The 56,304-nt window shown below is 68.2% G+C and carries 53 protein-coding genes (2 of these 53 only partly in view); 16 read left to right on the top strand and 37 right to left on the bottom strand.

The window, feature by feature from the left end; genetic code table 11:
- Positions 1 to 1,055, top strand: the 3' portion of a protein-coding gene (locus tag KDW55_RS03305) for a CoA-acylating methylmalonate-semialdehyde dehydrogenase (RefSeq protein WP_212161544.1). It extends 466 nt beyond the left edge of the window; the window shows 1,055 of its 1,521 coding nt (coding positions 467-1,521); its start codon lies beyond the left edge, outside the window; it ends in the stop codon at positions 1,053 to 1,055.
- 63 nt (positions 1,056 to 1,118) lie between these two features.
- Here the strand turns inward: KDW55_RS03305 and KDW55_RS03300 are convergent, their stop codons facing one another.
- The 8 genes from KDW55_RS03300 to KDW55_RS03265 form a co-directional block, all read right to left on the bottom strand.
- Positions 1,119 to 2,003: a MurR/RpiR family transcriptional regulator gene (locus tag KDW55_RS03300; RefSeq protein ID WP_040143990.1), complete on the bottom strand. Its 885-nt coding sequence runs from the start codon at positions 2,001 to 2,003 to the stop codon at positions 1,119 to 1,121.
- Positions 2,004 to 2,309: 306 nt separating this feature from the next.
- A complete protein-coding gene (locus KDW55_RS03295) occupies positions 2,310 to 3,482 on the bottom strand; it encodes a Gfo/Idh/MocA family oxidoreductase (RefSeq protein ID WP_209821638.1) in 1,173 nt (390 codons plus the stop codon).
- A 65-nt stretch (positions 3,483 to 3,547) separates the two neighbouring features.
- Complete coding sequence (locus KDW55_RS03290) at positions 3,548 to 4,474, bottom strand: TIM barrel protein (protein ID WP_059547526.1); 927 nt, start codon at positions 4,472 to 4,474, stop codon at positions 3,548 to 3,550.
- An 84-nt stretch (positions 4,475 to 4,558) separates the two neighbouring features.
- On the bottom strand, positions 4,559 to 5,572 hold the full coding sequence (locus KDW55_RS03285; RefSeq protein WP_069241295.1) for a Gfo/Idh/MocA family oxidoreductase: 1,014 nt from the start codon (positions 5,570 to 5,572) through the stop codon (positions 4,559 to 4,561).
- 74 nt (positions 5,573 to 5,646) lie between these two features.
- Positions 5,647 to 6,561 carry a sugar phosphate isomerase/epimerase gene (locus KDW55_RS03280; RefSeq protein WP_059547564.1) on the bottom strand — a complete coding sequence of 305 codons (915 nt, stop codon included), beginning with the start codon at positions 6,559 to 6,561 and terminating at the stop codon, positions 5,647 to 5,649.
- A 37-nt stretch (positions 6,562 to 6,598) separates the two neighbouring features.
- Positions 6,599 to 7,624: an ABC transporter permease gene (locus KDW55_RS03275; RefSeq protein WP_040143986.1), complete on the bottom strand. Its 1,026-nt coding sequence runs from the start codon at positions 7,622 to 7,624 to the stop codon at positions 6,599 to 6,601.
- A gap of 27 nt (positions 7,625 to 7,651) precedes the next feature.
- Positions 7,652 to 9,226, bottom strand: a complete 1,575-nt coding sequence (locus tag KDW55_RS03270; protein WP_059547520.1) for a sugar ABC transporter ATP-binding protein — start codon at positions 9,224 to 9,226, stop codon at positions 7,652 to 7,654.
- 68 nt (positions 9,227 to 9,294) lie between these two features.
- The gene (locus tag KDW55_RS03265) at positions 9,295 to 10,221 is read right to left on the bottom strand and encodes a sugar ABC transporter substrate-binding protein (RefSeq protein ID WP_040143984.1); all 927 of its coding nucleotides are present in this window, start codon (positions 10,219 to 10,221) and stop codon (positions 9,295 to 9,297) included.
- A gap of 306 nt (positions 10,222 to 10,527) precedes the next feature.
- Between KDW55_RS03265 and iolC the strand changes: the two genes are divergently transcribed.
- From iolC to KDW55_RS03240, 5 genes are all read left to right on the top strand, one after another.
- A complete protein-coding gene (gene iolC, locus KDW55_RS03260; protein ID WP_212161543.1) occupies positions 10,528 to 12,486 on the top strand; it encodes a 5-dehydro-2-deoxygluconokinase in 1,959 nt (652 codons plus the stop codon).
- Positions 12,487 to 12,551: 65 nt separating this feature from the next.
- On the top strand, positions 12,552 to 14,435 hold the full coding sequence (gene iolD, locus KDW55_RS03255; RefSeq protein WP_212161542.1) for a 3D-(3,5/4)-trihydroxycyclohexane-1,2-dione acylhydrolase (decyclizing): 1,884 nt from the start codon (positions 12,552 to 12,554) through the stop codon (positions 14,433 to 14,435).
- A 59-nt stretch (positions 14,436 to 14,494) separates the two neighbouring features.
- Positions 14,495 to 15,427 (top strand): myo-inosose-2 dehydratase, encoded by a 933-nt coding sequence (gene iolE / locus KDW55_RS03250; RefSeq protein ID WP_040143982.1) that lies wholly within the window; start codon positions 14,495 to 14,497, stop codon positions 15,425 to 15,427.
- Between the two features lie 35 nt (positions 15,428 to 15,462).
- Positions 15,463 to 16,281 carry a 5-deoxy-glucuronate isomerase gene (gene iolB / locus KDW55_RS03245; protein ID WP_212197859.1) on the top strand — a complete coding sequence of 273 codons (819 nt, stop codon included), beginning with the start codon at positions 15,463 to 15,465 and terminating at the stop codon, positions 16,279 to 16,281.
- A gap of 104 nt (positions 16,282 to 16,385) precedes the next feature.
- Positions 16,386 to 16,880 (top strand): heme-degrading domain-containing protein, encoded by a 495-nt coding sequence (locus tag KDW55_RS03240; protein ID WP_040143980.1) that lies wholly within the window; start codon positions 16,386 to 16,388, stop codon positions 16,878 to 16,880.
- 74 nt (positions 16,881 to 16,954) lie between these two features.
- Here the strand turns inward: KDW55_RS03240 and KDW55_RS03235 are convergent, their stop codons facing one another.
- The 8 genes from KDW55_RS03235 to KDW55_RS03200 form a co-directional block, all read right to left on the bottom strand.
- Positions 16,955 to 17,701 (bottom strand): glucose 1-dehydrogenase, encoded by a 747-nt coding sequence (locus tag KDW55_RS03235; protein ID WP_040143979.1) that lies wholly within the window; start codon positions 17,699 to 17,701, stop codon positions 16,955 to 16,957.
- A gap of 216 nt (positions 17,702 to 17,917) precedes the next feature.
- Positions 17,918 to 18,622 carry an ABC transporter ATP-binding protein gene (locus KDW55_RS03230; protein WP_040143978.1) on the bottom strand — a complete coding sequence of 235 codons (705 nt, stop codon included), beginning with the start codon at positions 18,620 to 18,622 and terminating at the stop codon, positions 17,918 to 17,920.
- Positions 18,619 to 19,368, bottom strand: coding sequence for an ABC transporter ATP-binding protein (locus tag KDW55_RS03225; protein ID WP_040143977.1), 750 nt, complete (start codon positions 19,366 to 19,368; stop codon positions 18,619 to 18,621). The genes KDW55_RS03230 and KDW55_RS03225 overlap by 4 nt, the downstream gene beginning before the upstream one ends.
- Positions 19,365 to 20,591, bottom strand: coding sequence for a branched-chain amino acid ABC transporter permease (locus tag KDW55_RS03220; RefSeq protein WP_059547508.1), 1,227 nt, complete (start codon positions 20,589 to 20,591; stop codon positions 19,365 to 19,367). The genes KDW55_RS03225 and KDW55_RS03220 overlap by 4 nt, the downstream gene beginning before the upstream one ends.
- Positions 20,584 to 21,522 carry a branched-chain amino acid ABC transporter permease gene (locus KDW55_RS03215; protein ID WP_212197858.1) on the bottom strand — a complete coding sequence of 313 codons (939 nt, stop codon included), beginning with the start codon at positions 21,520 to 21,522 and terminating at the stop codon, positions 20,584 to 20,586. Before KDW55_RS03215 ends, KDW55_RS03220 begins: the two co-directional genes overlap by 8 nt.
- A 13-nt stretch (positions 21,523 to 21,535) precedes the next feature.
- Positions 21,536 to 21,973: a thioesterase family protein gene (locus KDW55_RS03210; protein ID WP_040143974.1), complete on the bottom strand. Its 438-nt coding sequence runs from the start codon at positions 21,971 to 21,973 to the stop codon at positions 21,536 to 21,538.
- 169 nt (positions 21,974 to 22,142) lie between these two features.
- Positions 22,143 to 22,679, bottom strand: a complete 537-nt coding sequence (locus tag KDW55_RS03205; protein WP_040143973.1) for an NUDIX domain-containing protein — start codon at positions 22,677 to 22,679, stop codon at positions 22,143 to 22,145.
- A 121-nt stretch (positions 22,680 to 22,800) separates the two neighbouring features.
- On the bottom strand, positions 22,801 to 24,066 hold the full coding sequence (locus KDW55_RS03200) for a YbfB/YjiJ family MFS transporter (RefSeq protein ID WP_052111038.1): 1,266 nt from the start codon (positions 24,064 to 24,066) through the stop codon (positions 22,801 to 22,803).
- 123 nt (positions 24,067 to 24,189) lie between these two features.
- Here KDW55_RS03200 and KDW55_RS03195 point away from each other — a divergent pair, with 123 nt between their 5' ends.
- Positions 24,190 to 25,104 (top strand): LysR substrate-binding domain-containing protein, encoded by a 915-nt coding sequence (locus KDW55_RS03195; protein ID WP_212161539.1) that lies wholly within the window; start codon positions 24,190 to 24,192, stop codon positions 25,102 to 25,104.
- Between the two features lie 179 nt (positions 25,105 to 25,283).
- On the opposite strand, the gene alaS is transcribed toward KDW55_RS03195, so the two are convergent.
- Positions 25,284 to 27,908 (bottom strand): alanine--tRNA ligase, encoded by a 2,625-nt coding sequence (gene alaS, locus KDW55_RS03190; RefSeq protein WP_040143971.1) that lies wholly within the window; start codon positions 27,906 to 27,908, stop codon positions 25,284 to 25,286.
- Positions 27,909 to 28,147: 239 nt separating this feature from the next.
- Here alaS and KDW55_RS03185 point away from each other — a divergent pair, with 239 nt between their 5' ends.
- Positions 28,148 to 29,368 carry a CaiB/BaiF CoA-transferase family protein gene (locus tag KDW55_RS03185; RefSeq protein WP_040143970.1) on the top strand — a complete coding sequence of 407 codons (1,221 nt, stop codon included), beginning with the start codon at positions 28,148 to 28,150 and terminating at the stop codon, positions 29,366 to 29,368.
- A gap of 27 nt (positions 29,369 to 29,395) precedes the next feature.
- Here KDW55_RS03185 and KDW55_RS03180 read toward each other — a convergent pair whose 3' ends face one another.
- Together KDW55_RS03180 and KDW55_RS03175 are read right to left on the bottom strand one after the other, a co-directional pair.
- Positions 29,396 to 29,950: an alpha/beta hydrolase gene (locus tag KDW55_RS03180; RefSeq protein ID WP_040143969.1), complete on the bottom strand. Its 555-nt coding sequence runs from the start codon at positions 29,948 to 29,950 to the stop codon at positions 29,396 to 29,398.
- Between the two features lie 172 nt (positions 29,951 to 30,122).
- Entirely contained in the window at positions 30,123 to 30,332 is a 210-nt protein-coding gene (locus KDW55_RS03175) for an ornithine acetyltransferase (RefSeq protein WP_006476248.1), read from the bottom strand.
- A 254-nt stretch (positions 30,333 to 30,586) separates the two neighbouring features.
- On the opposite strand from KDW55_RS03175, the gene KDW55_RS03170 reads away from it, so the two are divergent.
- Positions 30,587 to 32,296: a glutamine--tRNA ligase/YqeY domain fusion protein gene (locus KDW55_RS03170; protein WP_040143968.1), complete on the top strand. Its 1,710-nt coding sequence runs from the start codon at positions 30,587 to 30,589 to the stop codon at positions 32,294 to 32,296.
- A 210-nt stretch (positions 32,297 to 32,506) separates the two neighbouring features.
- Positions 32,507 to 33,448, top strand: coding sequence for a fimbrial protein (locus KDW55_RS03165; RefSeq protein WP_059547496.1), 942 nt, complete (start codon positions 32,507 to 32,509; stop codon positions 33,446 to 33,448).
- Between the two features lie 22 nt (positions 33,449 to 33,470).
- Here the strand turns inward: KDW55_RS03165 and KDW55_RS03160 are convergent, their stop codons facing one another.
- From KDW55_RS03160 to KDW55_RS03150, 3 genes are all read right to left on the bottom strand, one after another.
- Positions 33,471 to 33,941, bottom strand: a complete 471-nt coding sequence (locus KDW55_RS03160; RefSeq protein ID WP_059547560.1) for an NUDIX hydrolase — start codon at positions 33,939 to 33,941, stop codon at positions 33,471 to 33,473.
- Between the two features lie 11 nt (positions 33,942 to 33,952).
- On the bottom strand, positions 33,953 to 34,339 hold the full coding sequence (locus KDW55_RS03155; RefSeq protein ID WP_059547493.1) for an RT0821/Lpp0805 family surface protein: 387 nt from the start codon (positions 34,337 to 34,339) through the stop codon (positions 33,953 to 33,955).
- 142 nt (positions 34,340 to 34,481) lie between these two features.
- Entirely contained in the window at positions 34,482 to 35,831 is a 1,350-nt protein-coding gene (locus tag KDW55_RS03150) for a cytochrome c peroxidase (protein WP_069241284.1), read from the bottom strand.
- A 223-nt stretch (positions 35,832 to 36,054) separates the two neighbouring features.
- On the opposite strand from KDW55_RS03150, the gene KDW55_RS03145 reads away from it, so the two are divergent.
- Positions 36,055 to 37,641, top strand: a complete 1,587-nt coding sequence (locus KDW55_RS03145) for an acid phosphatase (protein WP_212161536.1) — start codon at positions 36,055 to 36,057, stop codon at positions 37,639 to 37,641.
- A gap of 123 nt (positions 37,642 to 37,764) precedes the next feature.
- Here KDW55_RS03145 and KDW55_RS03140 read toward each other — a convergent pair whose 3' ends face one another.
- The 6 genes from KDW55_RS03140 to KDW55_RS03115 are packed head-to-tail and all read right to left on the bottom strand — an operon-like array spanning position 37,765 to position 43,439.
- Positions 37,765 to 39,279 (bottom strand): alginate export family protein, encoded by a 1,515-nt coding sequence (locus KDW55_RS03140; RefSeq protein ID WP_212161535.1) that lies wholly within the window; start codon positions 39,277 to 39,279, stop codon positions 37,765 to 37,767.
- Positions 39,276 to 39,974, bottom strand: a complete 699-nt coding sequence (locus tag KDW55_RS03135; RefSeq protein ID WP_059547487.1) for a YoaK family protein — start codon at positions 39,972 to 39,974, stop codon at positions 39,276 to 39,278. Before KDW55_RS03135 ends, KDW55_RS03140 begins: the two co-directional genes overlap by 4 nt.
- On the bottom strand, positions 39,971 to 40,882 hold the full coding sequence (locus KDW55_RS03130; RefSeq protein WP_209821622.1) for a glyoxalase: 912 nt from the start codon (positions 40,880 to 40,882) through the stop codon (positions 39,971 to 39,973). Before KDW55_RS03130 ends, KDW55_RS03135 begins: the two co-directional genes overlap by 4 nt.
- 26 nt (positions 40,883 to 40,908) lie before the next feature.
- Entirely contained in the window at positions 40,909 to 41,361 is a 453-nt protein-coding gene (locus KDW55_RS03125) for a DoxX family protein (protein ID WP_040143960.1), read from the bottom strand.
- Between the two features lies 1 nt (position 41,362).
- The gene (locus tag KDW55_RS03120) at positions 41,363 to 43,252 is read right to left on the bottom strand and encodes an amidohydrolase (protein WP_212161534.1); all 1,890 of its coding nucleotides are present in this window, start codon (positions 43,250 to 43,252) and stop codon (positions 41,363 to 41,365) included.
- Between the two features lie 19 nt (positions 43,253 to 43,271).
- Positions 43,272 to 43,439, bottom strand: a complete 168-nt coding sequence (locus KDW55_RS03115) for a DUF1427 family protein (protein WP_040143958.1) — start codon at positions 43,437 to 43,439, stop codon at positions 43,272 to 43,274.
- A gap of 106 nt (positions 43,440 to 43,545) precedes the next feature.
- On the opposite strand from KDW55_RS03115, the gene KDW55_RS03110 reads away from it, so the two are divergent.
- Positions 43,546 to 44,469: a LysR family transcriptional regulator gene (locus KDW55_RS03110; protein WP_040143957.1), complete on the top strand. Its 924-nt coding sequence runs from the start codon at positions 43,546 to 43,548 to the stop codon at positions 44,467 to 44,469.
- Between the two features lie 62 nt (positions 44,470 to 44,531).
- Here the strand turns inward: KDW55_RS03110 and KDW55_RS03105 are convergent, their stop codons facing one another.
- Together KDW55_RS03105 and KDW55_RS03100 are read right to left on the bottom strand one after the other, a co-directional pair.
- Positions 44,532 to 45,218, bottom strand: a complete 687-nt coding sequence (locus KDW55_RS03105; protein ID WP_040143956.1) for a hydrolase — start codon at positions 45,216 to 45,218, stop codon at positions 44,532 to 44,534.
- Positions 45,199 to 45,495: a hypothetical protein gene (locus KDW55_RS03100; protein WP_156432090.1), complete on the bottom strand. Its 297-nt coding sequence runs from the start codon at positions 45,493 to 45,495 to the stop codon at positions 45,199 to 45,201. Before KDW55_RS03100 ends, KDW55_RS03105 begins: the two co-directional genes overlap by 20 nt.
- On the opposite strand from KDW55_RS03100, the gene KDW55_RS03095 reads away from it, so the two are divergent.
- From KDW55_RS03095 to KDW55_RS03080, 4 genes are all read left to right on the top strand, one after another.
- Entirely contained in the window at positions 45,494 to 45,754 is a 261-nt protein-coding gene (locus tag KDW55_RS03095; protein WP_040143955.1) for a XapX domain-containing protein, read from the top strand. The two genes, KDW55_RS03100 and KDW55_RS03095, sit on opposite strands and share 2 nt — an antisense overlap.
- A gap of 25 nt (positions 45,755 to 45,779) precedes the next feature.
- Positions 45,780 to 47,360, top strand: coding sequence for a sodium:proton antiporter (locus KDW55_RS03090; RefSeq protein WP_212161533.1), 1,581 nt, complete (start codon positions 45,780 to 45,782; stop codon positions 47,358 to 47,360).
- A gap of 61 nt (positions 47,361 to 47,421) precedes the next feature.
- Positions 47,422 to 47,814, top strand: coding sequence for an OsmC family protein (locus KDW55_RS03085; RefSeq protein ID WP_040143953.1), 393 nt, complete (start codon positions 47,422 to 47,424; stop codon positions 47,812 to 47,814).
- A gap of 31 nt (positions 47,815 to 47,845) precedes the next feature.
- Entirely contained in the window at positions 47,846 to 48,730 is an 885-nt protein-coding gene (locus KDW55_RS03080) for a pirin family protein (RefSeq protein WP_212161532.1), read from the top strand.
- Between the two features lie 54 nt (positions 48,731 to 48,784).
- On the opposite strand, the gene KDW55_RS03075 is transcribed toward KDW55_RS03080, so the two are convergent.
- The 7 genes in view from KDW55_RS03075 to KDW55_RS03045 are tightly spaced (at most 27 nt apart) and all read right to left on the bottom strand, a layout consistent with a single transcriptional unit that may run on beyond the window.
- A complete protein-coding gene (locus tag KDW55_RS03075) occupies positions 48,785 to 48,982 on the bottom strand; it encodes a hypothetical protein (RefSeq protein ID WP_040143951.1) in 198 nt (65 codons plus the stop codon).
- The gene (gene bcsG / locus KDW55_RS03070) at positions 48,964 to 50,517 is read right to left on the bottom strand and encodes a cellulose biosynthesis protein BcsG (RefSeq protein WP_040143950.1); all 1,554 of its coding nucleotides are present in this window, start codon (positions 50,515 to 50,517) and stop codon (positions 48,964 to 48,966) included. The genes KDW55_RS03075 and bcsG overlap by 19 nt, the downstream gene beginning before the upstream one ends.
- Positions 50,518 to 50,544: 27 nt before the next feature.
- Entirely contained in the window at positions 50,545 to 53,082 is a 2,538-nt protein-coding gene (gene bcsA / locus KDW55_RS03065; RefSeq protein WP_040144926.1) for a UDP-forming cellulose synthase catalytic subunit, read from the bottom strand.
- Positions 53,079 to 53,867, bottom strand: a complete 789-nt coding sequence (bcsQ, locus tag KDW55_RS03060; protein ID WP_212161530.1) for a cellulose biosynthesis protein BcsQ — start codon at positions 53,865 to 53,867, stop codon at positions 53,079 to 53,081. Before bcsQ ends, bcsA begins: the two co-directional genes overlap by 4 nt.
- Entirely contained in the window at positions 53,864 to 54,073 is a 210-nt protein-coding gene (locus KDW55_RS03055; RefSeq protein ID WP_040143948.1) for a hypothetical protein, read from the bottom strand. Before KDW55_RS03055 ends, bcsQ begins: the two co-directional genes overlap by 4 nt.
- Positions 54,070 to 56,076, bottom strand: a complete 2,007-nt coding sequence (bcsE, locus tag KDW55_RS03050; RefSeq protein ID WP_212161529.1) for a cellulose biosynthesis protein BcsE — start codon at positions 56,074 to 56,076, stop codon at positions 54,070 to 54,072. The genes KDW55_RS03055 and bcsE overlap by 4 nt, the downstream gene beginning before the upstream one ends.
- A gap of 8 nt (positions 56,077 to 56,084) precedes the next feature.
- On the bottom strand, positions 56,085 to 56,304 hold the end of the coding sequence (locus KDW55_RS03045; RefSeq protein WP_212161528.1) for a cellulose synthase subunit BcsC-related outer membrane protein. It continues 3,719 nt past the right edge of the window; 220 of the gene's 3,939 nt are visible here — the last part of the coding sequence; its start codon lies beyond the right edge, outside the window; its stop codon occupies positions 56,085 to 56,087.

Here is a 56,304-nt window from a genome sequence, read left to right as displayed (position 1 = left end):
CGCCGTTCAACTTCCCGTGCATGGTGCCGTGCTGGATGTTCCCGGTCGCGCTTGCGACGGGCAACACGTTCGTGCTGAAGCCGAGCGAGCGCGCCCCGTCGGCCGCGCTGTTCATCGCCGACCTGCTTGCGCAGGCAGGGCTGCCCGCCGGCGTATTCAACGTCGTGCAGGGCGACAAGGGCGCCGTCGACGCGCTCCTCGATCATCCGGACGTGCAGGCCGTCAGCTTCGTCGGCTCGACGCCGATCGCGGCGTACGTGCAGCAGCGCGCGGTGCAGTCCGGCAAGCGCGTGCAGGCGCTCGGCGGTGCGAAGAACCACCTCGTCGTGATGCCCGACGCGAACATCGAGCAGGCCGTCGACGCGCTGATCGGCGCCGCCTACGGCTCGGCCGGCGAACGTTGCATGGCGATCAGCATCGCGGTGCTGGTTGGCGACGTGGCCGACAAGATCGTGCCGGCGGTCGCCGAGCGCGCACGCAAGCTGGTGATCGGCGACGGGATGTCGCCGGAAGTGGAGATGGGCCCGATCGTCACCGGCGACGCGCTCAAGCGCATCGAAGGCTATATCGAACAAGGGGTCGCCGAAGGCGCGCAGCTGGTGGTCGACGGGCGCGGGTTGCGCGTGCCGGGCCGCGACGCAGGCTTCTTCACCGGCGGCACGCTGTTCGATCACGTGCGCCCCGACATGCGCATCTACAAGGAAGAGATCTTCGGGCCGGTGCTCGGCTGCGTGCGCGTGAAGGACTTCGGCGAAGCCGTCGACCTGATCAATGCGCATGAATTCGGCAACGGCGTTTCATGCTTCACGAGCGACGGCGGCATCGCGCGCGAATTCGCACGACGCATCCAGGTCGGCATGGTCGGCATCAACGTGCCGATTCCGGTGCCGATGGCCTGGCACGGCTTCGGCGGCTGGAAGAAAAGCCTGTTCGGCGACATGCATGCATACGGCGAAGAAGGCGTGCGCTTCTATACGCGCCAGAAATCGGTGATGCAGCGCTGGTCGTCGAGCATCGGCAAGGGCGCCGAATTCGCGATGCCGACCGCGAAGTAAGTGACGAGCCACGCGCCGCCCGCCAACCCAATGCGCGGGCGGCGCGCCAACGGAAGGCCGGTGTCAGCCGGCCTTCGTGCCGTGTGCGCCGTCGGCGGTCGGCAGGTAAGACAGCTCGAGCCGGTACGCGAGCGCCACGAACAGGCTCTGCGCGAGCCCCATCGTCGCGGTCAGCGCGCGAAACCCGAACGTCGCGCTCTCCTGCACCATCAGCGTCACCTCCGCCACCCGCGCGAGCGGGCTCATCCGGCTGTCGGTGATCGCGATCAGCCGCGCGCCGCGCTGCACGGCCTGCTGCGCGACCTGCACCGTCTCTTCCGCGTACGGCATGAACGAGATCACGATCATCACGTCGCCGGCGCGCACCGAGCGGATCTGCCCGAGATGCATGCTGCCCAGCGCGCTGAACAGACCGATACGCTTGTCGGTGTGCTGCAGCGCATAGTCGAGATACACGGCGATCGGAAACGCGCGGCGCGAGCCGGCAATCCAGATCGCCTGCGTGTCGGCGAGTAGATCGACGGCCTGCGCGAGCGCGTGCGGGTCGAGGGTCTGCCGCAGCTGCTGCATCCCGGCAATGCTGCCCTTGATGAATTCATCGGCGATCTGCTCCGGCTGCAGGCTCGACTCGCCCGATTCGATCACGTCGCGCAGCCGCAGGCTGTACGCGCGACCCGGCGCGATCTGCTGGGCCAGCCCCTCGCGGAACAGCCGCTGCATCTCGGAAAAGCCGGAAAAGCCGAAATGCTTCGCGAACCGGACGACGGCCGACGGCTGCACGCCGCACGCCTCCGCAAGCGACTGGATGCCTTCCAGGCCCAGTTGGTCCCGATGCGTTTCCACATGACGCGCAATCACCTTCAGGCGATTGCTGAGGCCGTCGTACTCCTGCGTCAGATGCTGCAGGAACGCCTCGACGGTGGCGGGTGGTTTGTCGGATGAACTCATCGGATAGCGCGAAGTTGACGGCCCGATGCGCGCGCCGCCTGCGCGTGCGCCCGGGACTCACCTGTGGACATGCATGAAGGGCGAATTTAATCACGTTTGCGGCACGGCCTGCGCCGCACCCTCGCTCCCACGCGCTCGATCATCACCTGCACACGCTCCGCGGCCGGAATGGAAACGATTTTCCAACGCGGTTGCGGCGCCGTAAAGATTAGGGCGTCTACCGAGGCCGATGCGCACCGCCACGCCGCGGGCCGCCCGCAGCCACGCCGGAGCGCCGGCCGACGCCGCGCATCGACCGGCGCCGGCTCATCGATAGTCGACCCACACGCCGCCCGCATCGGCGGACCGCACGCAGTTCTCCACCCACCGCACGCCTTCGACGCCTGCGTGGACGTCCGGAAAGCGGATGCGCTTCAACGTCTGCGCGTCGCCGCGATCGGCGGCGTCCATCGCGAGCGCGAAGCGCGCGTACAGATTCGACCACGCCTCGAACAGCCCTTCCGGATGCCCGGCGCCGATGCGGTCTTCGCGCGTCGCGTTCGGATGCAGGTACGGCATCCCGCGATCGAGCACCTGTGCAGGCTGCCCCTGGATCTCGTAGCGCAACTGGTTCGGATGTTCGTCCCACCATTCGACGCTCGCCTTCGACCCGATGACGCGGACCTTCTGCCCGTGCATCGACCCTGCATTCACCGCGCTCGACCACACGTAACCGATCGCGCCCGTGTCGTACTCCATGATCGTGAACGCGTTGTCCTCCAGCGGCGCGCGGCTCTTCACGAAGCTCTGCCGCGAGCACATCAGCCGCTTGATCTTGAGTTCGGGCGCCATCACTTCGGAGATGTACAGCGGGTGGGTGCCGATGTCGCCGAGCACGTAGCTCGGCCCCGCGAACCTGGGGTCGACACGCCAGCGCGCCGCCGCGCTCGCCGCTTCGACGCCGTCGCTATGAAAGCCGTGCGCGAACTGCATCTGCACGATCCGGATGTCGCCGAGATCGCCGCGCGCGATCATTTCCCGCGCCTGCTCGATCATCTGGTGTCCCGAATAGCCGTACGCAACGCCGACGATGCGGTTCTTCTCGACCGACAGCCGTTGCAGCGTCTCGGCCTCCCCGGTCGTGAAGCAAAGCGGCTTCTCGCATACGACGTGCAGCCCCGCGTTCAGCGCCGCTCGGCAAATTTCGAAGTGCGTGTTGTTCGGCGTCGCGATCGACACCGCGCGGATGCCGTCGGCGCGCTTCGCCTCGGCGTCGAACATCGTCCGGTAGTCGGGATAGCAGCGGTCCGCGGCAACGCCGAGCTTCACGCCGAACTGCCGCCCGCGTTCGGGATCGATGTCGAAGGCGCCGGCAACGAGCTGGAAGCTGCCGTCGCGCAATGCGGCCGACCGGTGGCTGTAGCCGATCTGGCTGCCAAGCCCGCCGCCGACCATGCCCCAGCGAATCGAATGTCCGAGCAGAATCTGTCCGTCGATCATGATTGTCGTGTTCCTGTCCGTGTTCAGCATTCAGAGTGTGTGCAGACGACCGGGCCGACGCCCGCTTACGCGAAGCCGGCCGATGCGAGAAACGCGCGGCTTGCCGCGACGTCGCGCAGGCTCGTACCGGCGTTGCGCGGATCGCGCTCCTGTTCGATCGTGATGTAGCCCGCATACCCGATGTCGTCGAGCGCGCGGCGGATCGCGCGGTAGTCGAGCACGCCGGTGCCGATCGGGCACATCACGCCGCGCGCGCACGCCGCGAAAAACGCAATGTGCTCACGCATCACCGCGTCGTAGACGGCGCCGTCGATATCCTTGAAATGCACGTAGTCGAGCCGCGCCGCGTGGCGGTGCAGCCATGTCTCGGGATCCATCCCCGAGTAGTACAGGTGGCCCGTGTCGAGACAGAGGCCCGCCGTATCGGCCGCGATGTCGGCGACGATCCGGTCGATTTCGTCTGCGAATTCGATGTAGCCGCCCGCATGCGGATGGATCACCGCGCGCACGCCGAATTCGTCGCGCGCGAGCGTCGCAATCTCGCGAATGTGGTCGACCATCCGCGCCCAGCGGTCGGCGGACAGGCGCGGTGCGCGATCGCCATGGCCGGCCGCGTAGTCGCGCTCGTCATGTCCCCAGTCGATCACGACCAGATACGGCGCCGCGTAACGCTGGCCAGGCTGCGTCGGCAGCTTCGGCAACTGCGTGATCAGCGCACAGATCTCGCGCGTCTGGCGCAGCAGGTTCGGCAGGTTCTCCGGCGAAACCAGGTCGTCGAAGATCGTGCCGGCGGTGATGCTCAAATGCTGCCGTTCGAGCTCGGCGCTCACCACGTCGAGCTCGAGCGGGATATAGCCGTACGGGCCGAGCTCGATGCCCGAATAGCCGGCCTGTGCCGCTTCGGCGAGCACGTGCCGCCACGGCGGCAGGTGCGGGTTCTTTACGTCGTCGACGCCCCAGCAGCAGGGCGCGCAGCCAATCTTCATCGTCATGTCGGTCGGTCCGGCAGAGAAGCGGCGCATGGCCGCAAGTGGGCCGCAGGCACGCGCGGCCCGGTGTGAACGTGTTCGGCGGGTTCAGCCGCGATAAAACGCCGGGCGTTCGGCCATCGTGATCGGCTCGACCGCACCGCTGCGCTGCGCGCGCACGCATGCGTCGGCCGCGACCGCCGCCGCATAGCCGTCCCACGCGGACGGGCCGGTCAGCGCCCCTTGTTGCACGCCGTCGATGAATGCCTGCAGTTCGACGTCGTACGAAGCGATGAAACGCTCCTTCCAGTCGGTCATGATCTCGACCGAGCGCCGCGCCGCATGCTTGAGCCCAACCGCGGGCGGATCGGGCAGTTTCGCGATGCCGTTTTCGCCGACCACCTCGCACTGGATGTCGTAGCCATACTGGCAGTTCACGAAGATCTCGACGTCGATGCGCACGCCGCTCGCGGTTTCGAGCAGCACGATCTGCGGATCGGCGAGATGCGCGCTCGCGTGGCGCGTCTTCTTCGGATAGACGACCTGCGCGCTCGTGTAGTCCTCGCCGAGCAGCCAGCGCAGCACGTCGAGCTCGTGGATCAGCGTGTCGGTGATCGCCATGTCGGTCGTATAGCGCTCGCCGACCGACTGGTTGCGATGCGCGCAATGCAGCATCAGCGGCGCACCGATCTCGCCGCCGTCGATCACGCGCTTGAGCGCGCGATAGCCTTCGTCGTACGGACGCATGAAGCCGACCTGCACGAGCCGCTTGCCGTGCGCGAGTTCCGCCTCGACGATGCGCATGCAGCCTTCGGCCGTCACCGCAAGCGGTTTCTCGCAAAACACCGGCTTGCCGAGCGCGATCGCGTCGAGCACGAACGCCTCGTGCGTCGGCCCCCACGACGTGACGAGCACGGCCTGCACGTCGGCGGCGGCGACCACGTCATGGCCGTCGCCGTATATTTCCGCGTCGAGCCCGTACTTCGTCACCGCATCGCGCGCGTGCTGCGCATCGATGTCGTTGACGGCCACCACGCGCGCGCCGGATAGCGTGCGCGTGAGCCTGCGGATATGATCCTGGCCGATCGCGCCGCAGCCGATCACGCCGATTTGCAAGGTCATCCGGGTATCTCCAGTCGTTCGTTCATCAGCAGCGCGGCCCCGTGCCGTGCCGCTCGGCATTAGTCAACAAACAGTCAGCGTGCGGCCGCCCGCTCGAAATGGCGCGCGACGTAGCGCTCGATCGTGTCGCGCATGTAGCGCGACGACGCTTCCGCGCGGTCCTCCCACGCGAACACGCACGACGACATCACGCCGTCGAAGCCGGCGCTGCCGAGCGCACCGAAAAACACGTCCCAGTCGATCTCGCCCTGCCCGATGTCGAGATGCTGGTGCACGCGAATCTGGTTCGAGCCCGGCGGGTTCACGATGTAGCGCAGCTGGCTGCTCTTGCGGTGATCGAAGGTGTCGGCCACGCGCACGTGCGCGAGAACCGGCGCGGCAGCCGCGATCATCGCGGCCATGTCGTCGCCGTAATAGAACGTGTGCGGTGCGATGTACGACAGCTTCAGCGACGGCGAGCCGATGTTCGTGACGATGTCGATCGCCGGCTGCAGCTGTTCGATCCAGTCCTCCGGATGCGGCTCGACCGACAGCACGATGCGTTCGCGTTCGAGGATCGGCAGCAGTTCGTCCATCGAGCGGAACCACGCGGCTTCGCACAGCTCCTTCGGATTCGCGCCGGGCCGCTCGCCGACCGAGCGCTCCGGCGACGCACCGCGTCCGAATTCGGACACCATCAACGGGCATTCCATTTCGAGCGCGACCTCGATCGCCTTCTTCCAGCAGCGCACTGCCCATTGCCGCTCGTCGTCGAACGGGCTGGCCCAGCGGTACATCGGCTGCAGCGACGCAAGTCCCACGCCGCTCGCGCGCATCGCTTGGCGGAACGCGGTCATGCGCTCGCGCGTCGCGCGCGGCATGACCCACCAGTCGAGAAAGTCGCTGCGCGGCGACAGCTCGATCTGGTCGTAACCGAGCTCCGCGACCGCGTGCGGCAGGCGGTCGAGCGGCAGATGACGAATCATGTAGGGATCCAGAGCGATCTTCATCTTCTTCCCGTAAGGTTGCAGGGGCTGCCGCGACAAGTCAGCGGCGCGATTTCTTGTTGCGATACTGATCGGCGATCACGGCCGCGACGATGATCGCGCCCTTCACCATTTCCTGGTAATACGCATCGATCCGGATGAACGTGAAGCCCGACGTCATCACGCCGAGAATCAGCACGCCGATCACGGTGCCGGTCACGCGGCCAAGGCCGCCCGACAGCGACGTGCCGCCGATCACGACCGCCGCGATCGCATCGAGCTCGTACATGACGCCCATGCCCGACTGCCCGGAGATCGCACGCGCGGCCGTCACGGTGCCGGCGATACCGCTCAACAGGCCCGCAATCGCATAGACGAACACCAGATGGCGCGTCACGTTGATGCCCGACACGACGGCCGCGTGACGGTTCGCGCCAATCGCATACGTGTACTTGCCGAAGCGCGTGTAGCGCAGCACGACGTGGAAGATCGCGGCGACCACGACGAAGATGATCACCGGGTTCGCCCCCGCGCCGATCGCGGCGAACTGGTCGGTCAGCATCGACACCGGCATCCCGTTGGTGAACCACTTCGCGAAGCCGCGCGCGGCGACCATCGTGCCGAGCGTCGCGATGAACGGCGGAATGCCGGTCAGCGCGATCAGCGAACCGTTCAACAAGCCGACCAGCAGCCCGACGCACACGCCGGCCAGCACCGGCCAGATCACCGGCAGGTCGGTCAGGTGAGGAAACACGGCGCGCGGAAAGTCGGACACTTGCGCGAGGCTGGCCGACACGACGGCCGCCGCTGCCACGACCGACCCGGATGACAGGTCGATGCCGCTCGTGATGATCACGAGGTTCACTCCGACCGCGATGATGCCGATCACGGCCATCTGCAGCACGATGATCTCGAGCCGCTCCGCGTTGAACAGGAAGCTCTGCCCGACGACAAGCCAGCCGATCACTTCGAAGAACAGGCTGATGCCGACCAGCACGAGGAAGATGCTCAGTTCGGGCGGCCACTTCGCGTGCCGCGTCTTGATCGTCATGGACTGCGCGTCCGCGACCGGATTCAGGTTGCCCATTTCAATTGTCTCCATGCTTGTTGCGGCTCAGCGCGAGGCCAGGTCCATGATGCGCACCTGGTCGGCGTCCTTGCGTTCGACGATGCCGGTCATCCGGCCTTCATGCATCACCATCACGCGATCGCTCATGCCGAGCACCTCCGGCATCTCCGACGAGATCATCAGCACCGCGACGCCCTTGCCGGCTAGCGCGCTGACGAGCCGGTGGATCTCGGCCTTCGCGCCGACGTCGATGCCGCGGGTCGGCTCGTCGAGGATCAGGATGCGCGGTTGCGTGAGCAGCCATCGGCCGATCAGCACCTTCTGCTGGTTGCCGCCCGACAGGTTCTGGATTTCCTCGTGCAGGCCGGGCGTCTTCACGCGCAGCATCCGGCTCATTTCCTCGCAGTCGCGCTTCAACTGCGCGTGCCGCACGAAATTGAACTTCACGTAGCGGTTGCTGAGCACCGCCGCTTCCATGTTCGCGAGCAGGTCGAGATTCAGGAAGCAGCCGGTGTCCTTGCGGTCCTCGGTGAGGAACGCCATGCCGTGCTTCATCGCCTGCGCGGGCGTCGAAATACGCACCGGCTTGCCGTCGATCAGGATCTCGCCCGACGTGGCCGGCACGACGCCGAACAGCGCCTCCGCGACGTTCGAGCGCCCCGAACCGACGAGACCCGCGACGCCGAGGATCTCGCCCGCGCGCAGCTCGAAGCTGACGTCGCGGAACACGCCGTCGACGCCCAGGTTCTTCACGGCGAGCACGACGTCGCCGATCGGCACGTCCTCCTTCGGGAACATCTGCGTGATTTCGCGGCCGACCATCATCCGGATGATGTCGTCGCGCGTGACGTCGGCCGACGCGTGCGTGCCGATGTACTTGCCGTCGCGGAACACCGAGAACTCGTCGGCGATCTCGAACAGCTCGTTCATCTTGTGGGTGATGTAGACGATGCCCTTGCCCTGCTCGCGCAGCTGTCGAATGATCCGGAACAGGTGCGTGACCTCTTTCTCGGTCAGCGCGGAAGTCGGCTCGTCCATGATCAGCACGTCGGAATCGAACGACACGGCCTTCGCGATCTCGACCATCTGCCGGCTCGCGACCGTCAGCGTCCGCACGTCGGCTTCCGGATCGATGTCGATCGACAGCCGCTCGAACAGCGCGGCGGTGCGGCGGCGCAGCGCAGCGTGGTCGATCAGGCCGAAGCGGTTCTTCGGTTCGCGGCGGATCCAGATGTTCTCCGCGACCGTCATGTACGGCATCAGGTTGAGTTCCTGGTGGATCATCGCGATCCCGCGATCGAGCGCGTCGAGCGGGCCGTGCAGCACGACCGGCTCGCCGTTGATCAGGATTTCGCCCTGGTCCGGCGTGTACACGCCGGCGATGATCTTCATCAGCGTCGACTTGCCGGCGCCGTTCTCGCCCATCAGCGCATGGACGGTGCCGCGGCGCACGCGGAACTGCACGCCGTCGAGCGCGACGACGCCGGGAAACGATTTGCCGACGCCGCGCACTTCGAGCAGGCAATCGGCGGAGGCCGCGCCGGACGAACCGGGCGCAGCGGACGAAGCGGCCGGCGCGCTTTCACTGGCCATCGGGCGCGCCATCCTGGCTGTAAACATGGACGTTCCTCGAAAGTCTCACGCGAGCCCGGCGGCGCCGGGCCCGCGCAGTTCAGCGGAAAAACCGGTCAGTGCTTCGCGTACTGGTTCATGTTCTCCGGCGTGACGAGTTCGAACGGCACGTTCACGTAGCGGTCGACCGGCTGCTTCTTCGCAAGCTTCAGCGCGGTCGCGACGGCCTGCGCGCCCTGCCCGGTCGCGTTCTGATAGACGGACACCTTCAGGTCGCCGCTCTTCATCGCCGCGAGCCCGTCCGGCGTCGCGTCGATGCCCGCGACGACCGTTTTCGGCGTCAGCTTGCGCGCGGCCTTCAGCGCGTTGATCGCGCCGATCGCCATCTCGTCGTTGTTCGAGATGATTGCGTCGAACTTCGTGCCGGAGCTCAGCCAGTTCATCGTGATGTCCTGACCTTGCGTGCGGCTCCACTTGCCTTCGCGCTTGTCGACGATCTTCATGCCGGCGCAGTCTTTCGTCGCGATCACGTCCTCGATGTCCTTCGTGCGCGTGCGCGCCGACTCGTTCGACAGCTCGCCCATCAGCACGAGGACGTCGCCCTTGCCGCCGAGCAGCTTGCACACCTGGCGCGTCTGCAGCGTGCCCGACTGCTTCTCGTCGGACGCGACCACGGCGACGCCGGCCGGCAGCTTGTCGAAGTCGACCGGCTTGCGGTTCACGTAGACGAGCGGAATCTTCGCGGCGGTCACCATCTTCGTGATCTTCGGCGTCGCGTCGGTATCGACCGGATTCACGATGATCGCGTCGACCTTCTGCGCAATCATGTTCTGGACCTGGCTCAACTGCTTGCCGACGTCGTTGCCGCCGTCCTCGATCTGCACGGTCGCGCCGTCCTTCTTCGCGGAATCGGCGATGCTGTTGCGCAGGATCGTCAGGAACGTGTCGTCGAACGATGCCATCGTCACGCCGATCTTCTCGGCATGCGCGAGCGGCATGGCGAGGATCGCGGCGGCCGCGGCGGCCATCAGCTTGGTCTTCATGATCACTTTGTCTCCTCATCTCCGGGGGCGGAAAACGGCGCGTTGCGCGCCGCCGGCGCCGAGTCCGATACGGACTGAAGCATCCGGATGAAACTGTAGATCACTTCCTCACGAATTTGGAAATTTATTTCTACGTGATTTCACCTAGGGAACTGAATTTCCAAAACGCCTAGACTGCGTTCCGTAGCCCGATTCGTTGCGGCACGCGTTTTTGCGTCGTGCCGCGCGGGTGACGGAGCATCCTCACCCGATCGGCCCCCAATCTGCCGGCAGCGCCGAGCGCCGGCCGCGAGCGTGATACGTGATATGAGCCCGTTGAACTTTCCGACTGACCGCCCCATCGATCTCGCCTGCCTCGGCCGCGTCGCCGTGGACCTCTACGCGCAGCAGTACGGCAGCCGCCTGGAGGACGCGCGCAGTTTCCAGATGTATCTCGGCGGCTCGTCGGGCAACGTCGCCTTCGGCGTCGCCCGGCTCGGGCTGAAAACCGCGATGATCTCGCGCGTCGGCGACGAGCAGATGGGCCGCTTCGTGCGCGAGACGCTCGAGCGCGAAGGCTGCGACACGAGCCAGTTGCAGACCGACCCGGAACGCCAGACCGCGCTCGTGCTGCTCGGGCTGAAGGACCGCGACACGTTCCCGCTGCTGTTCGTGCGCGAGAACTGCGCGGACATGGCCCTGCGCGCCGACGAAATCAGCGAGGACTTCATCGCCGGCTGCCGCGCGCTCGCGATCACCGGCACGCATCTATCGACGCCGGCCACGCGCGAAGCGTCGCTGACCGCGCTCGGCTACGCACGCCGGCACGGCGTCGTGAGGATTCTCGACATCGACTACCGGCCGGTGCTGTGGGGCTTGACCGCGCGCGGCGCGGGCGAGAATCGCTACGTGCCGGATGCGCACGTCACGCGCCAATTGCAACAGGTGCTCGGCGAGTTCGATCTGCTGGTGGGCACCGAGGAGGAATTCCTGATCGCGGGCGGCGTGCCGCACGACCTGATCGCGTCGCTGCAGGCGGTGCGCCGCGCGAGCGACGCGGTGCTGGTGGTCAAGCGCGGCGCGCTCGGCTGCTGCGTGATCGAACGCGATATCCCCGCGCGCATCGAAGATGCGCAGACCTTCCACGGCGAACGCGTCGAGGTGCTGAACGTGCTCGGCGCGGGCGACGCGTTCCTGTCCGGGCTGTTGTCCGGGCTGCTGCGCGGCAGCGACTGGGCGGACGCGACGCGCATTGCGAACGCGTGCGGCGCGATCGTCGTGTCGCGCCACGCATGTTCGGCCGCGATGCCGACGCCGGCCGAGCTCGCGCACTGGTTCGGCGGCCGCCGCAATCCGCAGGTCGACGCCGACCGCACGCTCGCGCATCTGCATCGCGTGACGGTGCCGCGCCGTGAATGGGACGATCTGTGCGTGATGGCGTTCGATCATCGCAGCCAGTTCTACGAACTCGCGGTGCAGGCCGGCGCGGACGAGGGACGGATCAGGACGCTCAAGCGCCTGCTCGTGCGCGCGGCCGAGCAGGTCGAGCGCGATCGCCATATCCAAGGCCACGTCGGCGTGCTGATCGACGGCGGCGCGTACGGCCGCGACGCGCTCGCGTCGGCCACCGGCCGCGGCTGGTGGGTCGGCCGCCCGGTCGAGCTGCCCGGCTCGCGCCCGCTGTGCTTCGACGACACGCGCTCGGTCGGCTCGTCGCTCACCCACTGGCCGACCGAGCAGGTCGTGAAGTGCCTCGTGCACTACCACCCGGACGACGACGTCGACCTGCGCGTCGCGCAGGAGCAGCGTGTGCTGGAGCTGTGGGAAGCGACGCGCGCAAGCGGCAACGAGCTTCTGCTCGAAATCATTCCGCCGCGCGCGGTCACGCCGGCCGGCACCGAGGACGACGCGGTGCTGCGCACGGTCGCGCGCTTCTACAACCTCGGCGTGATGCCGGAATGGTGGAAGCTTCCGCCAATGAGCGCCGACGGCTGGGCGCGGCTCGAGACGCTCGTCGCCGAGCGCGATCCGCACTGCCGCGGCGCGGTGATCCTGGGACTGAACCAGCCGCTGCAGTATCTGGTCGACAGCTTCCGCTCGGCGACGAATCCGATCGTCAAGGGCTTCATGGTCGGGCGCACGCTGTGGGCCGACGCGTCGCTGAAGTGGCTGGCCGGCCGGATCGACGATCAGGCGCTGATCGATGAAGTCGCCGGTAATTTCGCGCAGCTGGTCGACGCGTGGCTCGGCCGCCGCGCGGCCGCGCACGCCGCCGCCGCGGCTTGATGCAGATGCCGATGTCCGATATCCGTGTTCGTGACGACCACCCGACTCTTTCCGATCGACAGACGATGACCACCACCGTGAGATTGACCATCAGCCAGGCGCTCGTGCGCTACCTGGCCGCCCTGCGCGCCGAAGTCGTCCAGCCGGACGGCCGCACCGAAATCCTGCCGTACTGCGGCGGCGTGTTCGCGATCTTCGGCCACGGCAACGTAGCCGGCCTCGGCGAAGCGCTGCACGCGGAGAAGGACCGGCTGCCGACGTTGCGCGCACATAACGAGCAAGGGATGGCGAACGCGGCCGTCGCGTTCGCGAAAGCGCATTTCCGCCAGCGGATGATGGCGGCGACGTCGAGCATCGGCCCCGGTGCGACCAACATGCTGACTTCCGCCGCGCTCGCACACGTCGCCCGGCTGCCGCTATTGTTGCTGCCCGGCGACGTGTTCGTGTCGCGGCTGCCCGATCCGGTGCTGCAGCAGGTCGAGGATTTCGAACAGGGCGACGTCAGCGCGAACGACTGCTTCCGGCCGGTCACGCGCTACTTCGACCGGATCACGACGCCCGAACAGTTGCTCGTCGCGCTGCCGCGCGCGATCCAGGTGATGACCGATCCGGCGCAATGCGGGCCCGTGTGTCTCGCACTGCCGCAGGACGTGCAGACGTTCGCATACGACTGGCCCGCGGATTTCTTCTCGCCGCCCGTCATCCGGATGCGCCGGCCGCCGGCCGACGCGCTCGAGCTCGCCGATGCGCTCGACGTGCTGAAAGCCGCGAAAAAGCCGCTGATCGTGGCCGGCGGCGGCGTGCTGTACAGCCAGGCATGGGATGCGCTGCGCACGTTCGCCGACACGCACGGCGTGCCGGTCGCCGAATCGCAGGCCGGCAAGGGCAGCCTCGCGTGGGACCACCCGCTGAATCTCGGCTCGATCGGCGTGACGGGTTCGCCCGCCGCGAACCGCGCGGCCGCGCAGGCCGACCTGGTATTCGCGGTCGGCACGCGGCTGCAGGATTTCACGACCGGCTCGCATGCGCTGTTCGGCAACGCGACGCTGCTGAGCCTGAACGTGCAACCGTTCGATGCGGGCAAGAAGCGCGGCCGGCAACTGATCGCCGATGCGCGCACAGGCCTCGGCCAGTTGTCCGCCGCGCTCGCGGGCTGGCAGGCCGATGCAGGATGGACGGCGGCGAATCGCGACCACGCCGTCGCGTGGCACGCACGCGTGACCGAGCTGACCACGCGCGTGCCGAACGACACGCTGCCGTACGACGCGGAAGTCATCGGCGCGGTGCGCGACTCCGCGGCCGACGCCGGGCGCGACAGCGCGCGCGACGATCTCGTCGTATGCGCTGCCGGCACGCTGCCGGCCGAGCTGCACAAGCTGTGGCGCAGCGGCGTGCCGGGCAACTATCACATGGACTACGCATATTCGTGCATGGGCTACGAGGTTGCGGGCGGCCTCGGCGCGAAGCTCGCGCGGCCCGAGCGCGAAGTGATCGTGATCGTCGGCGACGGCTCGTACATGATGCTCAACGCGGAGCTCGCGACGTCCGTGATGCTCGGCCGCAAGATCATCGTCGTGATCCTCGACAACCGCGGCTACGGCTGCATCGAGCGGCTGCAGCTGAACTGCGGCGGCGCGAGCTTCAACAACATGCTCGACGACTGCGTGCCCGAAGGCGGCGAACGCTCGACGATCGATTTCGCGATGCATGCGCGCTCGATGGGCGCCGAAGCCGTGCACGTGCGCGACGTCGCCGAACTGCGCCGCGAGATGAAGCGCGCGCGTGCGGCGAAGACAAGCCAGGTGCTCGTGATCGACACGACGCACGAGCGCACGACGGAGGACGGCGGCGCGTGGTGGGAAGTCGCGGTGCCGCAGGTGTCCGAACGTGCGGACGTCGAACGCGCGCATCGCGCGTATCTCGACGAGAAGGCCCGGCAGCGGCGTTGACTGGCCTGCGCTGTCGATACCGCACCGGTAAAACAACATTCGAACCAAGGACGCACGTGATGAGCTGGAACGTTCGCATCGGTATCAACCCCCTGTCGTGGATGAACGACGATCTGCCGTCGCTCGGCGGCGAGACGCCGCTCGAGACGGCGCTGAAGGAAGGCGCCGAGATCGGCTATGCGGGCTTCGAGCTCGGCAACAAGTTTCCGAAGACGGGGCCCGAGCTGAAGGCGAAGCTCGCCGAGTTCGGGCTCGTGTGCGTGTCCGGCTGGTATTCGGGATTCCTGGCGGAAGTGGCGCCGGGCATGAGCGACGCGGATGCGCTCGCCGCCGAGATCGAGCGCTGCCGTGCGCACATGACGAAGCTGCAGTACAACGACGTGAAGGTGGTCGTATACGGCGAATGCGCGGGTACGATCCAGGGCAGCATCGACACGCCGGTCGCGAAGCGGCCGCGCTTCGTCGACGACACGTCGTGGCACCGCTATGCGGCGCGCCTCGACGCGTTCGGTGCGCACCTGCTCGACACATACGGGATCAAGCTCGCCTACCATCACCACATGGGCGCATACGTCGAATCGCCGGCCGATGTCGACCGGCTGATGGCGCTGACGGATCCCGCTAAGGTGTTCCTGCTGTTCGATACCGGCCATGCGTATTTCGGCGGCGCAGCCGATCCGGTCGCACTGTTGAAGAAGCATGTCGCGCGCGTCGTGCACGTGCATTGCAAGGACGTGCGGCCGCAGGTCGTCACGCAGGCGCGCAACGGCGGCTGGAGCTTTCTGAACGGCGTGATCAACGGCACGTTTACGGTGCCGGGCGACGGCGCGCTCGATTACGAAGCGACGCTGCGAACGCTGAAGGATGCCGGCTACGAAGGCTGGCTCGTCGTCGAGGCCGAGCAGGATCCGGCCGTCGCACCGAGCTATCAGTATGCGAAAAAGGGCTACGACGCGCTGCGCGCGATCGTAGACCGGTTGAGCGCCGAGTAGTCGAGCGCCGTCATCTCATCGAGGAGCCTCATTCCATGACGATTTCTCCCCTGCTGGTCAAGGCGTCGCCGGAGCGCGAAATCTGCAACGTCACGCCGGAGTCGGCCGGCTGGAAGCACGTCGGCTTTCGCGCGCTGCGCCTGAAAGCCGGCGATACCGAAACGGTCGATACGGGCGCGCGCGAGCTGTGCGTGGTCGTACTGACGGGCACGGTGCGCGCCGAAGTCGACGGCGAAACCTACGACGCGCTCGGCAAGCGCGACAGCGTATTCGAGGAAGTGTCGCCGGACGCGCTGTACGTGCCGGGCGGCAAGACGGTCACGCTGGTCGCGACGCGCGACGCAGAAGTCGCACTGTGCACCGCGCCGTACGAGAGCGGCGACAAGCGCGTGCAGCGCCTCGACGGCGAACGGATGCGCCGTGCGGTGCGCGGGCAAGGCACCAACACGCGCTACGTGTGCGACATCCTGATGGGCGACAACCCGGCCGCTGACCGGTTGCTGGTCGTCGAAGTGATCACGCCCGCGAGCCATTCGAGCAGCTATCCGCCGCACAAGCACGATCGCGACGCGGCGCCCGACGAGACGTCGCTCGAGGAAACCTATTACCACCGGATCGATCCGCCGCAGGGCTTCGCGTTCCAGCGCGTGTACACCGACGATCGCAGCCTCGACGAAGCGTGCGCGGTCGAGAACCACGACGTCGTGATGGTGCCGCGCGGCTATCACCCGGTGGTCGCACCGCACGGCTACAACCTGTACTACCTGAACGTGATGGCCGGGCCGAGCCGCGCATGGGCGTTCAAGAACGATCCCGCGCACGAATGGATGCTCGACGCGACGCCGAAGCGCTGACGTACGGAATCGTCCGAGCACTGAATGGAAGACGGGCCCGCGCGGCCCGTGACGATGCGACGCCCGGCACGCGCGTGCGGTGCCGGCCACGCTACGGAGCCGCCATGGTGACGTCACTCTTTCGCGCCGAACCCGACGCCTTCGACGACGATGCGTCGAACCTGCTGCTGCCGCACTTCAATGCGGCCGTCGCCCGTCGAATCGGAGAAATCGCCGTCAATATCGCGTCACGACGCGGGCTGCCGATTGCGGTCGGCATCGTCGGCGACGAGACGCCGCTGTTCTATTGCGCGCTCGACGGCAGCGGAGCGCACGACAGCGACGCGATCCGCCGCCGGCAGAATACGGTGCTGCGTTTCGGCCGAAGTTCGCTCGCGGTCGGCGCGGGCTTTCGCCGTGCCGGCTGGTCGCTGCGGTCGCAGGGTTTGTCGGAAGACGACTACGCGCTCGACGGCGGCGGCGTGCCGTTGCGCGTCGCCGGCGCCGGCATCGTCGGCGCGACGGCCATCGCCGGGCTCGGCTCCGAAGCCAACCACGCGCTCGTCATCGAATGCTTGCGGTGGCACGTCGGCGCAACTGCGCTGGCGATGAGTGCATAACAGCGCGCGGTGCGCGCCGCCGGATGACGGCGCGAACGGCGCACGCGCACCGTTCGCGCGGCAACGCCATCCGGTCAGTTCAACCCGCCGCTCACCACGACGTGTTCGCCGGTCATCCAGCGCGCATCGTCCGATGCAAGGAAGACGGCAACCGACGCGATGTCGTTCGGCTCGCCGAGGCGGCCAAGCGGCGTCTGGCCGAGCACCTGCGCTTCGAGGTCCGAACCGATAATGCCCGCGGTGTGCGTGCCTTCGGTCACGACCATCCCCGGGTTGATCGCGTTCACGCGGATCTTGCGCGGGCCGAGTTCGAGCGCGAGCACGCCGGTGATCGCGTCGACCGCGCCCTTGGTGCCGCTGTACACCGCGCTCGCCGGCGGCGTGATGCTCGTCACGACCGAGCTGATGTTGATGATGCTCGCGCCTTCGCCGAGATGCTTGGCGGCCGCCTGCGTCGTCAGCAGCAGACCGAACACGTTCGTGTCGAACTGACGGCGATAATGCTCTTCGGTGATCGCTTCGAGCGGCGCGAACTCGTACACGCCGGAGTTGTTGACCAGTACGTCGAGACGGCCATAGGTGTCGATCGCGGTGTCGACGATGCGCTGCGCGTCCGCGGCCTTCGACACGTCGCCGCCGACGGCGACCGCGCGGCCGCCCGCTTCGACGATCGCACCGACGACCGCGTCGGCGCCTGCCTTGCTGCTCGCGTAGTTGACGACGACCGACGCGCCTTCGGCGGCCAGCGCCTTTGCAATGGCTGCGCCGATGCCCTTGGATGCGCCCGTGACGATCGCGACCTTGCCTGCCAGCTTGCTCATGATTTCATTCCTCAGTCGGAACACTTCGATGGATGGGTACCGGTCGCGCGTGGTGCGCTGCACCGGCCTTGCTGGCAATCTTCGCGGTTTGCGCCGCGGCGATAAAGCGGCTCGACACGAATTGACTGGCGGAGTTTGACGAACAATCGGCGACATGCGCGTAGGCGACGTGCGCGTAGGCGACATGCGCGTCGGCGACCCGGCATCCGCGCACGCTCAGCCGGCGCTCAGCCATGCACCGACGACGTCGCCGCCGAGCCCGTCGAGCGAACCGTCGTAGACGATGCGTCCCCGCCCCATTACCGCGACGCGCTGCGCGAGCCGCGGCGCGAGTTGCAATCGTTGCTCGATCAGCAGGATCGCGACGCCGTCGGCCTGCAGCGCCGCAAGGCACGCGCCGACCTCATCAGCCGCAAGCGGCGCGAGCCCCTCGACCGGTTCGTCGACGATCAGCACGCGCGGACCGCCGGCGAGCGCGCGCACGAGCGCGAGCACCTGCTGTTCGCCGCCCGACAGGCGGCCGGCCTTCACGTCGGCACGGGCGGCCAGCAGCGGAAACCGCGCGAGCAGCCGGTCGAGCGCCACGCGTCCGGCAGCGCCGTTCATGCCGCGCAGCCCGAGCCGCAGGTTGTCGCGCACGGTGAGCAGTGGAAACACGTCGCGGCTTTCGGCAACGTAAGCGACGCCGCGCCGCGCGATCTCGAACGTGCGCGCGCCTGCGCATTCCATCCCGGCGATGCGCACCGAGCCCGCCGTGCGCACGAGCCCCATCACGGCTTTAGCGAGCGTCGAGCGGCCCGAGCCGTTGCGGCCGAGCAGCGCGAGCGTCTCGCCGGGCGCGAGCGCGAGGTCGACGCCGTCGAGCACCGGCTGCATCCCGTACCACGCGCGCAGCCCGCGAATGTCGAGCAGCGCGCTCATGCGTGCCGGCCCAGATATGCGGCGCGCACCGCGGGGTCCGTGCGGATCGCGTCGGGCGCGCCGGTCGCGACGACCGCGCCGCGCACGAGCACCGTGATGCGCTCGGCGAAGCCGAACACCGTCTCCATGTCGTGCTCGATCATCACTACCGTGCGGCCCTGCGTCGTCGCGCGGATCAGCGCGATCATCCGCGCCGCCTGGTCGCGGTTCATGCCGGCCGTCGGTTCGTCGAGCAACAGCGTGCGGGCGCCGCTCGCGAGCGCAATGCCGAGATCGAGCGCGCGCTGTTCCGCATAGCCCAGTTCGCCGGCGAGCACATCGCGACGCGCGCCGAGGCCGATGTCGTGCAGCACGCGCCCGGCCGCGCGATCGACCGATACCGACTCGCGCAGCCGGTTCCACCAGCGGCGCCGCTCGGCCGGCGCGTGCAGCGCCGCGCAGCGCAGGTTGTCGAACACGCTCAGCCGCGCGAACGCGCTCGTCTGCTGGAAACTGCGGCCGATGCCGAGCCGGCTCGCGGCGACCGGCCCCCGCCCGCGCAGCTCGACGCCATGCAGCACGACGCGCCCGCGCGTCGGCCGCGTCGCGCCGGCGATCACGTTGAACAGCGTCGACTTGCCCGCGCCGTTCGGCCCGATCAGTGCATGCCGCTCACCAGCCGACACGCTCAGATCGATTCCGTCGAGCACCGTTTGTGCGCCGAAGCGCTGGACGATTCCGTGCAGCGCGATCGCGTTGCCGTTCATCGCGCATCCCCCTGCCCGCCATGTGCGTGATTCGTCAATCGTGCGCGCCACCCCCACAGCAGCGTGCCGATGCCGGCCGCCGAGCACGCGACGACCCAGCCGGCCGGTGCATCGGCATCGATACCCCACACGCCGAACGCGAGTCCCGCGCCGTCGTCCTGCGCGAAGCGCCACGCATAGCCGAGTTCGGCCGCGCAAACGATCGCGACCGCCCAGAACACGCCCGCGCCGACGCCACACAGTGCGCGCCAGCGCTCGGCGGCAGTCGCGCCGCGGCGCAACGCATGCACGAGCGTATGCGCGACGCCCGCGATGCCGCGCGGCGCGGCGATGACGACCGCGACGAACAGCACGCCGAGATACAACGCCCACGCACGCGACACGCCCGCGACGACGACGCTCAGCGCGGTCAGCACGACGGCGCCGGCCGCCGGACCGAAGAACGCGCCGGTGCCGCCGATTACCGCGGCGATCAGCACGGTCGCCGAGCGCGCCATCGATACGCTGTCTGGCGTCGCGACCTCGACGTCGATCAGCGTGAGCGTGCCCGCAACGCCTGCGAAGAACGACGCGCACGTGACCATCGCGAGCCGCACGCGGCGCGGCTCGGTGCCGAGCGCCGCGACGCGCGCCGGGTTGTCGCGCACCGCGTTCGCGAGCCGTGCGAGCGGCGTGCGCGTGAGCGCGTGCATCGCCAGCGCCGACACGATGCACCACGCGGCGATCACCGCGTAGGCCTGCGCTTGCGCGCCGAAATTCCAGCCGCCCACCGGCGTGCCGCTCGCGCGGTCGATCGGCACGCCGCCGACCCCGCCGAACCACGCGGGCACGCTCCATGCGGCGGCCGCGACGCATTCGCCGAGGCCGAGCGTGATCATCGCGAACACGGTGCCCGCGCGCCGCGTGGCCAGCAACCCGGCGACGAACCCGAAGCCCGCGCCGGCCATGCCGCCGACGAGCGGCAACAGCGGCAGCGGACCGCCCACATGATTGAACCAGTGCGCGGCGGCGAACGCGCCGAGACCCGCGAACGCGGCATGGCCGAACGACAGCAGCCCGGTCGTGCCGAGCTGCAGGTTGTACGACAGCGCGAGCACGACGAGCGCCGCCGTCTGCGCGAGATAGCCGAGCACCGCGCCATGCGGCCACAGCCACGCAGGCAGCGCGACGCACGCGGCGAACAGCCCCCAGCGCAGCGCGCCGGCCCACTTGCGGCTAGCCATCGACACGCTCGCCGGACAACCCGCGCGGGCGTGCAACCAGCACCGCGACGAGCAGCAGGTACGGCACCAGCGGCGCCAGCTGCGCGATCGACACGGCGGCTACGCTGTCGGGCAGCGCGACACCGGCCCATTGCGCGACGTCGCGCAGCGACGCGTCGCCGGATGCGGCGAAGGTCTGCGCGAAACCGACTGCGAGCGACGCGACGAACGCGCCGCCGAGCGAGCCGAGCCCGCCGATCACGACGACCGCGAACACGACCGAGCCGACGGTCTCGGCCAGTGCCGGTTCGATCACCGCAAGCGGCGCGCCGATTACGCCGGCGAGCGCCGCGAGCGCGGTACCCGCACCGAACAGGCCCGTCATCATGCGCGGCACGTCGTAGCCGAGCGCCTCGACGGCCGCGCGGTGCGTAAGCGCGGCGCGCACGACGAGCCCTATCCGCGACGCACGCAGCAATGCGCCGAGCGCGACCAGCATCGCCGCGGACATCGCCATCATGAACAGCCGATAGCGCGGCAGCGCGACGTCGAACACGGTCACGGGTGCGCCGTCGAGCAGAGGCGGAACCGGGGCCGGCAGCGGCGCGAGGCCCCACACGAGTTTCGCGCCCTCGCCGATCAGGTATGCGAGGCCGAAGGTCAGCAGCAGTTCGCTCGTGTGGCCGCCGCGCGCCTGCACGCGGCGCAGCAGCCAGCGCTCGCAGCCGGCGCCGATCAGCCCCACCGCGAGCGGCGCGAGCACGAGCGCGGCCCAGAAGCCGGCGCGGGCTGCGACGCTGTAGCCGATGTAGGCGCCGAGCATGTAGAAGCTCGCGTGCGCGAAGTTGAGCACGCCCTGCACGCTGAAGATCAGCGTGAGGCCGGCCGACAGCATGAACAGCAGCAATCCGTAGCTGAGGCCGTTGAACGCCTGGAGCGCGAACACGTGCACCGCCGCGCGGCCGTCAGACGGCGAGCGGCTCGAGCGCCGCGCGCAACGCGTCCGGCAGCGGCACCGGACGGCGCGTGCCGCGATCGACGTATACGTGCACGAAATGCCCTTGCGCGGCCGGAGACGTTTCGCCCGCCGCGAACAGCCCGATCTCGTAGCGCACGCTCGACGTACCGAGCTTCGCGACGCGCAGCCCCGCGTCGACCGACTGCGGAAACACGAGCGGCGCAAAGTAGTTGCACTGCGTTTCCACCACGAGGCCGATCGTCTGCCCGTGCTCGACGTCGAGCACCCCCGCGCGGATCAGGTACTCGTTCACGACGGTATCGAAGTAGCTGTAGTAGACGACGTTGTTCACGTGCCCGTAGACATCGTTGTCCATCCAGCGGGTCGTGATCGGCAGGAAGTGGCGATAGGCGTCGCGGGGACGCGGCTGCGGCTTGTCGGACATGGCGATGGCGCTCAGGGGGACGAAGGGAACGAAGATGCGGCAGACGGCGGCGCAAGCGAACCCGACGTTGCGTGGACGCCGTGCGGCGCGGCTTGCGGGCGAACGTGCGGATGCTGCGTCGCGGCCGTGCGCGGCGCGGCGAACGACGTGCGGGAAGCGGCGCGACGCGTCACTGCCCCGCTCGGTCGACGAATTCGAAATCGAGGCCGCGCGCGCGCATCCAGTCGGCCAGCGCGTAGCCGGTGCCGGCACGCCAAGGGCGCAACAGCGGCGGATCGACGAGCCGATACTCGAGCAGCTCCGGCGACAGTGCGACGGTGCCCGACGCGCGCACGTGATAAGCGATGATCAGCTCGTTCTTGCGGATGAACTCATACACGCCCACGAGCGTCACCTGCTCGGCCTTCAGCGCGGTTTCCTCGAACACCTCGCGCGCGATGCCGTCTTCGGGCGTCTCGCCGTTTTCGAGGAAGCCGGTAATCAGCGCGAACATCCCTTCCGGCCACGCTGCGTTGCGCGCGAGCAGGATCTTGCCGTCGAGCTCGACGATCGCGGCGACCACCGGCAGCGGATTGTTCCAGTGCACGTAGCCGCACAGCTCGTCCGGGCAGGCCTTGCGGACGCGCCCGCCCTCGTGTTCGGGATCGGCGCGCTCGGTGAGGGGGCGCGCGCAGCGCGGGCAAAAGCGGTAGTCGGCGGTGGTCATCGATGAGGATCTGGCGGGCGTCTCGCGCCGCCGTACGGCCGCGTCGGACGCCCGCTCGGCGCGGGAAAGGCTTCATTCTAGCGAGTTTGACCGCGCCGCAGACGATCCGGCCCCGCCGACGTCAGGGTTGCGGGTGTGCGCGTGGCCCGCGCACGGCGGTCGCCGCGAAGCCGGCGGCGCCGACGAGCAATGCACCCGCTGCGACCCACAACGCCGGCGAGAACGACCCGAACCGCGCAGTGAGCGGCGCCGCGACGAGCGGGCCGAGGATCTGCCCGACACCGTAGGACGCAGTCGCATAGCCCATCAGCCCGGCCGCGCGTTCGCCGTGCAGACGCCGCGCTTCGCGCATCGCGAACAGCGTGATCGCGGTGAACGGCAGGCCGAGCAGCGCGCTGCCGGCCGAGAAGCCGGCCGCGCTCGGCCATACGATTCCCGCGGCGATCCCGAGCGCCTGCGTCGCGCAGCCGGCCGCGAGCAGCAGCCGGTTGTCCCAGTGAGCGGGCAGCCGCGACGCCGCGATCGCGCCGACGATCAGCGCCGCGCCGAACATCGGCCAGAACAGGTCCGGCCACGGCGAGCCGGGCGGCAGCGCGGCGCGCGCGATCACCGGCAGGAATGTCGCGGTGATGATGTAGCCGAAGCCCGGCATCCCGTACAGCGCGACGAGCCACGCGGCATCGCCGCGACGATGGCGCGTCGCGTGCGAAGCCGCAGGAGGAGCCGTCGTGATCGCCGGCGCCGACGATAGAGCCGATGGCCCGACTGTCGATGTCGACGCCGCCGTGCCGCCGAACGTACGCCATATCGCAACCGACAGCCCCGCAGACAACGCCGCGAACCCCAGCCACCCGGGCGCGGCGCGATGACCGGCCAGCGCGCTGCCGATCAATCCGGTCAGCACGATGCCGACACCGGGCCCCGCGTAGATCACGCCGCTCCACTGCGGCGCGTGCAGCTCACTGAGTCGCCGCAACCCCCATTGCGACACGAACACGAACGTCCACGCGCTGACGACGCCCGCGACGAACCGCACCACGAGCCACGCCGACAACACGTGCCCGATGCCCATCGCGGCGGTCAGCAGCACGGTCGCGGCCAGCCCGAAGCGCACCATCCGCGCCGGCGCGACGCGCACGGCCGCGCAACTGACGGCGCCGACGAAATAGCCCGCGTAGTTTGCGGACGCGAGCCAGCTGCCGGCTTTCAAGCCGATCGAGCCGTCGGCGAGCATCAACGGCAGCAACGGCGTGAATGCAAAGCGACCGACGCCGAGCGCGACCGCAAGTCCGGTCATGCAGGCAAGCGCTGCCGCGCGGGCGCGGCGTTGGGCGTCGTCGTGCAGTTGCGCGCCGTCGGCAGCGCCGGAAACCTCGAAACGGGACATGGCGGCATGGGCCGCGCGCGCTGCGCGCCGCCCGAACGGAAATGGGAACGCCTGTATCGTAGCTTGACCTAACGTTCTCGAAAAATGAATAATGAAGAATCCGCATATCTCCAGGAGAGAATCATGGATCTGGCGGCGCTGGCGATTTTCCGGGCCGTCGTGCGCGAGAACGGCGTGACGCGCGCGGCGGCGAAGCTCAATCGCGTGCAGTCGAACGTGACGACGCGCATCAAGCAGCTCGAGGAGGAACTCGGTGCGGCGCTGTTCGTTCGCGACGGGCGACGGCTCGTGCTGACGCCGGCCGGCCACACGCTGCTGCCGTATGCGGAGCGGCTGCTCGCGCTCGCCGACGAGGCGCGCGACGCGGTGCGCGAGGACTCGCCGCGCGGCCGGTTGCGGCTCGGCACGATGGAGAGCACGGCCGCGAGCCGGCTGCCGGCCGTGCTCGCGCGCTATCACCATGCGTGGCCGGACGTATCGCTGGAGCTCGTGACCGGCACGACCGGCTGGCTGATCGACCGCGTGCGCGACTTCGAGATCGATGCGGCGCTGTTCGCGCGGCCGCCCGCGCCGGATACGCTGCCCGACACGTTCGAAACGGTGCCGGTCTACCGCGAGGAACTGGTGCTGCTGACGCCGCGCGGCCATCCGCCGGTGCGCACGCCGCGCGACGTGATGCTGCCGACGCTGATCGCGTTCGAGCGCGGCTGCGCGTACCGGAAATACGTCGAGCAATGGTATGCGGCGTACGGGATGAAGCCGGCGCGCGCGCTCGAACTCGGCTCGTATCACGCGATCGTCGCGTGCGTCGCGGCCGGGGCGGGTATCGCGGTCGCGCCGCGTTCGGTGCTCGACCTGCAGCCGCAAACCGGCAACGTCGCGATCCACGCGATCGCGGAGCTCGGCACGATCGACACGCTGCTCGCGTGGCGGCGCGGTTACGCGTCCGCGGCACTTGCCGCGCTGCGCGATGCGCTCACCGAAGCGGCGCCGGAGACGAGCGCAGCGGCAAAGGAAAACGCGGCGGTGTCGGTCTGAGTTGGTGAAACCCGCCTGAGTCGGCAGCCCGCGCGGCCGCCGATGCGCGATTCACCGTTCACGCCCGCCAGAAACGAAACGACCCGACCGGCACACGTACCGATCGGGTCGTTTTTTGATGCGCAGCGATGTGGCGAGACGCGGTCAGCCCGACCGCACCGCATCATCAGCGACGCAGATCAAAGACGTTCTTCGATCCAGCCCTTCACGCCCGCGAGCGCGCCCGGCAGATTCGCCGGATCCGTGCCGCCTGCCTGCGCCATGTCCGGGCGGCCGCCGCCCTTGCCGCCGACCTGCTGCGCGACGAAGTTCACGAGCTCGCCGGCCTTGACCTTCTTGCTCGCGTCCGGCGTGACGCCGGCAATCAGGCTGACCTTGCCGCCTTCGACCGCCGCGAGCACGATTGCCGCGTTCTTAAGCTTGTCCTTCAGCTTGTCGACCGTTTCGCGCAGCGTCTTCGCGTCGGCGCCGTCGAGCGTCGCAGCCAGCACGTACACGCCGCCGACTTCGACGGCCTGCTGCGCGAGCTCGTCGCCCTGGCTCGATGCGAGCTTCGACTTCAGCGCGCCGAGCTCCTTCTCGAGCGCCTTCACCTGGTCCTGCACCTGCGCGATGCGCTGAGTGAGTTCCGACGGCTGCGCCTTCAGCGCGGCCGCGGCTTCGTTCACGCGCGCGTCGAGCTCCTGCACGTAGCGCACCGCGTTGTCGCCGGTGATCGCCTCGACGCGGCGGATGCCGGCCGCGACACCGCCTTCCATCACGATCTTGAACAGGCCGATGTCGCCGGTGCGGTGCACGTGCGTGCCGCCGCACAGTTCGCGCGAGAAGCCGAGGTCGAGCACGCGCACTTCATCGCCGTATTTCTCGCCGAACAGCGCCATCGCACCGCCCTTCACCGCTTCGTCGTACGGCATCACGCGCACGATGCCGGGCGCGTTGGCCAGGATCTCGTCGTTGACGATCTGCTCGACGCGACGGATTTCGTCGTCGGTCATCGGCGCGTTGTGCGCAAAGTCGAAGCGGGTCTTTTCCGCGTCGACGAGCGAGCCCTTCTGCTGCACGTGCGAGCCGAGCACTTCGCGCAGCGCCTTGTGCATCAGGTGCGTTGCCGAGTGGTTGCGCTGCGTGCGCGCACGGCGGTGCGCGTCGATCTCCGCGCGCAGCACGTCGCCGACCTTGAGCGCGCCCTGCTCGAGCGTGCCGTGGTGGCCGATCACGTCGGCCTGCACCTTCAGCGTGTCGGCCACCGCAAAGCGCGTCGCGGCGTTCGCGAGCACACCCTGGTCGCCGACCTGGCCGCCCGATTCCGCGTAGAACGGCGTGTGGTCGAGCACGACGACCGCATCCTGGCCGGCCTTCACTTCGTCGACGGCCGAACCGTCGACGTACAGCGCGACGACCTTCGCGTCGTCGAACGCGATTTCCTCGTAGCCGTGGAACGTGGTCTTGGCGCCCGAGTATTCGAGCCCCTGCGTCGCCTTGAACTTGCCGGCCGCGCGCGCCTGCTCGCGCTGGCGCGCCATCGCGTCGTCGAACGCCGGCTCGTCGACCGTCATCCCGCGCTCGCGGCAAACGTCCGCCGTGAGGTCGAGCGGGAAGCCGTACGTGTCGTGCAGCTTGAACGCGAGTTCGCCGTCGAGCACCTTGCCGCCCTTCGCTTCGACCTCGGCGAGCGCCGCCTCGAGGATCGACATCCCGTGCTCGATCGTTTCGAAGAAGCGTTCCTCTTCCTGACGCAGCACGTCGGTCACGCGCTGTTCGGCTTCCTTCAGCTCCGGGTACGCCGCGCCCATCTCGGCGACGAGGTCGGCCACCAGCTTGTGGAAGAACGCGCCCTTGCGGCCGAGCTTGTAGCCGTGGCGGATCGCGCGGCGCACGATCCGGCGCAGCACGTAGCCGCGGCCTTCGTTGCCCGGAATCACGCCGTCGACGATCAGGAACGAGCACGCGCGGATGTGGTCGGCGATCACCTTCAGCGAGTTGTTCGTGAGGTCGGTGATCTCGGTCACGCGCGCGGCGGCCTTGATCAGGTTCTGGAACAGGTCGATCTCGTAGTTGCTGTGCACGTGCTGCAGCACCGCGGCGAGACGCTCGAGGCCCATGCCGGTGTCGACCGACTGCTTCGGCAGGCGCGTCATGTTGCCCTGCGCGTCGCGATTGAACTGCATGAACACGAGGTTCCAGATTTCGATGTAGCGATCGCCGTCCTCTTCAGGCGACCCCGGCGGCCCGCCCCACACCTCCGGGCCGTGGTCGTAGAAGATTTCGGTACACGGGCCGCACGGGCCGGTGTCGCCCATCGTCCAGAAGTTGTCCGACGCGTAGCGCGCGCCCTTGTTGTCGCCGATCCGGATGATCCGCTCGGTCGGCACGCCGACTTCCTTCGCCCAGATGTCGTACGCCTCGTCGTCTTCCTGATAGACGGTGACCCACAGCTTTTCCTTCGGCAGCTTGTAGACCTCGGTCAGCAGCTCCCATGCGAAGCGGATCGCGTCGTGCTTGAAGTAGTCGCCGAACGAGAAGTTGCCGAGCATCTCGAAGAACGTGTGGTGGCGCGCCGTATAGCCGACGTTTTCGAGGTCGTTGTGCTTGCCGCCGGCGCGCACGCTGCGCTGCGCGGTCGTCGCGCGCGAGTACGGGCGCTGGTCCGTGCCGAGGAAGACATCCTTGAACTGGACCATGCCCGAGTTCGTGAACATCAGCGTGGGGTCGTTACCGGGCACGAGGCTCGACGAGCGGACGATCGTGTGGCCCTTCGATTCGAAGAATTTGAGGAATTTCTCGCGGATTTCGGCAGCTTTCATGGCGTGCGGGGAATGTCTGGCTGAGACGGCTTCAAACGCCGGCCGTCCTCGCGGACGCACGGCGGGCAAATATCGTAAACGGTCGATTATACGATACAGATCGGCGCCTCCGACGGCAGCGGCCCGCCGCGCCGGACGACCCGTATGGGCCACCGGTGCGGCCGATTCGCCTTAAGATGCTCGGCATGCCAATCCGCCTTGCTCCGGCCGGGCGAGCCACGAAAGGAGACGATTCGACGATGGGTGCCCTGAGCCATATCCGCGTGCTGGACCTCACCCGCGTGCTCGCGGGTCCGTGGTGCGCGCAGACGCTTGCCGATTTCGGCGCGGACGTGATCAAGATCGAGCGCCCCGGCGCCGGCGACGACACGCGCCACTGGGGGCCGCCGTACCTGAAGGACGCGGCCGGCGCCGATACGGCCGAGGCCGCGTACTACCTCGCGGCGAACCGCAACAAGCGGTCGGTGACCGTCGACATCGCGACGCCCGAAGGCCAGCAGATCGTGCGTGAGCTCGCCGCGCAATGCGACGTCGTGCTGGAGAACTACAAGGTCGGCCAGTTGAAGAAATACGGGCTCGATTACGAGTCGCTGCGCGCGGTTAAGCCGGACCTGGTCTATTGCTCGGTCACGGGTTTCGGCCAGACCGGCCCGTATGCGCACCGCGCGGGCTACGACTTTATCGTGCAGGGAATCGGCGGCTTCATGAGCATCACCGGCGAACGCGACAGCGAGCCGGGCGGCGGACCGCAGAAAGCCGGCGTCGCGATCGCCGATCTGGCGACGGGCCTCTATTCGACGATCGCGGTGCTCGCCGCGCTCGCGCACCGCGATCGCACGGGCGAAGGCCAGTACATCGACATGGCGCTGCTCGACGTGCAGGTTGCGCTGCTCGCGAACATGAACACCAACTTCCTCGCGAGCGGCAAACCGCCGGTGCGCTGGGGCAACGCGCATCCGAACATCGTGCCGTATCAGACGTTCCAGACGAGCGACGGCTGGATCATCGTCGCGGTCGGCAACGACGGGCAGTTCCGCAAGTTCGTCGAGGCCGGCGGGCAGCCCGGGCTCGCCGACGACGAACGGTTCGCGACCAATCCGGCGCGCGTGCGCCATCGCGACACGCTGGTGCCGATCCTCGCGGAGATGGTGAAGGCGCGCGGCAAGGCCGACTGGATCGGTGCGCTCGAAGCGGCCGGCGTGCCGTGCGGGCCGATCAACGAACTCGACGAGGTGTTCGGCAACGAACAGGTGATCGCGCGCGGGATGCAGGTGTCGCTGCCGCATCCGTGCGGCGCGGACGTGAAGCTCGTGCGCAATCCGATCCGGATGAGCGCAACGCCGCCCGATGCGCGCACGGCCCCGCCGCTGCTCGGCGCGCAGACCGACGACGTGCTGCGCGACATGCTCGGCTACGACGCCGAGCGCATCGCGGCGCTGAAAGCGAAACAGGCGATCTGACGCTCCCGCGGCTGCCCGTGCGACTCGTCAGGCTGCGACCGCCAGCGCGTCGAGCCAGCCGCGCGCTTGCGGCCAGTCGCCGAGCCCGCTGTCCGCGTTGATGTGCCCGCGCGGGCCGAGATCATGGAATGTGCTGCCCCATGCGTTCGCGCAACCGCGCGCGAACGCGAGCGAGCCGTACGGATCGTCGCTGCTCGCGACCACGCAGGTCGGAAACGGGAGCCGCTCGTGCGGCACCGGCCCGAAGCCGTGTGCGTCCGCAGGAAACGCGGGCCCGGCCGGGTCCGGCAATGCGACGAGCAGCGCGCCGCGCACTTTTTCGAGCGCGGCCGGCCGCGCATAGCGGGTCGCCCACCATGCGGCAGTCAGCGTGCCGAGGCTATGCGCGGCGATCGTCACTGGGCCGGGTGCGGCCTCGACCGCCCGGTCGAGCGCGAGACACCAGCCGTTGCGGAACGCACGGTCCCAGTCGGGCATCGCGATCCGCACGAAACGCGGATCGGCCCGCTCCCAGCGGCTTTGCCAGTGGAGCGGGCCGGAGTTGCCGTAGCCCGGCAGCACGAAAACGAGAGAATCGTTCATGAAGGATTCGTCGACGGAGAATGTGGTTATATGACGTCGACGAAGTGTCGCACACCCGCTCCTCCCTGATGGTGCCTGTCGAATCGCGGAATGGATGTGCGGCGAATCAATGGGTCGCGGCGCGTGCCGAACGCCCCCGCGACGCGCCGGCGCTCATGCGCGCCGGCTGCGATCAGCGCACGCCGGCGCCGACCAGGCCGCCGGCCGCCGCGCCGGCAACCGTGCCGATCGGGCCGCCGGTGATCAGATAGCCGAGCGCGCCGCCCGCGGCCGCGCCGATACCGGCATTACGCTGCGTATGGGTCATCGCGCATGCGCCGAGCTGCGACAAGGCGGCGACGATCACCGCGGTACGAACGAGAAAAGTGGTCTTCTTCATCATGATTGTTGGCGTCCTCCCGCCACGCAACAATTGCGTATGGCGGCATTGAATCGGTAAAGCCATCATAGAAAAACACGAACGCAACCGGCAATCCGATTTACGTCGTGTTACAGCCGACACACTATCGAGATATTGCGACGGACATTGCGGTGCGGCGGCCCGCCGTGCCGCGACCCGCGCGGTCCCGACCCCGGTCAGGTAGAATTACGGGATTAAACCGGCGCGACGCGCCGACACAACCTGACGCCAACCGCATGAGCACCGAACGCAACGACGCCCCCGCGGCTTCCAATTTCATTCGCAACATCATCGACGACGACAACCGCACCGGCAAATGGGGCGGCCGCGTCGAAACGCGCTTCCCCCCCGAGCCGAACGGCTATCTGCACATCGGTCACGCGAAGAGCATCTGCCTGAACTTCAGCGTCGCGCGCGACTATGGCGGCGTGTGCCACCTGCGCTTCGACGACACGAACCCGGAAAAGGAAAGCATCGAGTACGTCGATTCGATCGTCGACGCGGTGCGCTGGCTCGGCTTCGACTGGCGCAAGGAAGCGGTCGATCACCAGTACTTCGCGAGCGACTACTACGACAAGCTCTATGAATTCGCGGAGCTGCTGATCAAGCGCGGCAAGGCGTACGTCGACAGCCAGAGTGCGGAAGAAATGCGCGCAAATCGCGGCTCGCTGACCGAAGGCGGCAAGCCGTCGCCGTTCCGCGACCGCTCGCCCGAGGAAAACCTCGACCTGTTCCGCCGGATGAAGGCCGGCGAGTTCAAGGAAGGCGAGCACGTGCTGCGCGCGAAGATCGACATGGCGTCGCCGAACATGAACATGCGCGACCCGGTGATCTACCGGATCCGCTACGCGCATCACTACCGCACCGGCGACGCGTGGTGCGTGTATCCGATGTACGACTACACGCACTGCATTTCGGATGCGCTCGAAGGCATCACGCACTCGCTGTGCACGCTCGAGTTCGAGGACCATCGCCCGCTGTACGACTGGGTGCTGAACGAGCTCGCGGATGCCGGCGTGTTCACGCGTCCGCTGCCGCAACAGATCGAATTTTCGCGCCTGAACCTCACCTATGCGATCACCAGCAAGCGCAAGCTGCTGCAGCTCGTCACCGAAGGGCACGTCGACGGCTGGGACGACCCGCGCATGCCGACGATCGTCGGGATCCGCCGCCGCGGTTTCACGCCCGAGAGCATCCATCTGTTCTGCGAGCGGATCGGCGTGACGAAGGTCGATTCGTGGATCGACATGAGCGTGTTCGAAGGCGCGCTGCGCGACGACCTCGACGACAAGGCGCCGCGTTCGGTCGCCGTGCTGGACCCGCTGAAGCTCGTGATCGACAACTATCCGGAAGACCTCGAGGAAGCGTGCACGGCGCCCGTGCATCCGCACCACCCGGAGCGCGGCGTGCGCACGTTCCCGATCTCGCGCGAGCTGTGGATCGAGCGCGACGACTTCGTCGAGAACCCGCCGAAGGGCTATTTCCGCCTGTTCCCGGGCAACAAGGTGCGCCTGCGCTACGGCTACGTGATCGAGTGCACCGGCTTCGACAAGGACGCCGACGGCAACGTGACGGCCGTCCACTGCAACTACTTCCCGGACAGCAAATCGGGCACCGAAGGCGCGAACAACTACAAGGTCAAGGGCAACATCCACTGGGTCAGCGCGAAGCATGCGCAGCCGGCGGAAGTGCGAATCTACGACCGGCTGTTCAAGGAGCCGCACCCGGACGCTGGCGGCGCGAATTTCCTCGACGCGCTGAATCCGGATTCGAAGAAGATCACGCAGGCGTTCGTCGAACCGGGGGCCGGCGACGTCGCGCCGGAAACGCGCCTGCAGTTCGAGCGTCACGGCTATTTCGTTGCCGACCGGGTCGATTCGAAACCGGGCAAGCCCGTGTTCAACCGCATCGTCGGGCTGCGCGACAGCTGGGGCAAGCCGGCCTGACGGCCTGAGAACCGGGGCGCGCGTCGTCGACCATCGCGTTCCCGCATGCAAACCGGCGCGAGCCGTGAAGCCGTTCAGTCATGCGCTGAACGGCTTTGTCTTATATGAATTCAATATCTTTAGTACTTTGCGTAGCACGCTTTAGTACTTGACCGTTGCTCTGACGCCCTCGCGAAAATATCGGCTGCCATTAACTAATGCAATCGCAACATGCGTGCAGCCAATATTCTGTGCCTCACCCTGATTCTCTTCGTGCCGCTAAAGGGCTGGGCCCTGGAGTGCTTCGAAGACGGAAGCAACGCCGTCACGACGACGACCACACTGCCCGCCGATCTGTACATTCTGGCATCGACGCCCGACAACACGCTCATTTGGCAATCCCCAACTTTTACGCGGACCTTCGGATGCTTTTCCGGCATGAAAGAGGAAGTCATGATCTGGGTCAATCCGTCGAAGGCAAAGCCCGCCACCGGAGCGGAAGTGGGCCTCGTCATCAACGGAAAAACCTACACGCAATCGAGTGGAGCGATTCCGACCGGCTATACGGTACCGGCCAACGGGAAAAGAGTTGTCAAGCTCACTTACTCCCTCGTTCTGCTCCGAAAAGGTACTGGCAGCACGTCAGGCTCGACGACGCTGAACAATTATGGCGTCTTTCAGCTTGATGGCATCGGCGGCGTGAACCCGACGCCCGGCAGAAATTTCCGGCATTTGATCAGCGGCACCGTGAAGTTCACGCGAGGCACGTGCTCGCTGCGCGCCGGCGACGACAACAGAACGGTGCCCCTGCCAAGGGTCGTGACGCAAAAACTCCCGGCCGTCGCGGGCACCGCCGGACGCGTTCCGTTCTCGCTCCAGGTACAGAACTGCGACATCGGCGTGAAGGGTGCGTCCTTCACGTTCTCGGGCACGCCCGATTCGAACGACACGAACGCATTCGCCAACACCGGGACTGCCCGGGGCATCGCCGTCTATCTGCGCAACGCCGACGGCAACAAGCTCATTCGGCCGACAGGACAGGAAGGCAACGTCGCGCCGGTTTCGGCCAACGTCGGCAAACTCGCGCTCAATGCGGAATACGTGGTGACACGTCCTGCCGTAAATCCCGGCACGGTCAGGGCACTGGCAACGTTCGGGATCACGTACCAGTAGCGCACTGCGCAAACCGCCGGCGTCACACGTGCATCAAGCGCCGGTGCAGGTCCGCGAGCGGCAGCGTCGTGCGAAACAGCCGCGCGAGGCTGCGGCTCGCATATGCGTCGACATCGGCAGGCGCCGTCCATCGATACGCGTCCATCTCGGGAATGAGCGAACCGTCGCGGCGGCTCGGGAACAGTGACGTGCACGTGCAGCGGGCGGGATCGATCTCATCGTCCGCAACCTGCACCGCGAACAGGTGCAGATCCTTGTCGTGACGGTACGCGAAGCGGCCGAGATCGATCAGCCGCGCAGCATCCAGCTCGATGCCGGTTTCCTCGCGCAACTCGCGCAACGCCGCTTCGGCCGGCGTCTCGCCTGGCTCGCCCTGCCCCTTCGGGATGTCCCAGTGCGTGGTGTCGGTCGCATGCGCGAGGAACACGCGACCGGCGCCGTCGAGCATCACGACGCCGCACGACACCGTGCGCGGCGCACCGCTGCGCTTCATCGCACGCGTGCTCAGCGCTTCTGCAGCTGCCACTTGCCCGCGGCGGTCTTGCAATACACCGGCTTGAGCGTCATCGTCTGGCCCTTCGCAGCAATCTCGGTCGCGATCTCGCGGCAGGTTTTGCCGTCGCTGTCGGTCGTCGACGGGGTGAGCTTCGCGTCGATCTGCGTGCCGCTGCGGCTGCTCTGCCACGTCGTGGTCTCGCCGTCCTTGCCTTCGTCGCGCGCCTGCGCGACGGCCTTGGTCAGCGACGCACGATCGGCCTTGCTGAAATAGGTGAGCGGCGTGTCGTTCAGAAAGCCCAAATTGCTTTGCGCGTGAACGGGCAGCAGCGCGACTGCGCACGCGGCGCCGGCCAGCACGCGCGTGACGACGGAAAGGGATGCACGCATCGACATGTGTTGTTCTCCTTGGATATTCGATCGAACGGCGCGGCGCGCGGCCGGGGAGCCGGCGGCCGGCAATCCGGCGGCCGGCGCTCCGGCACGCGCCACGCCCGTCAGCGAGCGAGCATAGCATGCGTGCCGCAAGGACCGCGCGCTAGTGCGCCGCCGGCGCAGCCGCCGCTTGATATCCGTCGGTCAACGTGTTCAGGAACGCGATCACGTCCTTGATCTCGGCCGCGTTCAGCGCCGGCGCATCGCCGGGCTTGCGGTCGAACGGCGGCTCGCGGTTGATGTTCGGCCAGTAGCGCTTGGGCAAGTCGTCGTAGATCTGCACCTTGCCGTGCACGACCGGGTAGAACTTCTCCGGATGGATGTCGCGCTCGGCGTAGAAGCGCATCACGTCCTCGAGCGAGTGATACACGCCATTGTGGAAGAACGTCTTGCGCAGCGCGACGTTGCGCAGCGACGGCGTGCGGAACAGCCCGCAGAATTCGTCGCGGCCCTTCAGGTCGGTCCGCTCGGGGCCGCACGCGCCGAGATCGTGGAAGCGCGGATCGCGATTGACCGGCAGCGCGCGGTTGCGCGGCACCGCGATCGCGATCAGCCCGAAATCGCTGAACTGCGGCGGGCCGCCCTCGAGCGTGCGCTGGCTCACGTGGCAGCTCGCGCAGTTGCCCTTCTTCTCGTCGTTGAACAGCTGCAGTCCGTGCAGCTCTGCCGGTGTGAGCTGCGCGCGGCCTGCCAGATAGGCGTCGTACTTGCTCGTGTACGGATCGAACAATGCAGGCTGTTGCTGGAATGCGTCGAGCGCGCGCAGCACCGCGCCGAACGTCGCCTGGTCGTCGGCCAGCACCTGATCGCCGAACGCCTTGCGGAATGCGTCGGCATACGGCGCCGCGCGAACCGCCTTCGCCACGCGTGCCGGCGAGCTGCTCATCTCGAACGGCGAAGTCAGCGGAATGCGCGCCTGCGCATCGCGCGTGTCGACGCGGCCATCCCAGGTCAGGCCGCCGGTCGGCCCCGCGTCGATGCTTTCGTCGCCTTCGTCAGGCGAATCGTGGAAGTGCTCGCTGAATGGCGGAATGCCGCGCAGATACTTCAACGACGGCACCGCGCGAAAGCCGGTACGGTGCATGTCGTCGCCGCCGAGCTGCACCGATAGCGCGTTCGGCGGCCCGAATGCATGCTCTGCGCTATGGCAAGACGCGCACGCGAGCTTGCCGGAGCCGGACAGCGACGGATCGAAAAACAGCTGCTTGCCGAGTGCCGTCATTTGCTTCACGCCCTCGAACACCTGCGCGCGCGTTTGCGGCTGGCCGGCAGGCGCGACCGCCGGGGCTGCGGGCGCGGCCTGAACCGCCGGCACGACGGACGCAATCGACGCACTCGCGGCAGGCCGGGCATCGCAACCGGCAAGCGCCCCGAGTCCGGCAGCGAGTGCCAGCGTGGCCATGGCCGGGATCAGCGTTCGCGCGGACGCGAAGGGTTTCGGAAGGCTGGGCATCGTCGTTCTTCTTGTAGCGGTGGGCAATCGGCCGAAGCTTATGTCAGTTCCATGACCGGTCAATGACGTTCCACCGACAGTCAATTGAAAGCGCCCCTACACCCGGCTGTCAAATCGGTTCCAGATAATGCGCGCAGCCGGGCGGTACCGCGAGGTTCGCGCGCCGGCCCTCCCGCCACCCGGTTCCCACGCGCGACCAACGACGAATGAGAGAGAACATCGCATGAAGAAGCACGCCTGGATTCGCTACACGCCGGTCGCACTTGCGGCCGCGCTCAGCCTGACCGCCTGCGGCGGCGACGATGTCACGCAGCAGGGCCTGTCGGCCGTCAAGAACGTCGTCGTGATCTACGCGGAAAACCGCAGCTTCGACAACCTGTACGGCAACTTCCCCGGCGCGAACGGCCTGCAGAATGCGACGGCCGCGAACTCTGTGCAGAAGGATCGCGACGGCTCGACGATGGCGACGCTGCCGAAGGTCTGGGGCGGGCTGACCGCGACCGGCATCACGCCGGCGGTGACCGAGGCGATGACGGCGAACCTGCCGAACGCGCCGTTCGCGATCGACGATCCGAACGGCTTCAACCAGTCGATGAGCATCGCGACGCGCGACATCGTGCACCGCTTCTACCAGGACCAGATGCAGATCAACGGCGGCAAGAACGACATGTACGCCGCGTGGACCGATGCGGGCGGACTGACGATGGGCCACTACACGCCGGACCCGTCGAAGCTGCCGCTGTGGAAGATCGCGCAGCAGTACGTGCTCGCCGACAACTTCTTCATGGGCGCGTTCGGCGGTTCGTTCCTGAACCACCAGTACCTGATCTGCGCGTGCGCACCGTACTACCCGAACGCCGACAAGAGCCCGGCGGCCGGCAAGATCGCCGTGCTCAACGCCGACGGCAAGTCGCTGAAGGTCGCGACGAACTCGCCGGCCTCCGCGCTCAGCGGCCCGCCGAAGTTCGTCAACGACGGCGCGCTGACGCCGGACTTCTACGGCGTCAACACGATGCAGCCGGCGTATCAGCCGAGCGGCAACAAGGCGGCTGCAGGCGGCGACCCGCTGCTCGCCGACCCCGCCAACCCGTCGACGATGCCGCCGCAGACGGCGACCAACATCGGCGACCTGATGACCAACGCCGGCGTGTCGTGGGCGTGGTACTCCGGCGCGTGGGGCCAGGCGCTGCAGGCGAGCCAGAACGGCACGTCGAACGTGATCTACGGCGCCGACCTGTCGACGCCGAACTTCCAGCCGCATCATCAGCCGTTCAACTACTTCGCGAACCAGGCGCCGGGCACCGCGAGCCGCGCGCAGCACCTGCTCGACGGCGGCGCGAACGGCGCCGAGTTCATCAAGGCGATCGACGCCGGCACGCTGCCGCAGGTGGCGTTCTACAAGCCGCAGGGCAACCTGAACGAGCACCCGGGCTATACGGACGTGACGTCCGGCGACCAGCACATCGCCGACGTAATCGCACACCTGCAAGCGAGCCCGCAGTGGAAGAACATGGTCGTCATCGTCACGTACGACGAAAACGGCGGCTTCTGGGATCATGCTGCGCCGCCGGCCGCCGATCGCTGGGGTCCGGGCACGCGCATTCCGGCGCTGATCGTGTCGCCGTTCGCGAAGAAGGGTTTCGTCGATCACACGCAGTACGACACGGGCTCGATCCTGCGCTTCATCACGCGCCGCTTCTCGCTGCCGCGCCTGCCCGGCCTGCAGCAACGCGACGACGCGCTGAAGGCGAACGGCGCGCAGCCGATGGGCGACCTGACGAACGCGCTCGCGCTGTCGCCGAACCTGTAATCGCATCATCGCCATCGTCGCGAACGGGCCGGCCACGCCGCCGGCCCGCGCAGACCAGGGCGGCCCCGCAGTTCAGCGGGCCGCCCTTTTTTCATCGCAGTTGCGCGTCGCCGCGCGGCGCAATCACCACCCGTACTTCAGCTCGACGCCGACGTAGTCCGCGTTGTGTCCGCCCGCCTGCCGGATCGCGTCGCCGACCTGGAAATGCACAGCCTCGACCGCGCCGATCAGGTTCGCGGCGATCGTCCAGTCCGCACGCAGCTGCACGTACATGCCCGTCCATAGACCGCCCTTGCCCGCCGTGCCCGGCACCGCGACGTTCGGCTGCTGATAGACGGCATCGCCCGTCGTCTCGCGCCACTGGAAACCGAGCGCAGCGAGCAGCGACAGGTTCGCCGACGGCTTCAGCGTCACCGACGGCTTCACGTGAATCAGGTTCGCGTAGCTCGTGTAGCCCGCGAGCGTGAAGTAGTAGCCGTTCGGGAACAGCGGATTGAAGGTGCCGATGCGGCCGTCGTGCGGATGCCGATCGCCCGACGCCGCATCGACCTGCAGCGCGAGGCGCGGCGACCACGGTGCGTCGAGCCTGTAGCCGGCGATCGAGCCGACCGCCCACGCGGTGATGGTCGCGTTGCCGACGGTGCCGGTTTGCAGCATCGTTTCGAGATCCCAGTCGAAACGGCCGTGCGTGCCCGTGTAGCGAACGTCCCATACGTCGCGATGCTCGGTGCCGCTCGCATCGAGAAACCGCGCTCGGCTGCGGTTGTAGCGCGACCAGTAGCCGGACAGGTCGCCGGGCCCGACCGACTGCCGCTCGAAGCGCAAGCCGCTGAACGTGAGATCGCGGTTCGACACGTCGTCGAAATCGGACGCATTGCGGTTTTGCACCGGTTGCGTCGCGTAGCCGATGAAGCGCCACTTGCCATATTCGTAGTCGGCCCACACCGCATCGAACGCCTGGCGCACGTTCGGGCCGTCACGCGCGGCGATGAAGCGCTGCAGGTCGAATGCCATCTCCTGCCGGCCGACGCGGAACTTGAACGTGCCGCCGCCGAGCGCGCCCGTGTAGGTCGCGAACGCCTGTTCGAGATCGAGCGGGTTCTTGTCGACCGCCGTGATCGTGTTCTTTCCGAACGCGCGGTCGTCCTGCAACTGTACGAAGAACTGCCAGTGCTGGCCGAGATGCGCATCGGCATGGACCTCGACGCGCTGAATCAGGTACGTATCCGATTGCGCCGAGCCGATGCCGAACAGCGGCGCGTCGTTGGTTTCCAGCCGCTCTCGAAGGTTGACGCCGAGCGATAGGTAGGATGACGGATCGTTGCCGAGCCGGATGTATTTCAACCCGTCGAGCGGCGCGCGCGGCACGCATGGATTTGCAAGCACCGACCAGTCTTCCTGCCAGCGGTTGAACAGCACCGTCGGCCGTTTGGCGGTGCAGGCGGTGGCGGGTGCGGGTGTGGTGGCGGGTGCGGGTGTGGTGGCGGTTGTGGTGTCGGGTGTCGTTGGCGGCGGCGATGCGGCCGCCGCTTGCGCGAACGCGGCATCACCGGTGAACAGCAGCGCCATGGCGATCGATACGCGTGCGGCCCGCTCGAAGCCGCCAGCGCCGTAGTGCCCGGGCCAGACCACGGTCATGCGCGCTCCTGCGCGGCGGCGCCCGCCGCCTGCGCCGCACCGAGCGCGAGCACCACGAGTGCGCCGACCGGCACGAGCAGCGCCAGAAACCCGGCGTACCGGAACCCGAGCGCGCCGCATGCGGCGCCGAGCGCGAACGCGACGATAGCCGGCAGCATCTTGCCGAAACGGGCCCGCGCGGCCGCTCGGGCGTTTTCCGCGGTACCGGGCGACAGCATGTCGACGACGTCGAGAATCGCCTGCGTCACGTTGCCGGTCATCACCGTGTTCGGCACGCCGCCCGCCCGCGCGATCACGCGCGGATGCGCGTTTTGCACGCCCATCGCGAACGTGCCGACAATGCCGGCCACGAGCGCCGGCAGGCTGTCGGGATGCGTGACGGGCGTCGCCCACACGCCGGCCGCGCAGAATCCGAGCAGCAGCACCGCCTGCACCGTGTGCAGCACGCGCGTGCCCTGCCATGCGGGCCGGCCCGACAGCGATCGCGCGATTACGCTCGCGGCGATCACGCCGCACACGAACGCCGGAAACACGCTCAGTTTCAGCACGACGCCCTGACCGAAGCCCGCGATGCCCGCGCCGATCAGCACGAAGTTGCCCGTCACGTGCGCGGTGAACAGCCCGAACAACGCGACGAAGCTCAACGTGTCGACGAAGCCGGCGACTGCGGCAAGAATCGTGTCCTCGTGCTTCATCGCGCCGCGCCCGCGTGGATCTCGGCGACGTAGCCGCCGGGGAACTGCACGAGCGCCGCATCGCGGCCGTCCGATGCGAACGGCGGCACGAGCACGGTTACGCCGGCCGCTTCGGCCTGCTTCAGCGTCGCCGCGAGATCGGGCACCTCGTAGCCGGTCATCTCGCGGCCGAACGGATACGGCAGGTGACCGTCGGTGACGAGCACGGTCATCTTGCCGAAGCCCGATTCGATCCGGATCCGGCGGTACGAATCGTTCGGCCGGCCGATTTCGATGCCGGGCGCCTTCGGGTTGTCGGACACCACTTTGCCCTTCGAGAACTTGACGAAGTCGTGCACGAACTTGCGTACGCTTTGCGGCGACACATAGACGCGATTCTCGGGAATGGTCTGCAGCGCGTCGTAATTCGGCGCCTGCGTGTGCCAGTACAGCTGCATGTTCACGCCGCCCGCCCACATGATGATCGCGTCGCGCCCGATCGGATCGGGGAACGTGTCGACGATCACATCGGCACCGTGCTCACGCGCCGACTTCACCGCGACGTCCATGTCGGTGACGAGATAGCCGGTGCGCTCGGAGCAGAACGGGTACGGGATCGGCGTCTTGAAGCCGAACACCGAAATCGTGCCGGCTGGCGTCAGCACGAGCTGCGACATCGTCTGGCTCGGCGTCGGCGTGACCTGGAACACGCCCTGCTTCGATTTCTTGCCGCCGAACGTCGCGACGAAGCTGTCGGTGAAGCGGTCGAAGTCCTCCGGCGCGACGCACACGTGCGTCGTGTCGTACTGCGGACCGACGGCCACCGTCGGCGCGACCGCCGGCGGCACCGGCGGTTTCGCGAACGCCACCGGCACGGCCAGGCCGCCCGCGAGCATCGCGGCGATCAGTATTGAGCGAATGGATTTCATCAACGAATTTCCTGTGGGTTGCATCGTCATCGAATGGAGCGGCCATCATCGGCCGATTGCCGCGCATCGTCGAGTACGGTCGCGAGCACGAGTGCCGCGATCAGCCCGAGATGCTCGAAAAAGCTGTTCAGCGCGATGAAATGATCGACGCCCGAGCGGTTCCAGAAATCGTTCGCCACGATCATCGCGACGAGCGTCAGCATGCCGAGACTGCCGGCGCCGAGCCATGTGAAGCGGCGAAACACCACGCACAGCGAACCGGCGATCTCGACCGCGATCGCCAGCGCCGCCCAAAGCGCGGCTGGGTGCAGGCCGAAGTGCGCCTGCTCCGCCACTGCGCCGTTGAAATCGAGCGCCTTCGCGACGCCGCCGAGCAGATAGGCGGACACCAGCGCGAGACGCACGAGCGGCAGCACCCACGGCTGCGACAGCAGTGCGCGAACCCACGCCGGAGTGCCGTAAACGGTACGCGCCGTCATGTCAGACGGCCCAGCACGAACAGCCGAACGCGCCCCAGAAGCCCTTCGCGTCCGATGTCGGCAGCGCGCTTGCCCAAGCGCTCGCGTGCGCATGCTGGTGAACGTTGCATGCATTGGCGCAGCCGCACATCGCGGCGGCCGCCGCGCGTTGCAGCGGCGCACCGTTACGCTGCGTCGCGCCCCAGCCGCCATAGCCGCCGTATGCGCGCACCGGCGACCAGTCCGGCATCGCGGGCGGAATCGGCGCGTCGTGCGGTTCGAACGGCCCCGCACCCCACACGATCTTCCCGCCGACCACCGTCAGCAACGCCGTCGTGCCGGCGATATCGTCCTCCGGACATGTGAGGAAGTCGCGATCCGGGACCATCAGGTCGGCAAGCTGCCCGACCGCGATCCGTCCTTTCTTGCCTTCCTCGTTCGAAAACCACGTGACGTACTCGGTCCACATCCGCAGCGCGGTTTCGCGATCCAGCAGGTTGCGCTGCGGATACATGCGCATCCCGCCGACCGTCTTGCCCGTCACCAGCCATGCAAGCGACACCCACGGGTTGTACGACGCGACGCGCGTCGCGTCGGTGCCGGCCGATACCTTCAGCCCCTTGCCGAGCATCTTCGCGACCGGCGGCGTCGCCTCCGCGGCCTGCGCGCCGTAGCGCTCGACGAAGTACTCGCCCTGGTAGGCCATCCGGTGCTGCACCGCGACGCCGCCGCCGAGCGCGGCGATCCGGTCCATCGACTTCTCGGTGATCGTTTCCGCGTGATCGAAGAACCAGTTCAGCCCTTCAAGCGGGATGTCCTTGTTGACCTTCTCGAACACGTCGAGCGCGCGGCTGATGGTTTCGTCATACGTCGCGTGCATGCGCCACGGCCAGCGGTTTTCCGCGAGCACGCGCACGACGCCTTCCAGATCGTCCTCCATCTGCTCGGGCAGATCCGGACGCGCGACGCGGAAGTCTTCGAAGTCGGCCGCCGAAAACGCCAGCATCTCGCCCGCGCCGTTGTTGCGGAAGTAATCGGTGCCGTCGTGATACTTGACGCTCTTCGTCCAGTTCACGAAGTCTTCCTTCTCCGCGTTCGGCTTCTGCGTGAACAGGTTGTATGCGATCCGGATCGTCATCTCGCCCGCATCGTGCAGCTTGCGGATCACTTCGTAATCGTCGGGGTAATTCTGCGAGCCGCCGCCCGCGTCGATCACGCCGGTCACGCCGAGCCGGTTCAGCTCGCGCATGAAGTGGCGCGTCGAGTTGTACTGATACTCGAACGGCAGCTTCGGACCCTTCGCGAGCGTCGCGTAAAGGATCGTCGCATTCGGATTCGCGAGCAGCAGGCCGGTCGGGTTGCCTGCGGCATCGCGAAGGATTGTCCCGCCCGGCGGCTCGGGCGTGTCCTTCGTATAGCCGACCACGCGCAGCGCGGCCGCGTTCAGCAGCGCGCGATCGTACAGGTGCAGGATGAACACCGGCGTGTCGGGTGCAACCGCATTGAGCTCGTCGATCGTCGGCAGCCGTTTCTCCACGAACTGATGCTCGGTGAAGCCGCCGACCACGCGCACCCACTGCGGCGCCGGCGTGATCGCGACCTGCTGCTTCAGCATCTCCATCGCGACGGCGAGCGAGGGCACGCCATCCCAGCGCAGCTCCATGTTGTAGTTCAGGCCGCCGCGAATCACGTGGCAGTGGTTGTCGATCAGACCGGGCAGCACGCCGCGGCCGCCGAGATCGACGACCTTCGTCGTGCGGCCCGCGAGCGGCATCACCTCCGCTTCGCTGCCGACGGCGACGAAGCGCCCGGCGGCAATCGCGACCGCGGTTGCGACGGGGTTCGCGCGGTCGAGCGTGGTGACGCGCCCGTTGTGCAGGATCAGATCCGGTTGAATATCGGTTGCGCTCATTCGCGTGTCCTCGATGCGGTCAGAAGCCGAGCCAGTGACGCACGGGCCCGACGGCCTGCGCGCCGATCAGCATCCCGGCGAGGCCGATCAGCGCGACCAGCGGCGGCGCTGGCGAGCGCACCTTGATCACGCTGTACACGACACCGATCAGCACGCCGGCAGCCAACGACGATAGATAAGATTCCATAACGATATTTCTCCCGGCCGGATTAGAATGACCCGCATCGCATCGGCCGCATGCTGCGCTTCGCTGCCTTCGCCTTCACTCCGCTTCCCCGTCATTTCGTCCGACCATGCAACACCTTCCTGATCTCGAAGCCTGGGCCATCTTTGCGCGCGTCGCGGAGACCGGATCGTTCGCGAAAGCCGCCGACTCGCTCGGCGTGTCGCAACCGACCGTGTCGAAGGCGATCGGGCGCCTCGAAAAGCGCCTCGGCGCGATGCTGCTGTACCGCACGTCGCGCAAGCTGTCGCTCACGCCGACCGGCGAGTTGCTGCGCGACCGCGCGATCCGCCTGCTCGCCGATGCCGAACTGATCGAGAACGAGGCGTCCGCGCAAGCACTCGAACCGCACGGCCTCGTGCGGGTAAACGCGCCGATGTCGTTCGGGCTGCGCCACCTGTCGCCGGTGCTGCCCGCGTTTCTCGAACGCTATCCGCGCGTCGACATCGATCTCGTGCTGACCGACCACATCGTCGACATCGTATCCGGCGGCTTCGACGTCGCGATCCGCATCGCCGAACTGACCGATTCGTCGCTGCGTTCGCGCCGCCTGTGCGCGGTGCGCCGGCCGCTCGTCGCGTCGCCCGCATATCTCGAGCGGCGCGGCCGCCCCGCGCATCCGCGTGAGCTCGAGCAGCACGTATGCCTCACATACACGAACCTGCCAACGCCCGAACACTGGAGGTTCCGCCATCCGGCATCCGGCGAGGATTTCGGCGCGAACGTGCACGGCCGGGTCCGCACCAATAACGCCGACGTGATCCTCCCCGCGCTCGTCGCCGGTCACGGCCTCGCGCTCCAGCCCGAATTCCTCGTATGGGACGCGCTGCAGCGCGGCGAGCTCGAGGAAGTGATGTGCGACTGGAAGATCGCCGACATCAACGTGAACCTCGTCACGCCGCCCGGCATGCTGCGCGCCGCGCGCGTGACGGTGCTGCTCGATTTCCTCGCCGGACACTTCGCGCGCGCGCCATGGGCGCTGCCGGCCGCCTGAGCGCGTCGCGGGCGGCGCGCAAGCGGCCCGCCCGCGCAATCGCGCACTACGCGGCGCGCCCGTTACTTGGCCGGCACCGGCGCGATCGACTCGTGCGGCGTCGCGGTGCGCGGCGCCGCCTTGTGGACCATCGTGTACGCGTAGTCGACGCCCATCCCGTACGCGCCCGAGTGCTCCTTCACGAGCGTCATCACCGCGTCGTACGTATCGCGGCGCGCCCAGTCGCGCTGCCACTCGAGCGCGACCTGCTGCCACGTCACCGGCACGACCCCCGCCTGCACCATCCGCTGCATCGCGAAATCGTGCGCGGCCTGCGACGTACCGCCCGACGCGTCGGCCACCATGTAGATCTCGTAGCCGCCCTCGAGCATCGCGCACAGCGCGAACGTCGTATTGCAGACTTCGGTCCACAGGCCCGACACGACGACCTTCTTGCGGCCGTTCGCGGCCAGCGCGTCGCGCACCTTCTGGTCGTCCCACGAGTTCATCGACGTGCGTTCGAGCGTCTTCTGGTTCGGGAACACGTCGAGCAGTTCGGGGAACGTGTGGCCGGAGAAGCTCTCGCTCTCGACTGTCGTAATCGTCGTCGGGATGTTGAATGCCCTCGCCGCCTTGGCGAGCCCGACGACGTTGTTCTTCAGCGTCTGACGATCGATCGACTGCACGCCGAACGCCATCTGCGGCTGCTGGTCGATGAAGATCAGCTGGCTGTTCTGCGGAGTCAGTACTTCAAGTTTCGGGTTGCTCATCGCGCATCCAGTCCTGTGAACGGAAAAAGGGAGGCCTGCCTCGACCGGCAAAACGGGAGGCGCCTGAGGTACGTCGCGCCGGATCGCACTCCGGCTTGAAGTATTTAAGCCGCAAACGCGCGGCGCGAACACCCAAGAAACGGAATCGATGCGATTCCCGCCACGACGGCAGTTCATGCTCGCCCGCTCTTTTTTTCTTCACGCAAACCCGATACGCTTTCAAAACTTTGACGGTGCCGTTCCGGTGCCGCTCGGCCATCACGAGGCGCACCACCATGAAACCGTATGTCCTCTCGCTGCTCGCCGGCGTGCTCGCCGGCGTCATCTACGGCGCGATCGGCGTGAACTCGCCCGCGCCGCCGATCATCGCGCTCACCGGCCTGCTCGGCATGCTGGCCGGCGAACAGATCCTGCCGGTCGCGCGGCGCATGCTCGCCGGCCACCGGTTGAACGCCGCATGGCGCGACGCGAAGTGCAGCCAGCACATGTTCGGCGCGCTGCCGGGCGGCAGCACGAACGAACGCAAGCCGTCATGATGCGCCAACGACCGCTGCGCCGCGCATGAGCAACGTCGAGCTGTTCCACTATCTGCTGTTGTTGATCTGCGGCGCCGGCGCCCTCACGTGGCTCGCCGAACGCGCATCGATTCCGCCGGCCGTCGTGCTGCTGCTCGGCGGCTGCGTGGTGGCCGTCGCCGGCAAGCGCGTGCCCGACATGGATCCGGCGCTGCTGCTGGCGGCCGTGTTGCCCCCGCTGCTGATGTCGAGCGGCTTCTACACCGCGTGGAAGGAGTTCAGGCACGAGCTCGCATCGATCGCGTCGCTCGCGCTCGGTGCGGTCGCGTTCACGACGGTCGCGGTCGCGCTCGCCGTGCACGCCGTGAATCCGGCATTGCCTTGGGCCGCGTGCTTCACGCTCGGCGCGATCGTGTCGCCGCCCGACGCGGTCGCCGCGAAAGCGATCCTGCAGCGCCATCCGCTGCCGGCGCGGCTCGTCGCGGTGCTTGAAGGTGAAAGCCTCGTCAACGATGCGTCGGGCCTGCTGTTGTACCAGATGGCCGTGTCGGCCGCGCTCGCGGTCACGATCACGCCCGCGAGTGCGACGGGGCTGTTCTTTTCGCTGACGCTGATCGGCATCGCAGTCGGCCTCGCATGCGGCCATGCGATGTGCTGGGTACTGCAGCGCCTGCGCGAGCCGATGCTCGGCATCGTCGTCACGTTCGCGATGGCGTGGGGCAGCTACGGGATCGCGGAAGCCGTGCACGGCTCGGGCGTGCTGTCGGTGGTCACCTGCGGCCTCGTGCTCGGCGTGCGCCAGCATCGCGTGTTCGACGCCGACATGCGGATCAAGGCGAAGGCGACGTGGGAAGCGATCGTGTTCGTGCTCGACGCGCTCGTGTTCATCCTGATCGGCCTCGCGCTGCATGCGATCCTCGCGGGCGTGAACCAAGAAGGCGCGGTGCTGATGGCCGGCCTGCGCGTCGCACTGCCGGCCACCGCCGCCGCCATTGCCGCGCGGCTCGTGTGGGTGTTCGTCGCGATGTGGCTGCCCGGCCGCCTGCGCGCGCGGCGCGCGGGCCATGCGCCGTGGTCGTGGCGCGAGGCCGTCGTGCTCGGCTGGTCCGGCATGCGCGGCGTCGTCAGCCTCGCGGCCGCGATCGCGCTGCCCGGCACTTTCCCCGGGCGCGACCTGATCCTGTTCAGCACGTTCCTGCTGATCATCGCGACGCTCGTCGTGCAAGGCGGCACGCTCGCACCGCTGATCCGCGTGATGAAGCTTCGCCCGGCAACGCGGCACACGATGTCCGAGCACGCGGTGCGCGCGCATACGTTCGGCGCGGCACTTGCCGAACTCGATGCGCGCGACCAGCGCGGCGCCGGCCTCGAACGCGCGTCGCTCGACCGGCTGCTGACCGAATACCGGAGCCGCGTCGCATTCAACGAACGTGCGCATCGCGACGGCGCGGAGCCCGCGGACGTGCGCGCGCGGATGCTGCGCGTCGAACTCGAGCTGGTCGGCGTGTCGCGCAGCGCCCTGCTCGACCTGCATCGCGACGGCCGGGTCGACGACGCGGTGCTGCACCGCATAGAATCCGAGCTGGACTTCGAGGAGCTGCGGCTGCAGCGTCTGCTCGAACCGTAATTCGCGGGCATGCGCGGCCCCTGCCGGCCGCGGGCCCCTTCTCTTGCCCAATGGAATTGCCATGAGCGAACTCACCGTCGAAGCGAGCATCGGCTCGGTCGATTACCTCGTCCACTTCACCGACGGCGTCCATCAGTGGCGCGCCGACGAACCGGCTGCGCTCGGCGGCGGCGACACCGCACCGACACCGGTCGCGCTGCTGCTGTCGAGCCTCGGCGCATGCACCGCGATCACGCTGAAGATGTACGCGCAGCGCAAAGGCTGGCCGCTTGCCGAGGTGCACGTGAAGCTCGCGCACGAATCGGGCAGCGCGGGCAGCACGATCGTGCGCCGCATCACGCTGGACGGCGACCTGTCGGACGAGCAGCGCGAGCGCCTGCTCCAGATCGCGAACGCATGCCCGGTGCACAAGATCCTCACGCACCCGATCGCGATCGACACGGCCATCGCGTGACGCATCGCTCCTGACCACGATACAGCCCACCATGTCCGCATCGATCAAGACCCTGCTCACGCCGCGCGAGAGCGACATCGGCAACCTCGTCGTGCGCCGCGTGCTGCCCGCGCGCGCCGCGCGCCTCGTCGGCCCGTTCATTTTCTTCGACGAGATGGGGCCGGCCGTGCTGCCGGCCGGCCGCGGCATCGACGTGCTGCCGCATCCGCACATCGGTCTCGCAACCGTCACCTACCTGTTCGACGGCACGCTGATGCATCACGACAGCCTCGGCTATCGGCAGAAGATCGTGCCCGGCGACGTGAACTGGATGACGGCCGGCCGCGGCATCGTCCATTCGGAGCGTTCGCCGGACGAGGATCGCCCGCGCGAGCAGCCCGTCCACGGGATCCAGACCTGGGTCGCGCTGCCGGTCGAGCACGAGGACACCGCCCCCGCGTTCGCGCATCATGCAGCCGATACGCTGCCGTCGTTCACGCGCGACGGTGCGACCGTGCGCGTGATCGCGGGCACGGCGTTCGGGCTCACGTCGCCGGTGGACGTGTTCTCGCCGACGCTCTATGCGTACGCGGAATTCACAGCGGGCGGCCGGCTTGCGCTCGACGCCGAACACGATGAACGCGGCGTGTACCTCGTCGACGGCGACCTCGCGATCGACGGCACGCCGCTCGCAACTTCGACGATGGCCGTGCTCGAACCGGGCGCGACCGTGACGCTCGACAGCGCGCACGGTGCGCGCGTGATGCTGCTTGGCGGCGCGCACCTGCCGGGCGAGCGGTTCATCGAATGGAATTTCGTGTCGAGCGAACGCGCGAAGATCGACGCGGCCCGCAATGCATGGGCTGCGCAGACCTTCGGCAAGGTGCCGGGCGAGGAACATGAATGGACGCGCCAGCCGGAGCGCCGCGCGCAGTAAACCGGTCGGTTCATCGACGCACGACGGCCGGCGCGCACGCCGGCCGTCGTGCGTTCACCGCTTCAATCCCATCAGCTTCGCGAGCACCGGCCAGCGCTCCAGCGATTCGACGAACGCGCGTCGCGCCTGCTCGTCGACATAGCGCGCGGGATCGAGCGCAGGCAGATGCCGCGCAAGGCCGCGCACGTCGTTCGGCTGTGACAGGCGTTCGTCGTCGCCCTCGCCGACGTTGATTACTGTTCGTCGATCCATACGCCATCCGGAGTCTTCACCGCGTAGCCGGTGTTGGTCTGCATCGTCACCGTACCCTCGTTCTCGCCGACCATCCGCGTGCGCGGCAGGTCGGCCGCGTATTGCGCAAGCGTCACGCCCGGCTTGAACGGGCTGTTCGACACGAGGTTCGACAGCAGTTGCGCGAGCGCGAGGAAGCTGGTCGGCTGGTCGATGACGGTCGCGGTGCCGTGGTTGCCGGCGAAGCCGACGAGCCGCACGCCGACCGGCCCGTGCACGATACGCGGCGTCGGAATCTCGCGCAGGCCGGCCACCTGGTTCTTGTCGCCGCGCAGCGCCGCGCCATGCTCGGGGACGAACACGATCACCGCGCGCCGGCCCGACTGCGCGATCAGGTCGGCGAGCCGGTCGAAGTCGCTCATCAGTTTCGTCGCGCGCTGCGGATACGAATCGATGCTGGTCAGCGAGCTGCCCACCACACGGTTGCCGTCGTGCAGGCTGATCGTGTTGTAGTACAGCGCGACGGGTCCCGGCACCGATGCGCGTTGCGCATACCAGTTCGCGAGCGTGCCGTAATCGTCCTTGATCGCCGAACCGTCGAACGCATGCATCGCGACGGGCGCCGCCGCGTTCGACACGATCGGCGCATCGGGCACGCCGATGTTGTCGTGGATCACCTGCAGGAAGTTGTCGAAATGGCCGTCGTGGTTCAGTAGCGACTGCACCGTGTAGCCGGCGGACGCGAGCTGCGAGAACAGATGGCACTGCTGCGGCGCGGGTTTGTACAGGTCCGCATGCGCTTCCTGGCCGCAGCTTGCGCGCAGCACGCGGATCGCGGCCGGCCCGCTGTAGCTTGCGGCCGTGCTGAAGTTCGTGAACAGGTAGTCGAAGTGGCTCAGCATCGGGTGGTTGCGCACCTTCGCGGCGTCGAGATCGTCCCACGACAGCGAGCACACATGCAGCACGATCACGTCGAACTGCGCGGCCGGATCGTTGCCGAGATGGCCGAACGCGACCTGCCGTTGCGACTCCTGCGCGCGGAACGCCGCGAGCGCGGCGTTGTGATCCTCCGGCTGGCCGGAGCGAGCGGTCGCGGCATCGGCCTGCTGCGGCAGCGGCGCGACGACGCGCGCCATCAAGCCGTTGCCGGCCTGCCACAGCGGCATCACGATCAGCACGGCGAGCACGAACGTCGCGACACGCACCCAGCGATTGACGATGAAATAGACGATCAGCACGCCGGCCACCGCCAGCACGAGCACCGGCGGCAGCAGTCTCGGCAGCAGCTCCATCCAGTAGTCGAGCCGGAACGTGCTGACTTCGCGCGCGGCTTCAGCGAGACGCGCGAGCGGCGGCGCGTGCAGCTCGCGCGCGAGCAGCGGCACGGCGATCGCGATCGCGACGAGCTGCCGAACGATGCGCCACACGCGCTGCCGGATCGGCGCGCTCGCCGCGAGTGCGAGCGCGAACGCGAGGTTCGCGAGCCACATCGGCTGCAAATGGCCGGTCGCGAACAGCGCGAACTTCAGGATGAAATACAGATTCCAGAACGTCATCTAAACCACTCCATGATCCGCGCCGCGTCAATCGCGCGCGCGATCGAGTTTCGGCGCGAGCATCGACTGCACGCCGCGCGCCGCCCCCTTCCACATTCGTACGTAACCGTCGAGGCCCACGCGCAGCACCTCCTTCAGCCCGCGCAGCGGCGTATCGGTGCGCGCGGACGCGTGCCAGTCGAGCCATGCGTCCGCCCGGCCGAACGTGCATTGCACAAGCTGGCGCTCCTGCTCGAGCGTCAGCTCGTCGAATCGCACGCCGACGTGGGCCGGCGTTACGCGCGTCACGCGCACCGGGAACGGGAACGCGCGGTCGCCGCGCGTCACGCACACCGTCAGCGTGTCGCCTTCCGCGAGCGACAGCCCCGGCACCGCTTCGAGACCGAGGCCGCCGGTCGAGTAGTCGCTCGTGAAGCACGCGGCCGTCGATCCGTCGGCAAGCAGCAGCGTCGCCGGCACGCGCATCGCGATCCGGTGCGTGACGCGCACCTGCTTCGTCTCGCGCGCAACGGCCAGCGCCGCGCCGAGCATCGCGAGGTTGTAGACGGTCCAGCCGAGCGTGATCAGGATCGTCGACGCTTCGTCGCCCTGCTCGGCCACGAGCCGCCACAGCCCCGCCACGATCGCGAGCACGTTCAGCCCGAACAGCACGAGGTAAGGTTTCGACGTCGACCAGTCCACGTAACCTTCGTCGATCTTGCCGCCCTTGTCGGTCACGTTGAACTTGCCGTGCTTCGGGCTGAAGAACGCGACGGTGGTCGGCAGCGCGATGTACCACGCAAGCACCGATTCGTAGACCTCGGCCCAGAACGAATGGCGATAGCGGCCCTGCATCCGCGAGTTCGCGACGTTCGCGAGCACGAGATACGGGATCACGTAGCTGGCGAGCGCGACCGACGATGCGTTGATGAAGTACAGGTGGAAGAACAGGTACGCGAGCGGAATCGTCAGGAACACGAGCCGTGGAATCCCGTAGAAGAAATGCAGCATCGCATTGCCGTAGCAGATCCGCTGGATGAAGCCGAGCCCGCGGCCGAGGAACGGATTGTCGATGCGGAAGATCTGCGCCATCCCGCGCGCCCAGCGCGTGCGCTGCTTCACGTGGCCCGCGAGGCTCTCGGTCGCGAGGCCGGCCGCCTGCACGGTCGGCAGGTACGCCGACGTGTAGCCGCGGCGATGCAGCTTGAGCGCGGTGTGCGCGTCCTCGGTCACGGTCTCGACCGCAACGCCGCCGACTTCCTCGAGCGCGGTGCGCTTGAGCACAGCACACGATCCGCAGAAGAACGTCGCGTTCCACAGGTCGTTGCCCGACTGCACGAGCCCGTAGAACAGGTTGCCCTCGTTCGGAATCTCGCGGAACGTGCCGAGGTTGCGCTCGAACGGATCGGGCGAGAAGAAATGATGCGGCGTCTGCACCAGCGCGCATTTCGGGTCGCGCAGGAACACGCCCATCGTCGTCTGCAGGAACGAGCGCGTCGGCACGTGATCGCAGTCGAAGATCGCGATGTATTCGCCGTGCGTTTTCGGCAGCGCGCGGTTGATGTTGCCGGCCTTCGCGTGGCGGTTGTCGTCGCGCGTCAGGTAGCCGATGCCCGCTTCGCGCGCAAACGCCTCGAACTCGGGGCGCCGGCCGTCGTCGAGCAGGTACACGCGGAGCTTGGCCGACGGCCAGTCGATGCTCTGCGACGCGAACACGGTCGGCTTCACGACCGACAGCGGCTCGTTGTAGGTGGGAATATAGATATCGACGCTCGGCCAGGTGTCGGGGTCGTCGGGCAGCGGCACGATCGGCCGGTCGAGCGGCCACGCGGTCTGGACGAAGCCGAGCAGCAGGATCATCCACGTATAGGCTTCGGCCCCGTACAGCAGATAGCCGGCGAATGCCTCGATCGGGCTGCGGAAATCGAGCGTCTGCGTCGTGCGCCACCACACGTAGCGCACCGTCGCGAGCAGCGCGAGCGACGCGAGCGCGAGCGTTGGCAGGTGGCCCGGCAGGCGGCGCAGCGCAAGCGCCAGCACCGCGACGATCGCAAAGAACGCGAACTGCGCGCCGGGCATCAGCGGCGACATCCCGGCCGCCGCCCACATCAGCGCACCGGCGACCAGCAGCACCGGCGCGAGCCAGCGGCGCCGGCCGACGCCGTGCGCGCGCGCGTCGAGCCAGCCGCCCCAGCGGGCCCACGGCAGACGCGCGAGCAACGCGTCGACGCGTGCGCCGAGCGCCCGCACCGCAACGTACACCGGCACGACGAACGTGTCGAACCACGCGAGCGGATCGCGCGCAGGGCGGCCGTCGGCCGCGCGCGGCGCACGCACGATCGCGCGCCACAGCCATTCGCGCACGCTGAGCGGCTGCAGCACGCCCCATTCGCGCGCGAGCCGCAGAAACGCCGCACGCGCCCAGCGGCGCACCGGGTCGGCGCGGCCGGGCGGCGGCGCATGGAAGAAGAGCCGCACGACCCAGTCGAGCAACGTCCGCTCGGCCGGCAGCCCGATCCCGCGCGCGCACCAGTCGCTCACGCGCCGGGCTGCGGCACGCCAGCGCGAGCCGAAAGCGGCCGTCATCGCGCGGCTCCCGCGCGACCGGCCGCCGCCGCCTCGAGCCATGCATCGACCCAGTTCGCGACGCCGTTCAGGTCGTGCGATGCCTGCGAATACGGTGCGTCGTCGAAAATCCAGCTGCCGCGCGCGAGCGATTCGGGCACGGCCGCGTCGACGTGGATGCGCTGCTCGAGCATCGACGCCGGCCCCGCCACCGTGCGCAGCATCGCGACCGCATCGCGCTGCATGTCGCGTGCGGGGTTCAGCCGGTTCACGACGATCTGCAGGTCGCCGCCGCCCGCGCGCAGCGCGTCCAGGCGCACGGCCACCGTCGCGCATGCGGCCGGCTCCGGCGGCACGACGACGAGCGTCAGATCCGCGCGGCGAATCGCCTGTTCGGCCTGCGGCGACGGATAGCGGGCGGTATCAATGAGCACGACGCCGTCGGCCGGCAGTGCGATCTCGTCGAGCGCGCGCGACAGCCACGCCGGATCGGCCGCGAGCCGCGCATCGCACGCGGCGGCGCGCGCTGCGTCGACCTGCCCGTACGGTACGAACAGCACGCCGTCGGCGTTGCGCCACGTATGCGCATGCCATGGCGCAGCGTCCGTCGGGTGGCCGAGCAGGCTCTGCGCGAGCCCGTGCTCGGCCAGCGTGTCGAGGCCCAGCGTCGCGCCCATCAGGTTCTGTGCGTCGAGTTCGAGCGCGACCACGGACCGGCCGCGACGCGCGAGCAGCACCGCGAGCGCGCCGGCAAGCGTCGTGCGGCCCGCGCCGCCCGTCGTCGACGTGATGGCGATCGTCTTCATCGCGCCGCCTCGCCGGTGCGGTCGGCTTCGGGCAGCAGGCGCCCGCGCAGCGCGACCGGCACGAGTTCGCACGGCACCGCGTCGCGCCGGTGCAGCCCGCGCGGCGCATGGAATCCGCGGCCGAGGCCCAGGTGCTGCGCGACGATCCACACCGGCACCGCGATGGCGATCCCCACGATGAATCCGATGACGAGTTCGGCGATCATGCGCCCTCCTGCTTGCGCAACGGCATCGCGCTGCGAATGGCGCCGCGCGCACGCACGGCAGGAAACACGGCGGCGTGCGCGGGCATCTCGGCGCCCGGCGCTGCATCGTCGGCGTGCGCGGGCTGCGATGCCGGATGCGCGGCAGGACTGCCGGCCGCCGTGTAGTCGGCAGCCGGTGGTTCGGCCAGCGCCGCGGCTTCCGCTGCGGATGCACCGTGCACGTCCGCCGCACCGCCGGCGCCTGCCGCGCCTTCCGCACCCGCAACAGCCGCCGCGCCCGCCGGACGCGCCGCCGCGAACAGGTCGCTGTAGTCGGCGATCGGCGCGCGCCGGTTCTCCGCCTTAAGCGCGTCGAGTTCCGTATCGATGCTGCCCTGGCCGAGACACACGACGCGGTCGGACAGCGTATCGACCGGCACGTCAAAGATCCGCGCAAGCGCATCGTCGGCATCGGCCGGCTCGCACGCGAACAGGAACACATACAGGTGCGCCGCATCGGCGGTCACGACGTCGCCGGCGCGGCGCGGCCGGCAGTGCCGCAGCGCGTCGACGTGCGACACGCCCGGCAGCAGCGCGATCTTCACGAGCGTGTGCGGCAGCGCGAGCACGGCACCGCGATCGAGCACCGCGCGAATCCGCAGGCAGAACGCGCCGACCGGCAGGTAGCCGAGCACCGAATCGCCGAGCGCAGCCGCGAGCGCCGCACGATAATCGGGCGCGACGGGGCGCGCATACAACTGCCCGCGCAGTGCGCTTACGGCGGCATGCATGCGCGACAGCGGCAGGTCGCGCGCGACGACGCGATTCGCGCCGACGCTCAGCACCAGCATCTCGAACTGCTGGCGCAGCACCACGTCGCGCTCGACTACCGCGATCTTCAGCGCGCCCCCGCACTGCCGGCGCAACGCGTGGACCGCCGCGCACACGCCCTCGAGCTGCGCATGCGAGCGAAACGCCAGCACGGCGGTCGCGGCCTGCGCATGCGAGCAGGCCGCGACGACGGCCGCGTTGTCGTCGACGATTTCCCAGCCGGCAGGCGCGCGCGCGCCGTCGTCGAACACCGCGCGACTCGCGACGACGCGATCCTCGTCGGTCGCAAGCTTCATCCGGCGGGCGGGCTCCGCTGCATCGCCGTCGGCGATTGCCGCGAGGCGGCCGCTCGGCGCAAAGCGCAGCGGCCGCACCTCGCCGGCCGCGAGCGTGTCGCCCGCGCGCCAGAAATCGACAACCCACAGCAGCTCGCCGTGCGTGCGCTGCAACTGCGCAACACCCGTGCATACGCCGTGAAAGCCGCTGCGCGCCGCGCGGCTCGCGTCGCGCACGAGCGGCGGATCGTCGGTGCGCGGGCCGGCGTCCGTACGCGCGATGTCCGGGTCGACGAGCAGCACCAGCGCGATCCGGTGCGTGCGGCACCAGTCCGCGAGCGCCGCCCCTTCTTCCGCGAGTACGGCTGGATCGTCCCAGCTGAACCAGCGCTGCGCGCCTTCGATGAAATACACGGAACGCGCGCGAAAGCCGTAGCGCTTCATTGCGCGCAGGCCGCCGGTGAGCCGTGCGAACGGTCCGGGCGCCACGACGCGCGGCGCATCCGGCTGCGTCGCGGCATCGTCGCCGGCCGCGGCACGCGCGGCCGGCATCGCGAGCACGTTCAGATTGCGCGGCCAGCCGGCCGGCTGCGCGCCGCCCGCGAAACCGCGCGTGTGCAACTGCGAGACGACCTGCGCGGGCTCCCGCGCGAGCACGACCGTCACGTCGCGCGTGCGCGACTGACGCGCGCTCTCCCACACCAGCGCATCGCACGCCGGCGTGCCCGCAGCCGCATACACGGCGTACAGGCCGCCCGCGTCGAGCTGTGTCCACGCATCCGGCAGCCCGTCGATCGCGAGCCGGCTCAACGGGCCGGCGCGGCTGCCGGCCGGCCCGGTGCGCAGCAGCGCGCGCAGGCGGCCCAGCAGGCCGGCGGCGCCGAGCGCGGGACGGGTAGCATCGAGTTCCGTATTCACGCGTTCCCCTAATAGTCCGAATAAAGCCGCACCGGCGTCGGCGTGACGAGCCAGCTGCGCTCCGCGCGTGCGTCGAACGCGTAGCGCAGATAGACGAGCGCCGAACTCGGCGCGTAATCGTGCGAGCGGTCGACGTGCAGTTGCGCGCCGACGCTCAGGTGCGGATTCACGCGATACTCGACGATGCCGTTCACGCCGTACGAGAACGACACGCCGCGCGTCGAACTG

This window comes from Burkholderia sp. AU19243, from assembly GCF_018148075.1.
GTDB lineage: Bacteria > Pseudomonadota > Gammaproteobacteria > Burkholderiales > Burkholderiaceae > Burkholderia > Burkholderia latens_A.
This window is presented reverse-complemented; position numbering and strand designations above follow the sequence as displayed.

Bases quoted from the DNA above. Each gene is read 5' to 3' on its own strand.
- KDW55_RS03300 (WP_040143990.1), bottom strand. From the start codon at position 2,003: ATGAGTTCATCCGACAAACCACCCGCCACCGTCGAGGCGTTCCTGCAG.
- KDW55_RS03295 (WP_209821638.1), bottom strand. From the start codon at position 3,482: ATGATCGACGGACAGATTCTGCTCGGACATTCGATTCGCTGGGGCATG.
- KDW55_RS03290 (WP_059547526.1), bottom strand. From the start codon at position 4,474: ATGACGATGAAGATTGGCTGCGCGCCCTGCTGCTGGGGCGTCGACGAC.
- KDW55_RS03285 (WP_069241295.1), bottom strand. From the start codon at position 5,572: ATGACCTTGCAAATCGGCGTGATCGGCTGCGGCGCGATCGGCCAGGAT.
- KDW55_RS03280 (WP_059547564.1), bottom strand. From the start codon at position 6,561: ATGAAGATCGCTCTGGATCCCTACATGATTCGTCATCTGCCGCTCGAC.
- KDW55_RS03275 (WP_040143986.1), bottom strand. From the start codon at position 7,624: ATGGGCAACCTGAATCCGGTCGCGGACGCGCAGTCCATGACGATCAAG.
- KDW55_RS03270 (WP_059547520.1), bottom strand. From the start codon at position 9,226: ATGTTTACAGCCAGGATGGCGCGCCCGATGGCCAGTGAAAGCGCGCCG.
- KDW55_RS03265 (WP_040143984.1), bottom strand. From the start codon at position 10,221: ATGAAGACCAAGCTGATGGCCGCCGCGGCCGCCGCGATCCTCGCCATG.
- iolC (WP_212161543.1), top strand. From the start codon at position 10,528: ATGAGCCCGTTGAACTTTCCGACTGACCGCCCCATCGATCTCGCCTGC.
- iolD (WP_212161542.1), top strand. From the start codon at position 12,552: ATGACCACCACCGTGAGATTGACCATCAGCCAGGCGCTCGTGCGCTAC.
- iolE (WP_040143982.1), top strand. From the start codon at position 14,495: ATGAGCTGGAACGTTCGCATCGGTATCAACCCCCTGTCGTGGATGAAC.
- iolB (WP_212197859.1), top strand. From the start codon at position 15,463: ATGACGATTTCTCCCCTGCTGGTCAAGGCGTCGCCGGAGCGCGAAATC.
- KDW55_RS03240 (WP_040143980.1), top strand. From the start codon at position 16,386: ATGGTGACGTCACTCTTTCGCGCCGAACCCGACGCCTTCGACGACGAT.
- KDW55_RS03235 (WP_040143979.1), bottom strand. From the start codon at position 17,701: ATGAGCAAGCTGGCAGGCAAGGTCGCGATCGTCACGGGCGCATCCAAG.
- KDW55_RS03230 (WP_040143978.1), bottom strand. From the start codon at position 18,622: ATGAGCGCGCTGCTCGACATTCGCGGGCTGCGCGCGTGGTACGGGATG.
- KDW55_RS03225 (WP_040143977.1), bottom strand. From the start codon at position 19,368: ATGAACGGCAACGCGATCGCGCTGCACGGAATCGTCCAGCGCTTCGGC.
- KDW55_RS03220 (WP_059547508.1), bottom strand. From the start codon at position 20,591: ATGGCTAGCCGCAAGTGGGCCGGCGCGCTGCGCTGGGGGCTGTTCGCC.
- KDW55_RS03210 (WP_040143974.1), bottom strand. From the start codon at position 21,973: ATGTCCGACAAGCCGCAGCCGCGTCCCCGCGACGCCTATCGCCACTTC.
- KDW55_RS03205 (WP_040143973.1), bottom strand. From the start codon at position 22,679: ATGACCACCGCCGACTACCGCTTTTGCCCGCGCTGCGCGCGCCCCCTC.
- KDW55_RS03200 (WP_052111038.1), bottom strand. From the start codon at position 24,066: ATGTCCCGTTTCGAGGTTTCCGGCGCTGCCGACGGCGCGCAACTGCAC.
- KDW55_RS03195 (WP_212161539.1), top strand. From the start codon at position 24,190: ATGGATCTGGCGGCGCTGGCGATTTTCCGGGCCGTCGTGCGCGAGAAC.
- alaS (WP_040143971.1), bottom strand. From the start codon at position 27,908: ATGAAAGCTGCCGAAATCCGCGAGAAATTCCTCAAATTCTTCGAATCG.
- KDW55_RS03185 (WP_040143970.1), top strand. From the start codon at position 28,148: ATGGGTGCCCTGAGCCATATCCGCGTGCTGGACCTCACCCGCGTGCTC.
- KDW55_RS03180 (WP_040143969.1), bottom strand. From the start codon at position 29,950: ATGAACGATTCTCTCGTTTTCGTGCTGCCGGGCTACGGCAACTCCGGC.
- KDW55_RS03175 (WP_006476248.1), bottom strand. From the start codon at position 30,332: ATGATGAAGAAGACCACTTTTCTCGTTCGTACCGCGGTGATCGTCGCC.
- KDW55_RS03170 (WP_040143968.1), top strand. From the start codon at position 30,587: ATGAGCACCGAACGCAACGACGCCCCCGCGGCTTCCAATTTCATTCGC.
- KDW55_RS03165 (WP_059547496.1), top strand. From the start codon at position 32,507: ATGCGTGCAGCCAATATTCTGTGCCTCACCCTGATTCTCTTCGTGCCG.
- KDW55_RS03160 (WP_059547560.1), bottom strand. From the start codon at position 33,941: ATGAAGCGCAGCGGTGCGCCGCGCACGGTGTCGTGCGGCGTCGTGATG.
- KDW55_RS03155 (WP_059547493.1), bottom strand. From the start codon at position 34,339: ATGTCGATGCGTGCATCCCTTTCCGTCGTCACGCGCGTGCTGGCCGGC.
- KDW55_RS03150 (WP_069241284.1), bottom strand. From the start codon at position 35,831: ATGCCCAGCCTTCCGAAACCCTTCGCGTCCGCGCGAACGCTGATCCCG.
- KDW55_RS03145 (WP_212161536.1), top strand. From the start codon at position 36,055: ATGAAGAAGCACGCCTGGATTCGCTACACGCCGGTCGCACTTGCGGCC.
- KDW55_RS03140 (WP_212161535.1), bottom strand. From the start codon at position 39,279: ATGACCGTGGTCTGGCCCGGGCACTACGGCGCTGGCGGCTTCGAGCGG.
- KDW55_RS03135 (WP_059547487.1), bottom strand. From the start codon at position 39,974: ATGAAGCACGAGGACACGATTCTTGCCGCAGTCGCCGGCTTCGTCGAC.
- KDW55_RS03130 (WP_209821622.1), bottom strand. From the start codon at position 40,882: ATGAAATCCATTCGCTCAATACTGATCGCCGCGATGCTCGCGGGCGGC.
- KDW55_RS03125 (WP_040143960.1), bottom strand. From the start codon at position 41,361: ATGACGGCGCGTACCGTTTACGGCACTCCGGCGTGGGTTCGCGCACTG.
- KDW55_RS03120 (WP_212161534.1), bottom strand. From the start codon at position 43,252: ATGAGCGCAACCGATATTCAACCGGATCTGATCCTGCACAACGGGCGC.
- KDW55_RS03115 (WP_040143958.1), bottom strand. From the start codon at position 43,439: ATGGAATCTTATCTATCGTCGTTGGCTGCCGGCGTGCTGATCGGTGTC.
- KDW55_RS03110 (WP_040143957.1), top strand. From the start codon at position 43,546: ATGCAACACCTTCCTGATCTCGAAGCCTGGGCCATCTTTGCGCGCGTC.
- KDW55_RS03105 (WP_040143956.1), bottom strand. From the start codon at position 45,218: ATGAGCAACCCGAAACTTGAAGTACTGACTCCGCAGAACAGCCAGCTG.
- KDW55_RS03095 (WP_040143955.1), top strand. From the start codon at position 45,494: ATGAAACCGTATGTCCTCTCGCTGCTCGCCGGCGTGCTCGCCGGCGTC.
- KDW55_RS03100 (WP_156432090.1), bottom strand. From the start codon at position 45,495: ATGGTGGTGCGCCTCGTGATGGCCGAGCGGCACCGGAACGGCACCGTC.
- KDW55_RS03090 (WP_212161533.1), top strand. From the start codon at position 45,780: ATGAGCAACGTCGAGCTGTTCCACTATCTGCTGTTGTTGATCTGCGGC.
- KDW55_RS03085 (WP_040143953.1), top strand. From the start codon at position 47,422: ATGAGCGAACTCACCGTCGAAGCGAGCATCGGCTCGGTCGATTACCTC.
- KDW55_RS03080 (WP_212161532.1), top strand. From the start codon at position 47,846: ATGTCCGCATCGATCAAGACCCTGCTCACGCCGCGCGAGAGCGACATC.
- KDW55_RS03075 (WP_040143951.1), bottom strand. From the start codon at position 48,982: ATGGATCGACGAACAGTAATCAACGTCGGCGAGGGCGACGACGAACGC.
- bcsG (WP_040143950.1), bottom strand. From the start codon at position 50,517: ATGACGTTCTGGAATCTGTATTTCATCCTGAAGTTCGCGCTGTTCGCG.
- bcsA (WP_040144926.1), bottom strand. From the start codon at position 53,082: ATGACGGCCGCTTTCGGCTCGCGCTGGCGTGCCGCAGCCCGGCGCGTG.
- bcsQ (WP_212161530.1), bottom strand. From the start codon at position 53,867: ATGAAGACGATCGCCATCACGTCGACGACGGGCGGCGCGGGCCGCACG.
- KDW55_RS03055 (WP_040143948.1), bottom strand. From the start codon at position 54,073: ATGATCGCCGAACTCGTCATCGGATTCATCGTGGGGATCGCCATCGCG.